The 45,476-nt window shown below is 70.9% G+C and carries 42 protein-coding genes, 2 rRNA genes and 1 pseudogene (1 of these 45 only partly in view); 36 read left to right on the top strand and 9 right to left on the bottom strand.

What is annotated here, in order from left to right:
* The 4 genes and pseudogenes from ABCR94_RS21880 to ABCR94_RS21865 all read left to right on the top strand — a co-directional run.
* Nucleotides 1-777: ribosomal RNA gene (locus tag ABCR94_RS21880) — 23S ribosomal RNA — on the top strand; the annotation flags it as partial.
* Between the two features lie 109 nt (nucleotides 778-886).
* Nucleotides 887-1,003 (top strand): 5S ribosomal RNA (rrf, locus tag ABCR94_RS21875).
* Nucleotides 1,004-1,128: 125 nt separating this feature from the next.
* A pseudogene (locus ABCR94_RS39165) lies at nucleotides 1,129-2,499 on the top strand (hypothetical protein); the annotation flags it as partial.
* Between the two features lie 144 nt (nucleotides 2,500-2,643).
* A complete protein-coding gene (locus ABCR94_RS21865; protein WP_347121408.1) occupies nucleotides 2,644-3,507 on the top strand; it encodes a tetratricopeptide repeat protein in 864 nt (287 codons plus the stop codon).
* 76 nt (nucleotides 3,508-3,583) lie between these two features.
* On the opposite strand, the gene ABCR94_RS21860 is transcribed toward ABCR94_RS21865, so the two are convergent.
* On the bottom strand, nucleotides 3,584-4,867 hold the full coding sequence (locus ABCR94_RS21860) for a DUF1015 domain-containing protein (protein ID WP_347121357.1): 1,284 nt from the start codon (nucleotides 4,865-4,867) through the stop codon (nucleotides 3,584-3,586).
* A 73-nt stretch (nucleotides 4,868-4,940) separates the two neighbouring features.
* Between ABCR94_RS21860 and ABCR94_RS21855 the strand changes: the two genes are divergently transcribed.
* The 4 genes from ABCR94_RS21855 (at nucleotide 4,941) to ABCR94_RS21840 (ending at nucleotide 9,061) form a co-directional block, all read left to right on the top strand.
* On the top strand, nucleotides 4,941-5,969 hold the full coding sequence (locus tag ABCR94_RS21855; RefSeq protein ID WP_347121356.1) for an HAD-IIA family hydrolase: 1,029 nt from the start codon (nucleotides 4,941-4,943) through the stop codon (nucleotides 5,967-5,969).
* 58 nt (nucleotides 5,970-6,027) lie between these two features.
* Nucleotides 6,028-7,080, top strand: a complete 1,053-nt coding sequence (locus tag ABCR94_RS21850; protein WP_521977484.1) for a FecCD family ABC transporter permease — start codon at nucleotides 6,028-6,030, stop codon at nucleotides 7,078-7,080.
* Nucleotides 7,077-8,138: a FecCD family ABC transporter permease gene (locus tag ABCR94_RS21845; RefSeq protein WP_347121354.1), complete on the top strand. Its 1,062-nt coding sequence runs from the start codon at nucleotides 7,077-7,079 to the stop codon at nucleotides 8,136-8,138. The genes ABCR94_RS21850 and ABCR94_RS21845 overlap by 4 nt, the downstream gene beginning before the upstream one ends.
* A gap of 83 nt (nucleotides 8,139-8,221) precedes the next feature.
* Entirely contained in the window at nucleotides 8,222-9,061 is an 840-nt protein-coding gene (locus ABCR94_RS21840; protein ID WP_347121353.1) for an ABC transporter ATP-binding protein, read from the top strand.
* A 12-nt stretch (nucleotides 9,062-9,073) separates the two neighbouring features.
* On the opposite strand, the gene ABCR94_RS21835 is transcribed toward ABCR94_RS21840, so the two are convergent.
* Nucleotides 9,074-9,421, bottom strand: coding sequence for an SCP2 sterol-binding domain-containing protein (locus ABCR94_RS21835; protein ID WP_347121351.1), 348 nt, complete (start codon nucleotides 9,419-9,421; stop codon nucleotides 9,074-9,076).
* Between the two features lie 42 nt (nucleotides 9,422-9,463).
* On the opposite strand from ABCR94_RS21835, the gene ABCR94_RS21830 reads away from it, so the two are divergent.
* The 3 genes from ABCR94_RS21830 to ABCR94_RS21820 are packed head-to-tail and all read left to right on the top strand — an operon-like array spanning nucleotide 9,464 to nucleotide 11,572.
* Nucleotides 9,464-9,823, top strand: coding sequence for a hypothetical protein (locus tag ABCR94_RS21830; protein WP_347121349.1), 360 nt, complete (start codon nucleotides 9,464-9,466; stop codon nucleotides 9,821-9,823).
* Between the two features lie 7 nt (nucleotides 9,824-9,830).
* Nucleotides 9,831-10,646 (top strand): TlyA family RNA methyltransferase, encoded by an 816-nt coding sequence (locus tag ABCR94_RS21825; protein ID WP_347121348.1) that lies wholly within the window; start codon nucleotides 9,831-9,833, stop codon nucleotides 10,644-10,646.
* Nucleotides 10,643-11,572, top strand: a complete 930-nt coding sequence (locus tag ABCR94_RS21820) for an NAD kinase (RefSeq protein ID WP_347121346.1) — start codon at nucleotides 10,643-10,645, stop codon at nucleotides 11,570-11,572. The genes ABCR94_RS21825 and ABCR94_RS21820 overlap by 4 nt, the downstream gene beginning before the upstream one ends.
* 375 nt (nucleotides 11,573-11,947) lie before the next feature.
* On the opposite strand, the gene ABCR94_RS21815 is transcribed toward ABCR94_RS21820, so the two are convergent.
* The gene (locus ABCR94_RS21815; protein ID WP_347121345.1) at nucleotides 11,948-12,319 is read right to left on the bottom strand and encodes an FtsX-like permease family protein; all 372 of its coding nucleotides are present in this window, start codon (nucleotides 12,317-12,319) and stop codon (nucleotides 11,948-11,950) included.
* Nucleotides 12,320-12,538: 219 nt separating this feature from the next.
* Between ABCR94_RS21815 and recN the strand changes: the two genes are divergently transcribed.
* From recN to ABCR94_RS21800, 3 genes are all read left to right on the top strand, one after another.
* Nucleotides 12,539-14,260, top strand: coding sequence for a DNA repair protein RecN (gene recN / locus ABCR94_RS21810; RefSeq protein WP_347121405.1), 1,722 nt, complete (start codon nucleotides 12,539-12,541; stop codon nucleotides 14,258-14,260).
* Nucleotides 14,261-14,562: 302 nt separating this feature from the next.
* A complete protein-coding gene (locus ABCR94_RS21805) occupies nucleotides 14,563-15,315 on the top strand; it encodes a hypothetical protein (protein WP_347121343.1) in 753 nt (250 codons plus the stop codon).
* Nucleotides 15,316-15,482: 167 nt separating this feature from the next.
* The gene (locus ABCR94_RS21800; protein ID WP_347121342.1) at nucleotides 15,483-16,589 is read left to right on the top strand and encodes a glycosyltransferase family 4 protein; all 1,107 of its coding nucleotides are present in this window, start codon (nucleotides 15,483-15,485) and stop codon (nucleotides 16,587-16,589) included.
* A gap of 201 nt (nucleotides 16,590-16,790) precedes the next feature.
* Here ABCR94_RS21800 and ABCR94_RS21795 read toward each other — a convergent pair whose 3' ends face one another.
* Together ABCR94_RS21795 and ABCR94_RS21790 are read right to left on the bottom strand one after the other, a co-directional pair.
* A complete protein-coding gene (locus ABCR94_RS21795) occupies nucleotides 16,791-18,419 on the bottom strand; it encodes a PucR family transcriptional regulator (protein WP_347121340.1) in 1,629 nt (542 codons plus the stop codon).
* Between the two features lie 170 nt (nucleotides 18,420-18,589).
* The gene (locus ABCR94_RS21790; protein ID WP_347121338.1) at nucleotides 18,590-20,392 is read right to left on the bottom strand and encodes a glycoside hydrolase family 15 protein; all 1,803 of its coding nucleotides are present in this window, start codon (nucleotides 20,390-20,392) and stop codon (nucleotides 18,590-18,592) included.
* A 395-nt stretch (nucleotides 20,393-20,787) separates the two neighbouring features.
* Between ABCR94_RS21790 and pyrG the strand changes: the two genes are divergently transcribed.
* From pyrG to ABCR94_RS21715, 15 genes are all read left to right on the top strand, one after another.
* Entirely contained in the window at nucleotides 20,788-22,446 is a 1,659-nt protein-coding gene (gene pyrG, locus ABCR94_RS21785) for a CTP synthase (RefSeq protein WP_347121337.1), read from the top strand.
* A gap of 79 nt (nucleotides 22,447-22,525) precedes the next feature.
* Nucleotides 22,526-23,152 carry an NUDIX domain-containing protein gene (locus tag ABCR94_RS21780; RefSeq protein ID WP_347121336.1) on the top strand — a complete coding sequence of 209 codons (627 nt, stop codon included), beginning with the start codon at nucleotides 22,526-22,528 and terminating at the stop codon, nucleotides 23,150-23,152.
* A gap of 141 nt (nucleotides 23,153-23,293) precedes the next feature.
* The gene (locus tag ABCR94_RS21775; protein ID WP_347121334.1) at nucleotides 23,294-25,330 is read left to right on the top strand and encodes a tetratricopeptide repeat protein; all 2,037 of its coding nucleotides are present in this window, start codon (nucleotides 23,294-23,296) and stop codon (nucleotides 25,328-25,330) included.
* 146 nt (nucleotides 25,331-25,476) lie between these two features.
* Complete coding sequence (gene ald / locus ABCR94_RS21770; protein WP_347121332.1) at nucleotides 25,477-26,592, top strand: alanine dehydrogenase; 1,116 nt, start codon at nucleotides 25,477-25,479, stop codon at nucleotides 26,590-26,592.
* A 381-nt stretch (nucleotides 26,593-26,973) separates the two neighbouring features.
* Complete coding sequence (locus ABCR94_RS21765; protein WP_347121330.1) at nucleotides 26,974-28,095, top strand: ParA family protein; 1,122 nt, start codon at nucleotides 26,974-26,976, stop codon at nucleotides 28,093-28,095.
* Nucleotides 28,080-28,673 (top strand): hypothetical protein, encoded by a 594-nt coding sequence (locus tag ABCR94_RS21760; protein ID WP_347121328.1) that lies wholly within the window; start codon nucleotides 28,080-28,082, stop codon nucleotides 28,671-28,673. Before ABCR94_RS21765 ends, ABCR94_RS21760 begins: the two co-directional genes overlap by 16 nt.
* A gap of 60 nt (nucleotides 28,674-28,733) precedes the next feature.
* Nucleotides 28,734-29,801, top strand: a complete 1,068-nt coding sequence (locus ABCR94_RS21755; RefSeq protein ID WP_347121327.1) for a segregation/condensation protein A — start codon at nucleotides 28,734-28,736, stop codon at nucleotides 29,799-29,801.
* Complete coding sequence (gene scpB, locus ABCR94_RS21750; RefSeq protein ID WP_347121325.1) at nucleotides 29,798-30,424, top strand: SMC-Scp complex subunit ScpB; 627 nt, start codon at nucleotides 29,798-29,800, stop codon at nucleotides 30,422-30,424. Before ABCR94_RS21755 ends, scpB begins: the two co-directional genes overlap by 4 nt.
* Complete coding sequence (locus tag ABCR94_RS21745; protein ID WP_347121323.1) at nucleotides 30,424-31,890, top strand: pseudouridine synthase; 1,467 nt, start codon at nucleotides 30,424-30,426, stop codon at nucleotides 31,888-31,890. The genes scpB and ABCR94_RS21745 overlap by 1 nt, the downstream gene beginning before the upstream one ends.
* A gap of 65 nt (nucleotides 31,891-31,955) precedes the next feature.
* The gene (locus ABCR94_RS21740; protein ID WP_347118091.1) at nucleotides 31,956-33,548 is read left to right on the top strand and encodes an IS1182 family transposase; all 1,593 of its coding nucleotides are present in this window, start codon (nucleotides 31,956-31,958) and stop codon (nucleotides 33,546-33,548) included.
* A 216-nt stretch (nucleotides 33,549-33,764) separates the two neighbouring features.
* The gene (gene pnuC / locus ABCR94_RS21735; protein ID WP_347121322.1) at nucleotides 33,765-34,418 is read left to right on the top strand and encodes a nicotinamide riboside transporter PnuC; all 654 of its coding nucleotides are present in this window, start codon (nucleotides 33,765-33,767) and stop codon (nucleotides 34,416-34,418) included.
* The gene (locus tag ABCR94_RS21730) at nucleotides 34,415-35,530 is read left to right on the top strand and encodes an AAA family ATPase (protein ID WP_347121321.1); all 1,116 of its coding nucleotides are present in this window, start codon (nucleotides 34,415-34,417) and stop codon (nucleotides 35,528-35,530) included. Before pnuC ends, ABCR94_RS21730 begins: the two co-directional genes overlap by 4 nt.
* The gene (locus ABCR94_RS21725; protein ID WP_347121319.1) at nucleotides 35,527-36,306 is read left to right on the top strand and encodes an NUDIX hydrolase; all 780 of its coding nucleotides are present in this window, start codon (nucleotides 35,527-35,529) and stop codon (nucleotides 36,304-36,306) included. The genes ABCR94_RS21730 and ABCR94_RS21725 overlap by 4 nt, the downstream gene beginning before the upstream one ends.
* A gap of 42 nt (nucleotides 36,307-36,348) precedes the next feature.
* Nucleotides 36,349-36,672 (top strand): type II toxin-antitoxin system Phd/YefM family antitoxin, encoded by a 324-nt coding sequence (locus tag ABCR94_RS21720; RefSeq protein WP_347121318.1) that lies wholly within the window; start codon nucleotides 36,349-36,351, stop codon nucleotides 36,670-36,672.
* On the top strand, nucleotides 36,669-37,079 hold the full coding sequence (locus tag ABCR94_RS21715) for a type II toxin-antitoxin system VapC family toxin (protein ID WP_347121316.1): 411 nt from the start codon (nucleotides 36,669-36,671) through the stop codon (nucleotides 37,077-37,079). The genes ABCR94_RS21720 and ABCR94_RS21715 overlap by 4 nt, the downstream gene beginning before the upstream one ends.
* Here the strand turns inward: ABCR94_RS21715 and ABCR94_RS21710 are convergent.
* From ABCR94_RS21710 to ABCR94_RS21695, 4 genes are read right to left on the bottom strand one after another with little or no spacing between them, the layout of a single operon-like run.
* A complete protein-coding gene (locus ABCR94_RS21710) occupies nucleotides 37,073-37,783 on the bottom strand; it encodes a nucleotidyltransferase domain-containing protein (RefSeq protein WP_347121315.1) in 711 nt (236 codons plus the stop codon). The two genes, ABCR94_RS21715 and ABCR94_RS21710, sit on opposite strands and share 7 nt — an antisense overlap.
* Before the next feature lie 19 nt (nucleotides 37,784-37,802).
* Nucleotides 37,803-38,291, bottom strand: a complete 489-nt coding sequence (locus ABCR94_RS21705) for a Rieske (2Fe-2S) protein (RefSeq protein WP_347121313.1) — start codon at nucleotides 38,289-38,291, stop codon at nucleotides 37,803-37,805.
* A 10-nt stretch (nucleotides 38,292-38,301) separates the two neighbouring features.
* Entirely contained in the window at nucleotides 38,302-38,898 is a 597-nt protein-coding gene (locus ABCR94_RS21700) for a DUF6529 family protein (RefSeq protein ID WP_347121311.1), read from the bottom strand.
* Nucleotides 38,899-38,925: 27 nt separating this feature from the next.
* Nucleotides 38,926-39,597 carry a hypothetical protein gene (locus tag ABCR94_RS21695; RefSeq protein WP_347121310.1) on the bottom strand — a complete coding sequence of 224 codons (672 nt, stop codon included), beginning with the start codon at nucleotides 39,595-39,597 and terminating at the stop codon, nucleotides 38,926-38,928.
* Nucleotides 39,598-39,812: 215 nt separating this feature from the next.
* Between ABCR94_RS21695 and ABCR94_RS21690 the strand changes: the two genes are divergently transcribed.
* The 7 genes from ABCR94_RS21690 to der all read left to right on the top strand — a co-directional run.
* Complete coding sequence (locus ABCR94_RS21690; protein ID WP_347121309.1) at nucleotides 39,813-40,175, top strand: DUF1304 domain-containing protein; 363 nt, start codon at nucleotides 39,813-39,815, stop codon at nucleotides 40,173-40,175.
* Nucleotides 40,176-40,188: 13 nt separating this feature from the next.
* Nucleotides 40,189-40,764 carry a TetR/AcrR family transcriptional regulator gene (locus ABCR94_RS21685; protein WP_347121308.1) on the top strand — a complete coding sequence of 192 codons (576 nt, stop codon included), beginning with the start codon at nucleotides 40,189-40,191 and terminating at the stop codon, nucleotides 40,762-40,764.
* A 118-nt stretch (nucleotides 40,765-40,882) separates the two neighbouring features.
* The gene (aroH, locus tag ABCR94_RS21680; RefSeq protein WP_283520461.1) at nucleotides 40,883-41,245 is read left to right on the top strand and encodes a chorismate mutase; all 363 of its coding nucleotides are present in this window, start codon (nucleotides 40,883-40,885) and stop codon (nucleotides 41,243-41,245) included.
* Nucleotides 41,242-42,327, top strand: coding sequence for a prephenate dehydrogenase (locus tag ABCR94_RS21675; RefSeq protein WP_347121307.1), 1,086 nt, complete (start codon nucleotides 41,242-41,244; stop codon nucleotides 42,325-42,327). The genes aroH and ABCR94_RS21675 overlap by 4 nt, the downstream gene beginning before the upstream one ends.
* A gap of 341 nt (nucleotides 42,328-42,668) precedes the next feature.
* Nucleotides 42,669-43,385: a (d)CMP kinase gene (cmk, locus tag ABCR94_RS21670; protein ID WP_347121306.1), complete on the top strand. Its 717-nt coding sequence runs from the start codon at nucleotides 42,669-42,671 to the stop codon at nucleotides 43,383-43,385.
* Nucleotides 43,386-43,438: 53 nt separating this feature from the next.
* Entirely contained in the window at nucleotides 43,439-44,041 is a 603-nt protein-coding gene (locus tag ABCR94_RS21665; protein WP_347121404.1) for a lysophospholipid acyltransferase family protein, read from the top strand.
* A 48-nt stretch (nucleotides 44,042-44,089) separates the two neighbouring features.
* Nucleotides 44,090-45,476, top strand: partial view of a ribosome biogenesis GTPase Der gene (der, locus tag ABCR94_RS21660; RefSeq protein ID WP_347121304.1) — the 5' portion only. It continues 65 nt past the right edge of the window; only the first 1,387 of its 1,452 coding nucleotides appear in the window; it begins with the start codon at nucleotides 44,090-44,092; its stop codon lies off the right edge, out of view.

Genomic DNA, 45,476 nt, shown 5'->3' with positions numbered 1-45,476 from the left:
GGAGACGTTGAAGCATGCACGCCAGTGTGTGTGGAGTCAATCTTGAAATACCACTCTGGTCGTGCTGGATGTCTAACCTCGGTCCGTGATCCGGATCAGGGACAGTGTCTGATGGGTAGTTTAACTGGGGCGGTTGCCTCCTAAAGAGTAACGGAGGCGCCCAAAGGTTCCCTCAGCCTGGTTGGCAATCAGGTGTTGAGTGTAAGTGCACAAGGGAGCTTGACTGTGAGACCGACGGGTCGAGCAGGGACGAAAGTCGGGACTAGTGATCCGGCAGTGGCTTGTGGAAGCGCTGTCGCTCAACGGATAAAAGGTACCCCGGGGATAACAGGCTGATCTTCCCCAAGAGTCCATATCGACGGGATGGTTTGGCACCTCGATGTCGGCTCGTCGCATCCTGGGGCTGGAGTCGGTCCCAAGGGTTGGGCTGTTCGCCCATTAAAGCGGTACGCGAGCTGGGTTTAGAACGTCGTGAGACAGTTCGGTCCCTATCCTCTGCGCGCGTAGGAATATTGAGAAGGGCTGTCCCTAGTACGAGAGGACCGGGACGGACGAACCTCTGGTGTGCCAGTTGTCCTGCCAAGGGCACGGCTGGTTGGCTACGTTCGGAAAGGATAACCGCTGAAAGCATCTAAGCGGGAAGCCTGCTTCGAGATGAGTATTCCCACCACCTTGAGTGGTTAAGGCTCCCAGTAGACGACTGGGTTGATAGGCCAGATGTGGAAGCCCGGTAACGGGTGGAGCTGACTGGTACTAATAGGCCGAGGGCTTGTCCTCAGTTGCTCGCGTCCACTGTGTTGTTCCCGGGTTGCGAACAGTCGCACCGGTTGAACAGATCCACTTACTTAATTGAAGAGTGTGCTTGTTCGCTAGAACCCGATAGGGTTTCGGTGGTCATAGCGTTAGGGAAACGCCCGGTTACATTTCGAACCCGGAAGCTAAGCCTTTCAGCGCCGATGGTACTGCAGGGGGGACCCTGTGGGAGAGTAGGACACCGCCGAACAATCTTTCAGGACCCTTGGTCCAGCGTCCACGCTGGACCAAGGGTCCTTTTTGTTTTTCCCAAAGCGCGTCCGACGGCCGGCTGCGCGAGAATGACTGCGTTACCCCAAGACAGGAGCCATACCGATGTCCACCAACACCCCCGACGATCGTCCGGAGCGCGACTCGCGCCGCCGGGACGGCGAAGACAGGGGCGGTTTCCGCGGCGGTCGTGACGACCGTGGGCCGCGCCGGGACGATGATCGCGGTGGCTCCCGTCGGGACGACCGTCCCACTGGCGGCGCGCGCGACGACCGCGGCGCCCCCCGCCGCGACGACAACCGTGGCACGCGTCCCAGCAGCGCTGGCGGTGGCGGCGGTTTCCAGCGTCGTGATGATCGCCCGTCCAGTGGTCCGCGTCGTGACGACCGCCCCAGTGGTGGCAGCGGTGGGTTCCAGCGTCGTGATGACCGTCCGTCGAGTGGTCCGCGTCGTGATGACGACCGTGGCGCGCCCCGTCGTGATGATCGTGGTGGCCGTCCCAGTGGTGGTGGCGGCTACGAGCGTCGTGACGACCGCCCGAGCAGCGGCCCTCGCCGTGACGACCGTCCCGCTGGCGGTGGGTTCCAGCGTCGTGACGACCGTCCGTCGAGTGGTCCGCGTCGTGATGACAGGCCGTCCGGTGGCAGTGGCGGTGGGTTCCAGCGTCGTGACGACCGTCCGTCGAGTGGTCCGCGTCGTGATGACAGGCCGTCCGGTGGCAGTGGCGGTGGGTTCCAGCGTCGTGACGACCGTCCCTCCAGTGGTCCCCGTCGTGATGACGACCGTGGTGCACCCCGTCGTGATGATCGTGGTGGCCGTCCCAGTGGTGGTGGCGGCTACGAGCGTCGTGACGACCGCCCGAGCAGCGGTGGCGGCGGTTTCCAGCGTCGTGACGACCGTCCGTCGAGTGGTCCGCGTCGCGATGACCGGCCCAGCGGTGGCAGCGGTGGCGGTTTCCAGCGCCGCGACGACCGTCCGACCGGTGGTGGGTTCCAGCGTCGTGACGATCGCCCCTCCAGTGGTCCGCGTCGTGATGACCGGCCGTCCGGTGGCAGCGGTGGCGGCTTCGAGCGTCGTGATGACCGTCCGTCGAGTGGTCCGCGTCGTGATGACCGGCCGTCCGGTGGCAGTGGCGGTGGGTTCCAGCGTCGTGACGACCGTCCCTCCAGTGGTCCCCGTCGTGATGACGACCGTGGTGCACCCCGTCGTGATGATCGTGGTGGCCGTCCCAGTGGTGGTGGCGGCTACGAGCGTCGTGACGACCGTCCGTCGAGTGGTCCGCGTCGCGATGACCGCCCCAGCGGTGGCAGCGGTGGGTTCCAGCGTCGTGACGACCGCCCGAGCGGTCCTCCGCGCCGTGACGACCGCCCCACCGGTGGCAGCGGTGGCGGGTTCCAGCGCCGTGATGACCGTCCGTCCAGTGCACCTCGTCGCGATGACAACCGCGGTGGCGGCTTCGAGCGTCGTGACGACCGGCGTGACGACCGTGGTCCGCGTGGGGACGACCGGGAGCGTGGTGGCTTCCAGCGTGACGATCGCGACCGCGAGCCCATCAAGCGGCTTCCCATCCCCGAGGACGTCACGGGGCGCGAGATCGACAAGGACGTTCGCCAGGAGCTCATGAGCCTGCCGAAGACGCTTGCCGAGGATGTCGCGAAGAACCTCGTCATGGTTGCCAACCTCATCGACGAGGAGCCCGAGGAGGCCTACGAGTACTCGCGTATTGCCCTGCGCCTCGCCTCGCGTGTGGCGGCGGTGCGTGAGGCCGCGGGCTTCGCGGCCTATGCGACGCAGCGGTACACGGAGGCCCTCGCGGAGTTCCGTGCGGCCCGTCGTATGACCGGCAGCGTAGAGCTGTGGCCCGTCATGGCGGACTGCGAGCGCGGTCTCGGCCGGCCCGAGCGGGCGATGGCGATGGCCGGTGAGCCCGAGGTGAAGAAGCTCGACAAGGCAGGTCAGGTCGAGATGCGGATGGTCGCTGCCGGTGCACGCCGGGACATGGGGCAGATCGATGCGGCCATCGTGACGCTGCAGGGGCCCGAGCTGGGGTCGACTTCCGTACAGCCGTGGACCGCGCGCCTGCGGTACGCCTACGCCGACGCGCTGCTGACCGCAGGGCGTGACGCCGAGGCGCGCGAGTGGTTCGCCAAGTCGGCCGAGGCCGACAAGGATGGCTCGACGGACGCTTCGGACCGGCTCGCCGCGCTTGACGGCGTGGAGTTCGTGGACGCGCTCGGTGACGACGAGGATGCGGACGACGCCGACGCCGACGCCGATGTCGATGTCGATGCGAGCGCCGATGTCGACGCGGGCGTGGACGCGGCCGTTCCGGCGGAGTCTGAGGACACCGAGGTGGATGACAGCGCTGAGGTGGAAGACGACGTCGAGGTCGAGGTCGAGGTCGAGGTCGAGGTCGAGCCCAAGGCTGCGCCCGGGATCGCGGGCACGTTGTTCGTGGAGCCTGTTGAGGGCGACAAGGACTGATCGCACGCACCAGCGGCATGCATGAATGAAGGGCGGCACCCCCGCGGGGGTGCCGCCCTTTTGCGTTCTGCCTCAGTCAGCTCAGATCGAGGCTGCGCAGTACCAGGCCGGACGCCGGCTTGGGGCCGAACGACGTGGACTTGCGGGGCATCATGACGCCCTGGCGGGCGAGGTCCCGGACGACTTCCTCACGTACCGGATGCATGAGGACAGCTGTCCCCCCATGGCGTTCCGCCTGTTCGACGGCCGCCTCCGTGGCGTGGATGTAGGCGATGTCCTCGGGGGCGTCCGGGATCGACCACAGGTGGTCCAGCAGTGTGGTGTGCAGGACTGTCGCGTCGAGGGTGCGCCAGGCGGCGGGACGGTCCGTGGGGACCGTACGGGCGAGCAGGGCCTCGTCGGGGCGGTCGACGAGGTGGAACGCGCCGTCCCCCGCGAGGAGGAACGCGTTGCTTGCCGCGGCGGCCTCGGCCAGGGCGTCCATGGCCTGCGGAAGCGGGCCGGGGATTTCGCGGACGCGGAACGTGTCGGCCACCGCCGCCAGCGCTTCGGCCACGGGCAGGCGGTGCAGCAGGCGGTGGATGGCGCGGACCTGGAGCGGGTAGCTCGCCGTATCGACGAGGAGGACCAGGCTGTAGTCCCAGGGGCCCGGGGCGGCCTGCTCCGACCTGAGGCGCAGGCAGGTCGCCCAGCGGTGGTGTCCGTCGGCGATCAGGGCCTGGCGGTTGGACAGGTCGGTGGAGACCGCTCCCAGTTCGGCGGGGTCCGTGACGGACCACAGACGGTGGCTGAAACCGTCCTCCGTGGTGGTGGACAGCAGCGGGGCGCGCTGGATGGTGCGGTCGATGACGGCCATCGCGCCGCTGTCGTCGCCGTCGCTGCGGTAGGTCAGCAGGAGCGGTTCGAGGTTGGCGGCGGTGGCGCGCATCAGACCGGCCCGGTCCGCGACCACGTGCGGCATGACGTCCTCGTGGGGGAGGACCACGCCCTCGGCGGGGGCGGACAGGGCGAGAGCGCCGATCAGGCCGCGCTGGAGGAGATCGCCCTTGCTCTGCTCGTACACGTACAGAGCGGGTTCGGGATCGGGGGCCAGCACGCCTTCGCCCAGCCAGCGGCTGAGGGTGTCGGCGGCCTGCTGGTTGCGATCCGCCGGGGTGGCCGCCTGCGGGAGGATCAGCCGGACGATGTTGTGAGGATCGGCCGATTCCAGATGGTGGAGGCCGTCCGGCCGTACGACGACGTCGTACGGCGGCGAGGTCACCGCGGCCAGGCTGCCGACCTGCTTGGGGACATATCGCAGTCCACGGAAGGGGACCAGGCGCAGGCCGTGGTCCTCCTCTGGCCCACCATGGGTACTCATTGATGCATCGTAAGTGGGGTACCCCGATGCGCGATGATCGGGGGAGAGGCATCGACTGAGGAGCGCGACCAGAATGAGCCAGCAGATCAGGACCCGTCCCGATGCGAGTGCGCGAGTGCTGGGGGAGGCGTACGACACGGCTCTGCTGGATCTGGACGGAGTGGTGTACGCGGGCGGTGAGGCGATCGTCCACGCCGTCGATGCGCTCGGGGCGGCCAGGGACGGCGGAATGCATCTCGCCTATGTGACCAACAACGCACTGCGGACGCCCGACGCCGTGGCGCAGCACCTGACGGAGCTCGGGGTGCTGGCCGAGGCCGCCGATGTGATCACGTCGGCGCAGGCCGTGGCCCGGCTGATCGCCGATCAAGTACCCGCCGGGGCAAGGGTGTTGGTCATCGGGGGCGAGGGGCTGCGGGTAGCGCTGCGCGAACGCGGCCTGGAACCGGTGGAGTCGGCCGACGACGACCCGGTCGCCGTCGCGCAGGGATACGGCGGGCCCGATCTGCCGTGGAGCCGGTTCGCTGAGGCCTCGTACGCCATCGCGCGGGGCGTGCCGTGGTTCGCGTCCAACACCGACCTGACGATTCCCAGTGCGCGGGGGATCGCACCGGGCAACGGTGCGGCGGTGGAGGTCGTAAGGATCGCCACGGGCGCCGAGCCGCAGGTGGCGGGCAAGCCGCTGCCGCCGATGCACCGGGAGACGGTGCTGCGGACCGGCGCCGAGCGGCCGCTCGTCGTCGGGGACCGGCTGGACACGGACATCGAGGGCGCGAACGCGGGGGGCGTCGACTCGTTGCTCGTACTGACCGGGGTGACGGACGCGGCGCTGCTGCTGGGCGCCGAGCCGAAGTGCCGGCCGACGTATGTGGACGCGGATCTGCGGGGCCTGCTGACCGGGCAGCCCGAAGTGGCCGAGGCCGACGGTGGGTTCACCTGTGGTGGGTGGACCGCCTCCGTGCAGGGTGACGTGCTGTTCGTCGACGGTGACGGTGACGCGCTGGACGGGCTGCGGGCGCTGTGCGCTGCCGCCTGGACGCACGCGGGCGACGGGGCATGCGCGCTGGATCCCGCGAAGGCCCTGGACCGGCTGGGTCTCTAGGGGGAGTCCGGCGTGATCGGGGAGCGCCCGCGATGCGAGGGTAGGCTAACCTAACCGGGTGTTGGTCGACAGTCCCCCCAAACAGAGCGCGGTGCAGGTCCAGGACCGTGCGCCCCGCAAACGTCGTGCTCTGCGGGCCGGCGGGTTGCTCCTCTCGCTCGGCGTACTGGCGCTCGTCGTGGTCGCGAGTATCGCCATCGGCGCCAAGCCGGTCCCGCTGGACGACGTATGGCACGCGTTGTTCGATGCCTCGGGCACCGGCAATGATGTGATCGTCCGGGACGTGCGGGTGCCCCGTACCGTCCTGGGCGTGCTCGTCGGTGCGGCGCTTGGGCTCTCCGGCGCGGTCATGCAGGCGCTCACCCGCAACCCGCTCGCCGAGCCGGGGCTGCTCGGGGTGAACGCGGGTGCGTCGGCCGCCGTCGTCTCCGCCATCAGCTTCCTCGGGATCACCTCGCTGACCGGCTATGTGTGGTTCGCGTTCCTCGGCGCCGGGGTCGTCTCGGTCCTGGTGTACGCCCTGGGGGGCAGCCGGGGGGCGACGCCGGTACGGCTCGCCCTCGCGGGCACCGCAGCCACGGCCGCGCTCTACGGCTACGTCAACGCCGTACAGCTGCTGGACTCCGCGGCCCTCGACCGGCTCCGCTTCTGGACGGTCGGCTCGCTGGCCTCCGCGAACGCGGAGGTCATCGGCAAGGTCTGGCCGTTCATCGCCGCCGGTGTGCTGCTCGCGCTGCTCATCGCCCGGCCGCTGAACGCCATGGAGATGGGCGACGACGCCGCCCGCTCCCTGGGTGCGCATCTGACCCGTACCCGCGTACTCGCCATGCTCTCCGTCACCCTGCTCTGCGGCGCGGCTACCGCCGCCTGCGGGCCGATCATCTTCGTCGGGCTGATGGTGCCGCACCTCGTCCGCGCCATCACGGGACCCGACATCCGCTGGATCCTGCCGTACGCGGCGGTACTCGCGCCCGTCCTGCTGCTGGGCTCGGACGTCGTCGGCCGGGTCGTCACCCGCCCCGCCGAGCTGCAGGTCGGCATCGTGACCGCGCTCGTCGGCGGGCCGGTCTTCATCCACCTCGTACGCCGCCGGAAGATGGCCCAGTTGTGAGCGTTCTTGCCCGGGTGAGGCCCCCCGGATCCCGCGCGATACGTACCCCCGGCGGGCTCTCCGTCCGACTCGACCCCAGGGCGCTCCTCGCGATGCTGCTGCTCGCCGTGGTGGCGCTCGCGGTGGGCATCGTCCTCATCGGCAGTGGCGACTTCCCGATGTCGCCCGCCGACGTCGTACGCACCCTGCTCGGCAACGGCACCGCCGCGCAGGAATTCATCGTGACCGACCTGCGGATGCCACGGGTCGTCGTCGCGCTGCTGGTCGGTGTGGCGCTCGGAGTGTCGGGCGCGGTCTTCCAGTCCCTCTCCCGCAACCCGCTGGGCAGTCCCGATGTGATCGGCTTCGGCCAGGGTGCGACGGTCGGCGCGCTCACCGTCATCGTCGTGTTCAAGGGCGGGGCCGTGGCAGTGGCGGGCGGCGCGCTCATCGGCTGCCTGCTGACCGGCGTCGCGGTCTACTTCCTCGCGTGGAAGCGGGGCGTGCACGGTTACCGGCTGGTGCTCGTCGGTATCGGCGCCGCCGCCATGCTCACGGCGGTCAACCACTATCTCCTCACCAAGGCCGCCCTGGTCGACGCGACGCGGGCCACGGTCTGGATGACCGGCTCGCTCGACGGCCGGGATTGGGAGCAGGCCTGGCCGCTGCTCGCCGGGTGCCTGGTCCTGCTGCCGCTGGTCTTCGGGCACGGGCGTGCGCTGCGCATGCTGGAGATGGGCGACGACTCGGCGTACGCGCTCGGGGTGAGCGTGGAACGCAGCCGGCTGGTGCTGATGCTCGCCGCCGTCATGCTCATCGCCGTGGCGACGGCCGCCGCGGGCCCCATCGCCTTCGTGGCGCTCAGCGCGCCCCAGCTCGCCCGCAGGGTGACGGGCTCACCGGGGCCCAACGTCGGGGCCGCGGCCTGTATGGGTGCCGCTCTGCTGGTGGTCGCCGACTGGGTGGCCCAGCAGGCCTTCGGGGACAGTCAGCTGCCGGTGGGCGTGGTGACCGGGGTGCTCGGTGGCTGCTATCTGCTGTGGCTGCTGGTCACCGAACGCAAGGCGGGGCGCATATGACCTCGCACCCGCACCCGACCGATTTGAATCTTCCGAGCGCCTCGGCCCATTCGGCCGGTTCGGCTGTGCAGAACTCCAGGAGCATGCCAGTGCAGCGCCTCACCGCGGAATTGGTGACCCTCGGCTACGACCAGCGGGTCATCGCGGAAGACCTCTCCGTCGAGATACCCGACAACTCCTTCACTGTCATCGTCGGGCCGAACGCCTGCGGCAAGTCGACGCTGCTGCGCGCCCTGTCGCGGATGCTCAAGCCGTCCCGGGGCCGGGTGCTGCTCGACGGCAATGTCATCGGTTCCATGCCGGCGAAAAAGGTGGCCAAGACACTGGGACTGCTGCCGCAGTCCTCGATCGCGCCGGACGGGATCACGGTCGCCGACCTGGTGGCGCGCGGGCGCTACCCGCACCAGGGGCTGCTGCGGCAGTGGTCGCCCGAGGACGAGCGGATCGTCGGGGAGGCGATGGACTCGACGGGCGTCGCCGATCTGGCCGAGCGTTACGTCGACGAGCTGTCCGGCGGTCAGCGGCAGCGCGTCTGGATCGCGATGGCCCTCGCCCAGCAGACACCGCTGTTGCTGCTCGACGAGCCCACGACCTTCCTCGACATTCAGCACCAGATCGACGTACTGGATCTGTGCGCGGAGCTGCACGAGACGCAGGGGCGCACACTCGTCGCCGTACTGCACGATCTGAATCACGCGGCGCGCTACGCCACGCACCTGATCGCCATGCGGGAGGGCGAGATCGTCGCGCAGGGGCCGCCCGCCGAGGTGGTCACCGCGGAGCTGGTCGAGCGGGTCTTCGGACTGCGCTGCCTGGTGATCGACGACCCGGAGACCGGGACGCCGCTGGTGGTGCCGGCGTCGCGCCGGACTCGTACTCGTACCGGAAAGGCGGCGGCCGGGGCCGCTGCAGCAGCTTCCTGACGGCCTCGGTCCCTACAGGAGCTTCCTGAGGCGCAACAGGTCACGGAAGCCCGCCTCCAGCCTGACTCGGCCGGTGGCCCAGGCCCTCGCGAAGTTCAGCTCGCCGCCGACCAGCGCGAGCAGATCGTCGCCCGTCATGGCGAGCCTGATCTCGGCGCGCTCGCGCGGGCTGCCGTTCAGGGTCTCGACGACGTCGATCCGGCCGGCCGTCAGGCGGCCGGTGAAGGAGACATCGAGATCGGCGATGTGGCAGCTCAACGAGCGGTCGAGCGCCACGGCGCCACGCACGCCGTCGTCGGCCCGAGCCAGGTTGTCCGAGAGCTTGTCGAGCGCGCTGCGGCACTCCTGCGTCGTCGCCATTGAGATCGACGGTACCCCAGCGCTTCGGGGTAGCGTCGTGCCATGAACGACGCGATGGCGGGTCAGGGGGCCGACTCCGGGAGTCAGGGGTTCGCAGGGGGGCGGGACGCCCCCGGGACCGGGCCCCAGGGGCCCGCGGGCCCGGCGGCCGCCGACGGGACTGCCGCAGGTCCGGAGCACGCACCGGCCGGTCCAGCGCCCATCGAGGTGGTGCGCACCCCTACCGGGCACGCCGAGGTGGACGCGTACCTGGAGCGTCTTGCCGATGCGGACCACCTCCCGTCGGACGGACACATCGAGGTGTACGAGGATGTACACGGGGGGCTGCGTGAGGCGCTGACCGCGCTCGACGCACGCCCGGGACCACCGGCGCCCCCTTCCCCGTACGAAAACAGGAGCTGAACCGAACGTGGCAGGAGTCGCGCGACGCCGCCTCGACGCCGAGCTGGTCCGCCGGAATCTCGCACGCTCACGGGAGCACGCGACCCAGCTGATCGCCGCAGGGCGGGTGAAGGTGGCCGGCACCACCGCGACCAAGGCCGCCACACAGGTCGAGACGAGTGCCGCCGTCCTGGTGCTCAACGATGACAACGACCCCGACTACGTCTCGCGCGGCGGGCACAAGCTGGCGGGTGCGCTGGAGGCGTTCACTCCGCTGGGGCTGACTGTCGAGGGGCGGCGGGCGCTGGACGCCGGGGCGTCGACCGGCGGATTCACCGATGTGCTCCTGCGGGCCGGGGCCGCTGAGGTCGTCGCGGTCGACGTCGGCTACGGCCAGCTCGCCTGGTCTTTGCAGTCCGATGAACGTGTGACCGTCAAGGACCGTACCAACGTGCGGGAAATGACTCTTGAGATGATCGACGGGAGGGCGGCGGACATCATTGTCGGCGACTTGTCCTTCATCCCTTTGGGGCTGGTGCTTCCGGCGCTCGTGCGATGCGCGGCCCCGGACGCGGACCTGGTCCTGATGGTCAAGCCGCAGTTCGAGGTGGGCAAGGAACGCCTGGGCAGCGGCGGAGTTGTGCGCAGCACCGAGCTGCGCGCGGAGACGGTACGGGCCGTGGCGCGGCGGGCATGGGCGCTCGGACTCGGTGTACGGGGTGTGACCGCGAGCCCGTTGCCGGGGCCCTCGGGAAATGTCGAGTACTTTCTTTGGCTCCGGGCCGGGGCTCCCGAACTGGACCCGGAAGACGTTGACCGTGCAGTGGCGGAGGGGCCGCGTTGACAACGACAACAGCTGGAACAGAAGCATCGGATGCGGCGCGGACCGTCTTCCTGCTGGCGCACACCGGTCGCCCAGCGGCGATCCGCAGCGCCGAACTGGTCGTAACGGGACTGCTGCGCAGCGGAATCGGGGTTCGCGTGCTCGCCGCGGAGGCGGCCGATCTGCCGCTGCCGTCGTCCGTCGAGCTGGTGGCGGAGGCTTCGCCCGGTGTGCTCGACGGCTGTGAACTACTGATCGTCCTGGGCGGGGACGGGACGCTGCTGCGCGGCGCCGAGTTCGCCCGCGCCTCCGGGGTGCCGATGCTCGGTGTCAACCTCGGGCGGGTCGGCTTCCTCGCGGAGGCCGAGCGCGACGACCTCGACAAGGTGGTCGACCGGGTCGTCACGCGCGCGTACGAAGTCGAGGAGCGGATGACTCTCGACGTCATCGTGCACAACAACGGCAGCGTCGTGCACACCGACTGGGCACTCAACGAGGCCGCCGTGCAGAAGGTCTCGCCCGAGCGGATGCTGGAGGTTGTCCTGGAGATCGACGGCCGTCCGGTGACCGGCTTCGGCTGTGACGGCATCGTCTGTGCCACTCCGACCGGCTCCACGGCGTACGCCTTCTCGGCCGGCGGGCCCGTGGTCTGGCCGGAGGTGGAGGCACTGCTGATGGTGCCGATCAGCGCCCATGCGCTGTTCGCCAAGCCCCTGGTGACCTCGCCGGACTCGGTGCTGGCCGTCGAGGTGCAGCCCCATACGCCGCACGGGGTGCTGTGGTGCGACGGGCGCAGGACCGTCGAACTGCCCGCCGGGGCACGGGTGGAGGTCAGGCGGGGCGCCGTGCCCGTACGGCTGGCGCGACTGCACCACGCGTCCTTCACCGACCGGCTCGTCGCCAAGTTCGCCCTGCCCGTGGCGGGTTGGCGCGGCGCGCCCAACTGAGTCCGTGCGGAGCGCGCACCGGGTCACGCAGTCATGCCGTCATGCCGTCGCGTTGACCGTGGTTGTCGCGCGGCGGCGCATCGCGGACCCGACCGGCAGGCCGGTGGCAAGGAGAGTCGGCAGCACTGTGCCGCCGGCGTGTTCGCCGCGCCGATGGCGGCGAAGCCCGCGTACAGACCCGTCCCGAAGTAGTCCAGCCAGACCTCTCCCGTGCTGCCCGCGGAGCCGGTGCGGTGCTCGGGGAGAAGCGCAGGGAGGCCGGCAGAGCGGCGGCCGTGGAGGTCAGCACGGCGACCGCGAGGCAGACCGGCCGCGCGACCCAGCTGCAGTGGAAGTCCACCTGGCGCGGTATCAGCCCGTGGCTTCGCATCCCGTCTAGCCAGCGCCTGGCCAGTGCCGCGCCCAGCGCGAAACCGGTGATGGCCGCGGGCAGCGAAGCGGCAGGGCCTGAACGGCCACGGCACGGCGGACCTGGCGGGGCCGGGCGCCGATCGACCGGACCATCGCGAGCTCGCGATGCTGCTGGACCACGGCCGTGCCCATCGTCGACACGACGACGAAAATCGACATGTAGATGGATCCGATCAGCAGGGCAGTCGCCATCTCGCTCACGCCGGCCGATACGCCGTCGCCGCCCGTCTCGGTGAGCATGGTCGTCGACGCGCTCACCACGGGCGCCGCGAAAAGCGCCGTCACCGCCGTGCCGACGTAGGCGGGGCGGCGGCCACGCAGGGCCGATCGCGCCAATCCCGTACTCAGGAGATTCAGAGTGCCCGGTGGCGGGCGCGGGCACCATGGGGTGATCACCCGGGCCCGGGGTGGGTTTTCCGCACCCTGCGGAGAGCTTCCGGGACCAGGCACGAGGCCGTCCCGAAGCCCTCCCGAGGACTTTCGGGAGGGTGTGGGAGCGGGGGCCGTCGCACACCGGGCACCAGACCTCGTAAGGTCGTGTCCGTGTTGGAGGAGATGCGGATACGGTCGCTGGGCGTTATCGACGATGCTGTCGTCGAGCTGTCACCGGGGTTCACGGCGGTGACCGGCGAGACCGGCGCGGGCAAGACCATGATCGTCACCAGCCTTGGGCTGCTGCTCGGCGGGCGCGCCGACCCGGCGCTGGTACGGGTCGGCGCCAAGGCCGCGGTCGTCGAGGGGCGGATCACCATGCCCGCCGACGCGCCCGCCGCGCTGCGGGCCCGGGAGGCCGGCGCCGAACTCGACGACGGGGCGCTGCTGGTCAGCAGGACCGTATCGGCTGAGGGGCGCTCGCGCGCCCACCTCGGCGGGCGTTCCGTGCCGGTGGGGCTGCTCGCCGAACTGGCCGACGACCTCGTCGCCGTGCACGGACAGACCGACCAGCAGGGTCTGCTGCGGCCCGCCCGGCAGCGGCAGGCGCTCGACCGGTACGCGGGTGACGCCGTCGTGGCGCCGCACGTCAAGTACACGGCGGCCCACCGTCGTCTCCGGTCCGTCTCGGCGGAGCTGGAGGAGCTGACCACACTTGCGCGTGAGCGCGCCCAGGAAGCCGATCTGCTCCGTTTCGGGCTTGAGGAGATCAACAACGTCGAGCCGCTGGCCGGCGAGGATGTCGAACTCGCCGCCGAGGCCGAACGGCTGGGCCATGCCGAGGCGCTGGCCTCGGCCGCGACCGTCGCGCACGCCGCGCTGGCCGGCAACCCCGAGGACGCCGAGGACATCGACGCGACCATGCTGGTCGCCGGGGCGCACCGGGCCCTGGACGCCGTACGTTCCCACGACCCGGCGCTCGCCGTCCTCGCCGAACGCATCGGCGAGATCGGCATCCTGCTGGGCGATGTGGCGGGCGAGCTGGCCGGATACGCGGACAACCTCGACGCCGACCCGCTGCGGCTGTCCGCGGTGGAGGAGCGCCGGGCGGCCCTCACCCAGCTCACCCGCAAGTACGGCGAGGATGTCGCCGCCGTCCTGCAGTGGTCCCAGGAGGGCGCCGCACGCCTCACCGACCTGGAGGGCGACGACGACCGGATCGGTGACCTGGCGGCGGAACGCGATGTGCTGCGGGGCGAACTGGCCGGGCTGGCCCAGGCCCTGACCGACGCCCGTACGGAGGCCGCCAAGCGGTTCGCCGACGCCGTCACGGAGGAACTGGCCTCGCTCGCCATGCCGCACGCGCGCGTGTCGATCGACGTCAAGCAGACCGAGGACCCGGAGAACGGGATCGAGGTGGGCGGTCGGCTCGTCGCGTACGGCCCCGCAGGCGTGGACGAGGTCGAGCTGCTGCTCGCCCCGCATCCGGGGACCCTGCCGCGGCCGATCGCCAAGGGCGCGTCGGGCGGTGAGCTTTCGCGGGTGATGCTCGCGGTGGAGGTTGTCTTCGCCGGATCGGACCCCGTGCCGACGTACCTCTTCGACGAGGTCGACGCGGGTGTCGGCGGCAAGGCGGCGGTCGAGGTCGGGCGGCGGCTGGCGAAGCTCGCCAAGTCGGCGCAGGTTGTCGTGGTGACGCACCTGCCGCAGGTCGCGGCCTTCGCCGACCGGCAGTTGCTGGTCGAGAAGACGAGCGACGGATCCGTGACCCGCAGTGGTGTGACCGTGCTGGAGGGCGAGGACCGGGTTCGGGAGCTGTCGCGGATGCTGGCGGGCCAGGAGGACTCGGAGACGGCTCGGGCGCATGCGGAGGAGTTGCTTGCCGCGGCTCGTGCGGACGCGTAGGCCTCTTGCCGGCCGGGCGTGTTGAGTGGGGTGCGTGGTGCGTGGGCGCGTGCGGCGAGTGGAGTGTGTGGTGGGGTGTGTGGTGGGCGCGGGGGCGTGACGCTCCGGGGGCGGCGTTCGGGACTGCATGATTTAGGCGCGCTGCGGGGTTGCCGAAAGACCTCCCGGGGTGAGGCCCACAAATCACGCTTTACGTCCCGAACACCACCCCCTCCGCGTCCCGCCCCCTCACGTCGGTGGGTCTCCGCAGGTCTATTTGGGGGGAGGCCCCGGAGTGAATACGGTCTCTTGGGGGTGGGTGCATGGCAGTGAGGATGTATGGCGTGGGTGGGGCCTTCTTTGCGGGGTTTGGTGCGACGCGCGGTGTCTATCGTGGGCTGCGGCGGTGGCAGCCCGGGGGAGTCGCTCTGGGGGAGCGGACGAATTTCGCCGGGCGTGTTGTCGATCTGTGCGCCGGTCCCGCTGTTGTTGCCGGGTGTGTGGTGGGGGCGGTCTTGGCGGACGTTCCCGGGCGTGCGCGGGGCGCTGTCGTGGTCGCCGTGGTGGGTGCCGGGGTCTGTGGGGCGTACGACGACTTCGTCGGGGCCGGGGACCGGCGGCGTGGATTCCGGGCGCATCTGGGGGCGTTGCGGCGCGGCGAGGTGACCAGTGGCGCCGTGAAGCTGTTCGGCGTCGGGGCCGCCGGGCTGATCGCAGGGGCGCTGGTCAGGGAGCGGCTGGTCGACAAGGTCCTTGCGGGGGTGGTGATCGCGGGCACCGCGCATCTCGTGAATCTTGTTGACGTACGACCTGGGCGCGCCGCCGGTGCGGTGTTCGCGCTGGGGGTTCCGGGGCTGCTCGGGCGGGGTACGGGAAGGGCGCTCGCGGCTGCGCCGATGGGCGCCGCGGCGGCGGTTGCCGTCGACGACGTCGAGCAACGCACCATGCTCGGTGACACGGGCGCCCATGCGCTCGGCGCGGCGCTCGGCGTCGCCGTCGCCGCCGGCCGGGGCAGGACCGGGCTTGTCGTCCACGCGGCAGCTCTGATCGCGGCTGCGGCCCACGGGGACCGCTGACGCCCTACGATCACCCATGTGAGTGATCCCCGTGCCGCCGTTGCGGCTCCGGGTACGGATTCGGTCCTTCCGCGGTGCCGGAACGCGCGTGCGGACTGGCATTCTTGGCGCAGTACGTCACACCCCCCTTTCCACTGTCCGACGCCCACTCAGGAGCTCCGACCACCGTGAGCAGCACCCCGCCGATTCCGCCGTACGGCCAGTCGCCGTTGTGCGCTGTCCAAGTGCTGGGCGGTGGCAGCGCGGGCAGCAGCACGCACGTCAGGTCGCTGGCCGCCGGGCTCGTCGCACGGGGCGTACGGGTCACCGTGTGCGCCCCCGCCGAGCTTGAGCGCACCTATGACTTCGTCGGCGCCGGAGCCAACTTCGTATCCGTGGCCGGGCGCAGCGACCCCGCGGCCGTCGGCACGCTGCGCGCGGCCTGCGTCGGGGCGGACGTCGTGCACGCGCACGGGCTCCACGCCGCCGTGCGGGCCGCGCTGGCGTTGAGGGGGCGGCGCGTTCCCCTGGTCGTCACCTGGCACAGCCGGGCGCACGCCGAGGGCGCGCGCGGGCATTTCGTACGCCTGCTGGAGCGCAGGGCCGCCAAGGCCGCCGCCATCGTGCTCGGGACGTCGTCCGATCTCGTCGACCGGGCCCGCAACCGGGGGGCGCGCGATGCGCGGCTCGCGCCGGTCACCGTGCCCGCGCCACGCCCGCCGGTGAACGCCCACGAGAGCAAGGCGCGTGCCGAACTGGGCGCCGTCGACCGACCGTTGATCATGGCCGTCGGGAGCCTCGTGCGGCACCGGGGATACGGAGCCCTGCTGGACGCGGCCCGTGCGTGGCGCGATCTCGATCCGGTACCGCTGCTGGTCATCGCCGGAGAGGGCCGTGAGCGGGGCGGGCTTCAGCGTCGGATCGAGGCCGAGGCGCTGCCCGTCAGGCTCATCGGGCACCGTGAGGACATTGCCGAGCTGCTGGCCGTCGCCGACATCGCGGTGTTGTCCAGCCGGTGGGAGGCGCGTTCCGTCCTCGCGCAGGAGGCTCTGCGGGCGGGTGTGCCGCTGGTCGCCACGGCGGTCGGCGGGGTGCCCGAGCTGGTGGGTGACGCGGCCGAACTCGTCGCTTACGGGGACACGGAGGCCCTCGCGGGGGCTGTTGTGCGGTTGCTGGCGGATCCCGCGCGGTGCCAGTGGCTCGGGGACGCGGGGCGGGCGCAGGCGGCTACCTGGCCGACCGAGGACGAGACCGTCACGCAGGTGTTGAGCGTGTACGACGAGTTGACGGGCTGATCGGGTGGGGTGCTGATCGGTTGACGAGCTGGTCGGCTGAGGTGCGGTGATGAATGCGCGGCCGTGGAGTGTGCACCCGTACCCGCACCGACGTCAGATCCATCAGCCGCTGCAAACCCTCCGACGTCGGTCTGGGCCGGCCGGCGTGATGGTGCCTGCGCGGCTTGGTTCCCGGCCCACCCGCTTCCGGCCGGGCTGACGCTAAGCCGTGTGCCTGCGGGCCCGTAGCGCCAGGCTCAGGGCCAGGACGGTCTGGGGGTCGTCCAGGTCGGTGCCCAGCAGCTCCGAGATGCGTGCCAGCCGGTTGTAGAGCGTCTGGCGGTTCAGGTGCAGCTCACGTGCCGTTTCCGCCTTGCGCCCCGCGTGTGCGAGATACGTCTGCAGCGTGGGCAGCAACGGCGGGCGTGACGTCCGGTCGTGGTCGCGGAGCGGGCCGATCGCCCGGTCCACGAAGGCCGCCAGGTCCGGGTGCTCGCGCAGGCGCCACAGGAGCAGGTCGATGTCCAGGCGCCGTGCGTCGTACCAGGGCCGCTCGGAGAGACCTTCCGCCGCCGTCGCCGTCTCCGCGGCGTGCCGCAGACCCGCGGACGCCGCCGCCCAGTTGCCCGCGACGCCGACGACCACGACCGGCGGAATGCCGCCCGAGCGCCCGAGGCCGGCCCGCTCCACCCCGGCCCGCAGCGCCGCCGCGACCCGGTCGGCCACCGCGGTGCGTTCGGATTCGGTGCGCAGGCCGAGCAGCAGCGGCACCCGGCCCTCCACGGGACGTACGCCAAGGAGCACCGGCACACCCACCGCCGACAGCTCCTCCAGGACGGCCCGCGCCAGCACCGCCCAGTTGCCCGTCGGCGACAGCTCGGCCGCGAGCCGCATCACCACCGGCAGCAGCGGCCCGTCGCCCGGCTTGAAGCCGAGCACCCTGGCCTGCGCGGGGGCGTCCTCGGCGCTGATGCGCCCCTGCGCCAGGTCCGTCAGGAAGTCGCCGCGCCCGCGGGCCGCGAGCTCCTCCTCCTGGCGCGCCTGCATCAGGACGACCGCGAGAATCCCGGCGGCCCGTTCCGCCGCGATCCGGTGCACGGGCAGGAGAGGGGCGGACACCGCGAGCAGGGCGATCCTGGCCCGTACGGCGCCCGCGCCGTGCCCGCCGCCCGGCACGTCCACCAGCACGCCGTTCGCGGGCGGCCCCTCCTCGCGCGCCTCCCGCTGGCCGCGCAGCCCCTCCCAGACCTGCAACGGGTCGGCGCCCGCGTCACCGGCCCCGGGCCCGGCCGCGTACAGCAGCTGACCGTCCGCCGTCTCCAGGAACACCGGGTTGGCGGTGAAGTCCGCGAGGATACCGAGGACCTGCGGGATACCACCGCCGCCGAGCAGCGCCTGCGTACACCGCAGGTGGACCTCCTCGGCACGCCTCAGCAGTGTGTAGTGCCCGTTGACGATCTCGGTGTGGATCTCTTCGGTCACGGACACGAAGGCCACTTCGCGGTGCAGCTGTACGAGCGGCAGCCCAGCCGCCCGCGCGGTGTCCACGATCGTCGACGGCAGCCGGTTGAAGCGCGGCCCCAGCTCCACCACCAGTGCCGCGATCTGGCGCTCCGCGAGCCTGCGGACGAAGGCGCGCTGCTCGGCGGGGCGGGTCCCGAGGCCGAGGCCGGTCGTGAGCAGCAGTTCGCCGCCCTTGAGGAGCGAGGCGATGTTCGGGACCTCACCGGCGTGCACCCAGCGCACTGTGCGGTTCAGCCGGTCGGCGCCCGCGACGACCTCGGGCAGCCCGCCGTGGAGTCCTGGCAGCTCAAGTGCCCGTTGCACGGTGATGCCGCCCTGAGTGTCCATTCGGCGGACGCTACTCGGGTGCGTGTCCAAGGACCATCACCCCGCGGTCAAGGGGCGGATCCTGCCGCCCCTTGACCCGACAACTCGTCGTCCCCGCGAGGGGTTTGAGCGACCGCCTGCCTCGTGTGGTGTATGTCACGCGGGCGGGTCGCTCCCGGAACCCCGAGGGCTCAGCCGCCGTACGCTCCGCTCGCGGTCAGCCGCAGGGCCGTGTCGATCAGCGGCACATGGCTGAACGCCTGCGGGAAGTTGCCCACCTGGCGCTGCAGCTTGGAGTCCCACTCCTCGGCGAGCAGCCCCAGGTCGTTGCGCAGGTCCAGCAGCTTCTCGAAGAGAATCCGGGCCTCGTCGACCCGGCCGATCATCGCCAGGTCGTCGGCGAGCCAGAACGAACACGCGAGGAAGGCGCCCTCGTCGCCCTCCAGGCCGTCCACCCCCGCGTCGTCACCGGAGGTCGGGTAGCGCAGTACGAAACCGTCCTCCGTGGACAGCTCCCGCTGGATCGCCTCAATGGTGCCGATGACCCGCTTGTCGTCGGGCGGCAGGAAACCCATCTGCGGAATGAGCAGCAGGGAGGCGTCCAGCTCCTTCGAGCCGTAGGACTGGGTGAAGGTGTTGCGCTCCGGGTCGTACCCCTTCTCGCACACATCGCGATGGATGTCGTCGCGCAGATCGCGCCACTTCTCGATCGGGCCGTCCGCGTCGCCCGACTCGATCAGCTTGATCGTGCGGTCGACGGCGACCCAGGCCATCACCTTGGAGTGCACGAAGTGGCGGCGCGGGCCGCGCACCTCCCAGATGCCCTCGTCGGGCTGGTCCCAGTGGTCCTCCAGATAGCGGATCAGCTTGAGCTGGAGCAGCGCGGCGTAGTCGTTGCGCGCCAGGCCCGTCATATGGGCCAGGTGCAGCGCTTCGGTCACCTCGCCGTACACATCCAGCTGCAACTGGCCCGCCGCGCCGTTGCCCACCCGGACCGGACCCGAATTCTCGTACCCCGGCAGCCAGTCCAGCTCGGCCTCGCCCAGCTCCCGCTCGCCCGCGATCCCGTACATGATCTGCAGATTTTCCGGGTCGCCCGCGACCGCGCGCAGCAGCCACTCGCGCCAGGCCCGCGCCTCCTCGCGGTAGCCGGTGCGCAGCAGCGACGACAGGGTGATCGCGGCGTCGCGCAGCCAGGTGTAGCGGTAGTCCCAGTTGCGGGAGCCGCCGATGTCCTCCGGCAGTGAGGTCGTCGGCGCGGCGACGATGCCGCCCGTCGGGGCGTAGGTGAGCGCCTTCAGGGTGATCAGTGAGCGGACCACGGCCTCGCGATAGGGCCCGTGGTACGTACAGTGCTCCACCCAGTCGCGCCAGAATTCGGCCGTGGCCTCCAGCGCGGCCTCGGGCTCGGGCAGCGACGGCGCCTCCTTGTGGGAGGGCTGCCAGCTGATGGTGAAGGCGATCCGGTCACCGGGTGCGACGGTGAAGTCGGAGTACGTCGTGAGGTTCTTGCCGTAGGTCTCGGTGTCCGAATCCAGCCACACCGAGTCGGGTCCTGCGACGGCGACGGTGCGCTCGTCGACCTTGCGGACCCAGGGCACCACACGCCCGTAACTGAAACGCATCCGCAGCGCGGAGCGCATGGGCACCCGGCCGCTGACGCCCTCCACAATCCTGATCAGCTGGGGCGCGCCGTCGCGTGGCGGCATGAAATCGGTCACTCTGACCGTGCCGCGCGGGGTGTCCCACTCCGATTCGAGGATCAGTGAGTCCCCGCGATAGCTGCGGCGGGTCGCCGCAGGTGGTCCGGCGTCGGCCGCGTGCGCCGGGCCGACCCGCCAGAATCCGTGTTCCTCGGTGCCGAGAAGTCCGGCAAATACGGCATGGGAGTCGAAGCGGGGGAGACACAGCCAGTCGACCGAGCCGTCCCTGCAGACCAGCGCCGCTGTCTGCATGTCTCCGATAAGTGCGTAGTCCTCGATGCGCCCGGCCACGTGCAATCTCCAGTCGAACGGCCGCTGCTGCCCCCGTGGGGCACGTGCGGTCAGGGGATCTTCGACGAGCTCGTTCGGTCCCGGGAGCGGGCGGTGATGGTGCCTTCGCCGGCCGGCTCGCAGCGATGTGTCCGAGCAGGATACGACGCACCTCGGTGATCTGCGCGACCGTCTCGGCAACGCGGGTCCGCCGAACGGGTGAGCGGCAGGTGAGAGGCGGGTCGAACGGGGTCCGGCGTGTGGCCGGACGCGTCCTCGCCTCGTCGCTGATACCCTGGTACCCCGTGGACCGGTGGGCAGAGAACCCCCGACCGCAGCGACGGCGCCTCCCGAAATCCCGGGCCGGCTGCCGGTACGCACCCTCACCTCGCGACCACGGGAGCCCCCTCTTGGCGATGCCGCCCAAATCCATGACGACCAAGCACATCTTCGTCACCGGGGGTGTCGCTTCCTCCCTCGGCAAGGGCCTTACGGCTTCCAGTCTGGGCGCGCTGCTCAAGGCGCGGGGCCTTCGGGTCACCATGCAGAAGCTCGACCCCTACCTGAACGTCGACCCCGGCACGATGAACCCCTTCCAGCACGGTGAGGTGTTCGTCACCAACGACGGCGCCGAGACCGACCTGGACATCGGCCACTACGAGCGGTTCCTCGACGTCGACCTCGACGGCTCGGCCAACGTCACCACCGGCCAGGTCTACTCCACGGTCATCGCCAAGGAGCGCCGCGGCGAGTACCTGGGCGACACCGTCCAGGTCATCCCGCACATCACCAACGAGATCAAGCACCGCATCCGGCGCATGGCGACCGACGACGTCGACGTCGTCATCACCGAGGTCGGCGGCACGGTCGGCGACATTGAGTCGCTGCCGTTCCTGGAGACGGTCCGTCAGGTCCGCCACGAGGTCGGCCGCGACAACGTCTTTGTGGTGCACATCTCACTGCTGCCCTACATCGGCCCGGCCGGTGAGCTGAAGACCAAGCCGACCCAGCACTCGGTGGCGGCCCTGCGCGCCATCGGTATCCAGCCGGACGCCATCGTGCTGCGCGCCGACCGTGACGTACCTCTGTCCATCAAGCGCAAGATCTCGCTGATGTGCGACGTCGACGAGTCCGCGGTCGTGGCCTGCAAGGACGCCAAGTCGATCTACGACATTCCCAAGGTGCTGCACACCGAGGGACTGGACGCCTACGTCGTGCGCAAGCTCGACCTGCCGTTCCGTGACGTGGACTGGCGGACCTGGGACGACCTGCTCGACCGCGTCCACAACCCGGACCACGAGATCACCGTGGCGCTCGTCGGCAAGTACATCGACCTGCCCGACGCGTACCTCTCGGTCACCGAGGCGATCCGCGCGGGCGGCTTCGCCAACAAGGCCCGCGTCAAGGTCAAGTGGGTCGCTTCCGACGACTGCAAGACCCCGGCGGGGGCCGCGAAGGAACTCGCCGACGTCGACGCGATCTGCGTGCCCGGCGGATTCGGCGACCGCGGGGTCGACGGCAAGGTCGGCACGATCACCTACGCCCGGGAGAACAAGATCCCGCTGCTCGGCCTGTGCCTGGGTCTGCAGTGCATCGTCATCGAGGCCGCGCGCAACCTCGCGGACATCCCCGACGCCAACTCCACCGAGTTCGACGCCGCCACCGGCCACCCGGTGATCTCCACCATGGAGGAGCAGCTGGCGTACGTCGAGGGCGCGGGGGACCTGGGCGGCACCATGCGCCTGGGCCTGTACCCGGCGAAGCTCGCCGAGGGCTCAATCGTCCGTGAGGCGTACGAGGACCTGCCGTACGTCGAGGAGCGCCACCGCCACCGCTACGAGGTGAACAACGCCTACCGCGCGGAGCTGGAGAAGAAGGCCGGCCTGGTCTTCTCCGGCACCTCCCCGGACAACAAGCTCGTCGAGTACGTCGAGTACCCGCGGGAGATCCACCCCTTCCTGGTCGGCACCCAGGCGCACCCGGAGCTCCGCTCGCGTCCGACGCGCCCGCACCCGCTCTTCGCGGGCCTGGTCAAGGCCGCCGTGGAGCGCAGGACGGGCAAGGCGGGCGAGTAGTCAGCAGGCGATACGGTTCCGGGGTACGGGTCTTTTTGGGAGACCCGTACCCCGGTTTTCGTTTGCTTGGAGGATGTACATGGCCATCGAGGACACTCCCGAGGAGTGGCGGGTCACCGCGACCACCACCCCCTTCACGGGGAACAAGACCAGTGTCCGTACGGACGATGTGGTCATGCCCGGCGGCGCTGTGGTGCGCCGCGACTACCAGGTCCACCCCGGCTCCGTCGCGATTCTCGCCCTCGACGACTCCGGGCGTGTCCTGGTCATCCGTCAGTACCGCCACCCCGTACGCCACAAGCTCTGGGAGATCCCCGCGGGACTGCTCGACGTCCCCGGCGAGAACCCGCTGCACGCGGCGCAGCGCGAGCTCTACGAGGAGGCGCACGTCAAGGCCGAGGACTGGCGGGTGCTGACCGACATCTTCACCACGCCGGGCGGCTGCGACGAGGCGGTACGGATCTTCCTCGCCCGCGATCTCTCCGAGGCCGACGGCGAGCGCTTCGAGGTCGAGGAGGAAGAGGCCGACATGGAGCAGGCCCGCGTTCCGCTCGCGGAGCTCGTACGGGGCGTGTTCGCCGGGGAGTTGCACAACAACTGCCTGGTCGTGGGCGTCCTCGCGCTCACCGCCGTGCTCGGCGGCGAGGGCCTCGACACGCTGCGCCCGGCCGACGCCCCCTGGCCCGCACGACCCTTTGACGCGTAACAGTCTGGTGAAAAAACGCTGATCCGATTGGGGGATCCCCCCGCCGCGCTCAACCCGGTTCGTCACGATGCGTGAACTACGCTCGGAGTTCCCGGCCGCAGTCGCGGCGGGCTTGTGCGCAGGCGGACGGGAGCGTGGCCCGTGACGGATCAGGCGGTGGACACCAGCGGCACGGCGGCGGTTTCCGCGGCAGGATGGGCGACGGGTGAATTCTTCGGCAGACAGCGCGAGCTGAAGGCGCTGCGCGCCGACATCGAGCGTGCCGGTCTCGACACGATCTCCGGCCGCAAGGCACCCCGGGCCCGTGTGCTGCTGATCGCCGGGCGTCCCGGTTCGGGGCGCACCGCCCTCGCCGGATCGCTCGCCGCGAGCCTCGCGGACACCTATCCGGACGGTGCGTTGCGGGCCCGGCTGACCACGCCGGGCGGCGAGCGTGTCCCCACCGAGCGGACCGCCCGTGCGCTGCTCGACGACCTCGGGATCGCGGCGCCGCCGGGGGCCGGCGAGGACGAGCTGTCCGAGATGGTCCGCGAGGCACTCTCCGTACGGCGCACCCTGCTGCTCCTGGACGACGCCGTCGACGCCGAGCAGGTCGATCCGCTGCTGCCCGACAACTCCGACTGCCTGGTCGTCGCCACTTCGCAGGGGCCGCTGACCGGGATCCCCGACGTCCGGCCGTGCAGCATCGGCGGCCTGGAAAGCGGCGCGGCCGTCGAGCTGCTGGCCCGTTTCGCGGGCGCGGTGCGGGTCACCGTCGATCCGACGGCCGCCGCCGCGCTCGCCGAGGAGTGCGGAGGGCAGCCCGCCGCACTGGTACTGGTCGGCGGCTGGCTCGCCGTCCGGCCCAAGTCCTCGGTCGCCGATGTGACGAAGCAGCTGCACGACATGCCCTTCGACAGGGCTCAGCCCACCGGGAGCAGGCCGCTGGCCCGCTCCTTCCGGTTCGTGTACGAGTCCCTGCCGCAGACGGCCGCGCGGATACTGCGCCTGCTCGCCCTCGCGCCCGCCGGCCTCGCCGACGCACACACCGCGTCCGCCCTGGCTGGCTGCTCGGTCTCGGCGGCCCAGTCGACGCTGGACGACTTCGTGGGGCTCGGTCTGCTCAGGCGCGACGGCGTGCTCTACGAGGTGCCGGGCTGTCTGGCGCCCCTGCTGCGCGCGCTGATGGAGGACCGGGACCGGCCCGCCGAGGTGCAGCTGGCGCGGGCCAGGATGCTGGAGCGGACCGTGCGCCAGCTCCAGTCCTGCCGGGCCACCACCGAGCCCGACGGCTCGCCGGCCCGCAAGAAGATGGCCGGGCTGCCGCGCGCGTTGCGCTTCCCCAACGCCTTCGCCGCTTCCGAGTGGCTGCGGATCCGCCAGGACGCGCTGCTCGCCTCGGCCCGGATCGCGGTTGAGGACGGCGAGCTCGACACCCTGGCGCGCCGGCTCGTCGCCGCCCTGGTGCGGGCGCTGGCGGCGCACCGGGGCACCGAGGCCGCGGCCCCCGAGCTGTACGGGCTGCACCGGCTCGTACTCGCCGTGGCCGAGCGGTGCTCGCTGCACCGGGAGCAGGCCGCCGCGCTGCTCAACCTCGCCGACCTGGACGCGCAGACCGGACGTACGCGGGACGCGCTGGTGCGCTACCGGGCGGCATTGGACGCGGGACGGGCGGCCGCCGATCCGTATGCGACGGCCCGCGCGATGGAATCCGTAGGCGGGGCGTACCAGGACCTGGGGGACTGGCCCCGGGGTGCGGACTGGTACGGCCGGGCGCTCGCGCAGCGGCTCGCACGCGGGGAGCACGAGGACGCCGCGCGGCTGTACGGGCGACTGGGCACCGTGCACACCTATGCGGGGCGGTACGGCGAGGCGCTGCGCGACTGGCGGGCCGCCGCCTCCGGGCACCGCAGGCTCGGTGATCTCGCGGGCTACGCAAGGGCGTTGAGCGAGGTGGCCCGGGTGCAGGAGTACGCGGGGCGTCCCGAGGAATCGATGCGTACCTGTCAGGAAGCCGTCGAGTGGGCGCGGCAGGCCGGTGAGGTGCGGCTTCGGGCCGCGCTGCAGCTGCGGCTGGCGGACACGCTCGACCGGCTCGGCGACCCGGCAGCTGCCCGGCTGCACAGGAGCGCTGCGGAAACCTTGCTCGAAGAAGGGGGTTCTACCTGCGAAATCCGTAGCAGTTCGGCGAGAGATTGATGCTTTGTAAGGCTAGACAGCAAGAAATCCTTCATTAGACTGGCTCCGCCGTGTGTTGCTGCGGTGTACCCCGGACGTGCCCTACGTATCTGGGTATGTGTGGCATTGACCGAATAAATCCCCTGAGCCAAGGACCGTGATCCATCGTGCTGGTCGGCATCCCCCGCGAGGTCAAGAACAACGAGTTCCGGGTGGCCATCACCCCCGCCGGAGTGCACGAGCTCGTGCGCCACGGTCATCAGGTGGTCATTGAGCAGAACGCCGGTGCCGGCTCCTCGATCACGGACGCCGAGTACGTCGCCGCCGGTGCGCGGATCCTGGCCACCGCCGACGAGGTCTGGGCTGCCGCCGAGCTGCTCCTGAAGGTCAAGGAGCCGATCGCCGAGGAGTACCACCGTCTCCGCAAGGACCAGACGCTCTTCACCTACCTGCATCTCGCCGCGGGCCGTGCCGTCACGGACGCCCTGCTGGAGTCCGGCACCACCGCCATCGCGTACGAGACCGTGGAGACCGCGAACCGCGCGCTGCCGCTGCTCGCCCCGATGTCCGAGGTCGCGGGCCGGCTGGCCCCGCAGGTCGGCGCGTACCACCTGATGCGCTCGGTCGGCGGCCGCGGTGTGCTGCCCGGCGGCGTCCCCGGTACGGCCGCGGGCAAGGCCGTCGTTATCGGCGGCGGTGTCTCCGGCTGGAGTGCCACGCAGATCGCCGTCGGCATGGGCTTCCACGTGACCCTGCTCGACCGTGACGTCAACAAGCTGCGCGAGGCCGACAAGATCTTCGGCACCAAGGTGCAGACCATCGTCTCGAACGCGTTCGAACTGGAGAAGGCCGTCGTCGAGGCGGACCTCGTCATCGGCGCCGTGCTCATCCCCGGCGCGAAGGCCCCGAAGCTCGTCACGAACGAGCTTGTCGCCAAGATGAAGCCCGGAAGTGTCCTTGTCGACATTGCGATTGATCAGGGTGGCTGCTTCGAGGACTCGCACCCGACCACGCACGCCGAGCCGACCTTCATGGTCCACAACTCGGTCTTCTACTGCGTCGCGAACATGCCGGGTGCAGTTCCCAACACTTCGACGTACGCGCTGACCAACGCCACGCTGCCGTACATCGTGGAGCTCGCGAACCGCGGCTGGGTCGAGGCGCTGCGTCGCGACCCGGCGCTCGCCAAGGGCCTCAACACCCATGACAGCCAGGTCATTTACCGTGAGGTGGCCGAGGCCCACGGCCTGCCGCACGTCGAACTGAGCACGCTCCTCGGCTGACCGGTCAACCCGGTTCGTCAACCTCGCGCATCCGGCCGGACCTTGCCGTGCAAGGGCCGGCCGGAGGTGTATTCGACGACTTCTGTGGACACGGTCAACTAGCCTTGAACGTAACGCTTGACCCGTTTCGCGCACCCGCGAAACGCGCGGGTCGAGCCCCTGTTTCGCGCCCCCGCACCCTTGACAGAGGGGTGTTCGGTTGCCGACACAGCGGGCCGGGTCCGGCGGATTGTGTTGCTGCGGACCGGTGACACGCCATAGAGTCGCCAACCGTCGGCATGGTGCAACGCTGACCTATCGATAAGTTTCCTGGTCACGTCCAAGGAGGTAAGACGACTTGTGAATGAGTCGACATTTACTCCCGGGGGTGGTCAGCCAGGAATGCCTGCACGGGGCCAGGGCCCATCGGGGCTCGAGGCTGTCGGCTCCGTCGCTGTCCGCACCTTCGCCAACCATCAGCACATGACGACAGCCCACCAGAGCATGGACGGCCTACACGTGAACGCCATGGCCGGCGACCAGAGTGGCGACAAATCCACCACACGCTTCGCCGATTTCGACGAGGTGCCCGAAGGGCACTTCTACGATCCCGATGCCGAATACGAACCCGACCCCGAGTACGCGGCCACCCTCGCCCCCGACGCTGCCCGTCAGCGCCGCGAGCGCATCGGCCCGACCGGACGGCCGCTGCCGTACTTCCCGATCCCCGGTCCGCTGACCTCTCACGGTCCCGCGCAGATCATCGCCATGTGCAACCAGAAGGGCGGCGTCGGCAAGACGACGTCGACCATCAATCTGGGTGCGGCTCTCGCGGAGTACGGACGACGGGTGCTGCTGGTCGACTTCGACCCGCAGGGCGCCCTGTCGGTCGGTCTCGGCGTGAACCCGATGGAGCTCGACCTCACGGTCTACAACCTGCTCATGGAGCGGGGAATGTCGGCCGACGACGTGCTCCTGAAGACCGCGGTGCCCAACATGGACCTGCTGCCGAGCAATATCGACCTCTCGGCCGCCGAGGTTCAGCTGGTGAGCGAGGTGGCTCGCGAGTCCACGCTCCAGCGGGCGCTCAAGCCGCTGATGGCCGACTACGACTACATCGTGATCGACTGTCAGCCCTCACTCGGCCTGCTCACCGTCAACGCGCTGACGGCCGCTCACCGGGTGATCGTGCCGCTGGAGTGCGAGTTCTTCGCACTGCGCGGTGTGGCGCTGCTCACGGAGACGATCGAGAAGGTCCAGGAGCGGCTCAACCCCGACCTGGAGCTGGACGGCATCCTCGCCACGATGTACGACTCCCGTACGGTCCACAGCCGTGAGGTGCTCGCCCGAGTGGTCGAGGCCTTCGACGAATACGTGTACCACACGGTGATCGGACGGACCGTCCGCTTCCCGGAGACCACGGTCGCCGGTGAGCCGATCACGACGTACGCCTCCAATTCGGTCGGTGCGGCCGCTTACCGTCAGCTTGCCAGGGAGGTGCTCGCCCGGTGTCACGCCGAGTGAGTCTGCCGGGCGCCGACGAACTGTTCCGCACGACCGGGGGCATGGCGCTGCAGGGTTCGTCCGCGAGGCGGCCGTCCAACGGTGAGCCGCGGGTGCCGGCGCCGGCGGGGGAGAGCGACTCCGCGGCCGAGCAGTCCGACGCGCCGTCGTCCTCGCCCTCCCGGGCCGGTGGCGGCGCGGAGCACGCGGCGGCCGACGCGGAGTCGGCCGGGCATCGCAGCCGGGCCGCGGACGCCGATCAGGCCGCCGCTCAGGCCCGGCGTCAGCAGGAGAGCCAGCAGCAGGCGCAGCAGCAGCGGTCCGCCGGGCAGCCGTCCGGCGGTCAGCCGCGGCGACGCGGCGGGCGCGGGGCGAACCGGCGGCCGACCGGGCGCGAACGCCACGACGAGAAGATCACGGTCTATGTCTCGGCCGAGGAACTGATGGACCTCGAACACGCGCGGCTGGTACTGCGCGGCGAGCACGGGCTCGCCGTGGACCGCGGGCGGATCGTCCGTGAGGCGGTCGCTGTGGTCCTCGCGGACCTGGAGTCGCGCGGCGACGCGAGCATTCTCGTACGGCGCCTGCGCGGGCGCTGACCGGCCCGGAGGTAGCCTGCGCGCTACCTCTGTCCGTCTCTTCCCGCACTCTGGACCGCGATGTCGCCCACTGACCCCGCCGAGCCCGTCGGCGTCCCCCGCCGCCGTCTGGGGGGCGGTCCTGGCGTGGTCGGTCCGCTCTGTCCGCCGGGGGCGCCGCTCGACGGCGTGACCCCGGGGGCGGATCCGCCCGAGCGGGACGGGCCCGTCGTCCCCGTCGAGCCGGAGCCAGCAGCGCCGACCGCCGGTCCGTCGGCATCCGGAGCGTCCACCGCCGGTCCGCCGGTAGCTGCCGAGCCGGTGGTGCCCGGTCCGGCCGTGCCCGCCGAGCCCGGCGACGGGCGGTTCACCGTTCGGCTGGTGAACTTCGAGGGCCCCTTCGATCTGCTGCTCCAGCTCATCTCGAAGCACAAGCTCGATGTCACCGAGGTCGCGCTGTCGAAGGTCACCGACGAATTCATGGTGCACATCCGTGCCATGGGCCCGGACTGGGACCTCGACCAGACCACCGAGTTCCTTGTCGTCGCCGCCACCCTGCTCGATCTGAAGGCCGCGCGGCTGCTGCCCACCGCCGAGGTGGAGGACGAGGGGGATCTCGCGCTCCTCGAAGCGCGGGACCTGCTGTTCGCGCGACTGCTCCAGTACCGCGCGTACAAGCAGATCGCCGACATCTTCAGTGAGCGTCTGGAGGCCGAGGGCCGCCGCTACCCGCGCACGGTCGGCCTCGAACCGCACCACGCCGCGCTGCTGCCCGACGTCGTCATCAGCATCGGCCCCGACGGCTTCGCCAGGCTCGCAGTGAAGGCGATGCAGCCCAGGGCCGAGCCGCAGGTGTACGTCGACCACATCCACGCCCCGCTGGTCTCCGTGCGGGAACAGGCGGACATGGTCGTCGCGCGGCTGCGGGAACTCGGCGAAGCGAGCTTCGCGACGCTCACCGAGGACGCCCCCGACACCCTCACCATCGTCGCCCGCTTCCTGGCTCTCCTGGAGCTCTACCGGGAGAAGGCCGTCGTCCTGGATCAGGAGGAGGCGCTGGGGGAGCTCATGGTGCGGTGGACGGGCGGGGAGGCTGCGCAGCCCGTGGTGACGGACGAGTTCGACCAACTGGTGGAGGAGAAGGCGTGAGCGAGCCCGGTACGGTCGCGGATCTCGACCTCGGGCCGGCCCTGGAGGCGGTCCTCATGGTCGTCGACGAGCCCGCGACCGAGGAACATCTCGCCAAGGTGCTGGAACGGCCCCGCCGAGCCGTCGCCGACGCGCTGCGCGAGCTGGCCGACGAGTACGCCGAACAGAGGCGCGGCTTCGAGCTGCGGCTGGTCGCCGGCGGGTGGCGGTTCTACACCCGGCCGCAGTACGCGGCGGCGGTCGAGGCCTTCGTGCTCGACGGACAGCACGCCCGGCTCACCCAGGCCGCCCTGGAGACGCTGGCGGTCGTCGCGTACCGCGGTCCGGTCAGTCGATCAAGGGTCTCCGCTGTACGCGGGGTGAACTGCGACGGCGTGATGCGGACCCTCCTCCAGCGGGGTCTGATCGAGGAGGCGGGCGCGGAACCCGAAACAGGTGCGATCCTGTACAGGACGACGAACTACTTTCTGGAGCGGATGGGCCTGCGTGGCCTGGACGAGCTCCCGGAGCTCGCGCCCTTCCTCCCCGAGGCGGATGCGATCGAGGCCGAGACACAAGAGGGTGTGCCGTCGTTCGATCCGGACGCCCCGGACACCGACGCAGACGACAAGACGGATTTTTGATGCAAAGCAGCGGCAGGAACAGCGGAAGCAGCGGCAACGACCGGAGCAAGCGGGGTGCGGGCGGCGGTCGCGACGACAAGCAGGGCCGTATCGACCGCCCCCGCCCGGAGGAGCGCCGCTACGACGTCGGCGGTGCCGGTTCCTCCGACAGTGACAGCCGCAGGGGCGGCGGCAGCGCCGGTGGCGGTGGCCGCGGCGCGGCCCCGCGCAGCGGAGGTGGCGGCCGTGGTGGCGCCCCGTCCGGTGGCGACAGGGGCCGTGGCGCCCCGCAGTCCGGTGGCCGTGGTGGCGCTCCTTCCGGCGGTGGCCGCGGTGGTGCCTCATCCGGTGGCGAGCGGGGTCGCGGCGGCGCTCCGTCCGGCGGCGAGCGTGGTCGCGGCGGTGCTCCCTCCGGTGGCGAGCGAGGCCGTGGCGCCCCGCAGTCCGGTGGTCGTGGTGGCGCCCCGTCCGGTGGCGACAGGGGCCGTGGCGGCCCGCAGTCCGGTGGCCGTGGTGGCGCTCCCTCCGGCGGCAGCCGCAGCGGACCCCAGGCCGGCAGCGGTCGCGGTGCCTCCGCGCGCGGCGGTGCCAAGGGCGGTCCCAAGACCCCGCAGAGCGGCAACCGGATCGGTGGCGGCCCCATTCGCGGCTCCCGCACCACCCCGGCCCGCCCGCGTGAGCTCGACGCCAAGATCGAGGAGCGCAACCGCGAGCGGCACGACAAGCCGCTGGTCCAGACGCCTCGTACGCACCCCGGAGCCGAGCAGGAGGGTGAGCGCCTGCAGAAGGTCCTCGCCCGCGCCGGCATGGGATCGCGCCGCGCCTGCGAGGAGCTGATCGAGCGCCGCCGTGTCGAGGTGAACGGCGAGGTTGTCACCGAGCAGGGCAAGCGCGTCGACGTGCACAAGGACGAGGTCAAGGTCGACGGCCTGACGGTCTCCACCCAGTCGCACCTCTTCTTCGCGCTGAACAAGCCCGCGGGCGTCGTCGCGACAATGGGCGACCCGGACGGCCGCCAGAACCTCGGCGACTACGTCAACAACCGTGAGACGCGTCTCTTCCACGTGGGCCGGCTCGACACCGAGACCGAGGGCATCATCCTGCTCACCAACCACGGCGAGCTGTCCCACCGGTTGACCCACCCGAAGTACGGCGTGAAGAAGACGTACCTCGCCGCGATCCAGGGACCGCTCCCGCGCGACCTGGGCAAGCGCCTCAAGGACGGCATCGAGCTGGAGGACGGGTACGCCCGCGCCGACCACTTCCGTGTCGTCGAGAACGTCGGCAAGAACTACCTGGTCGAGGTGACCCTCCACGAGGGCCGCAAGCACATCGTGCGCCGCATGCTCTCCGAGGCCGGTTTCCCGGTCGAGAAGCTCGTGCGGACGTCCTTCGGGCCGATCCCGCTCGGTGACCAGAAGTCCGGCTGGCTGCGCCGCCTCACCAACACCGAGGTCGGCATGCTGATGAAGGAAGTCGGCCTCTAGAAGGCTGCTGAAAATCTTTTGCGTTCTGGCCCCGGGCCGGCAGGTCCGGGGCCAGCCTTGTAGGCATGCAGGGGGAATGGGCCGGGGAGCCGGTCGGGCCGGATGTGTGGGAGACCTGCCGGGAGTTGATCCCGGCAGGGAGCGTGTACGCGTTCCTGGCCGAGTACCGGGAGGCGTTGTTCCCTGCGGAGTTCTTCGCGGACATGTACCCGTCGGCCAACGGGCGGCCGTCGCTGCCGCCGCAGGTGCTGGCCTCGACGGTGGTGCTGCAGTCCCTGACCGGGCTGTCGGACTTCGAGTCGGTCCAGGAACTCCGCTGTGATCTGCGGTGGAAGGCGGCTTGCGGGCTGGGCCTGCACGACATGGCCTTCGATCCGTCGTTGCTGACCTACTTCCGGCGTCGGCTTGCCCGCTCCGGCGACCCGACGCGGATCTTTACCAAGGTCAAAGAGGTCGTGGCCGCGACCGGGGTGCTGAAGGGCAGGACGCGGCGGGCGCTGGACTCCACCGTCCTGGACGACGCTGTGGCCACCCAGGACACCGTCACCCAGATCGTCTCGGCGATCCGCCGGGTGATCCGCGAGGTCCCCGGCGCCGTCACGGTCGCCGGACAGTGGTGCACCGCCCACGACTACACCGACCCGGGCAAACCGAAGATCGCCTGGAACGACGGGGCGGCCCGGGCCGCGCTGGTGGACGCCTTGGTCACCGACGCCCTCAACCTCCTGGGCCGTCTGCCCGAACGCGAGCTGGGCGAGAGAGCGGCGAACGCGATGGGCCTGCTCGCCCTGGTCGCCGGGCAGGACGTGGAGCCCGCCGAGGACTCCGACGGATCCGACGGACGCTGGCGCATCACCCGGGGCACCGTGCCCGACCGCACCGTGTCCACTGTCGACCCCGACGCCCGGCACATCCACAAGAACCGCACCCGCCACCAGGAGGGCTTCCGGGGACACGTCTCCTTCGAGCCCGAGGCCGGACTGTTCACCGCCGTCGCCCTGACCAGCGGCCACGGCCCCGGCAACCACGAAGCCGCCGTCGCGCTCGACCTGCTGGCCGACGAGGACACTGCCGACGGCCAGACACTGACCGTGCTCGGGGACGCCGCCTACGGCACCGGCGCCCTGCGCGAACAACTCACCGAGGCCGGCCACACAGCGGTGATCAAACCGCCACCGCTGCGGCAGACCGTCCCCGGCGGCTTCACCATCGACGACTTCCACGTCGACACCGAGGCCGGCACGGTGACCTGCCCGGCCGGCAACACCGCGAACCTGGGCCGCGTCAAAGCCGACGGCAACCGGACGGCCCAGTTCAAGCGCCAGTGCGCCGGCTGCCCGCTGCGGGAACGCTGCACGACCTCCAAGACCGGACGCGCCCTCAACGTCCACGCCCAGCACGCACTCCTCGCCGCCGCCCGGCACCAGGCCGCCACCGACACCACCTGGCAGGAGGAGTACCGCCGCTGGCGGCCCCCGGTCGAACGCGCCATCGCCTGGCTCGTCGCCCACGGCCACCGCCGCGTCCGCCACCGAGGCGTCATCGCCAACAACATCGCCCTCCACCACCGCGCCGCCGCACTCAACCTCCGCCGACTGATCAAACTCGGACTCACCCGAGTCAACGGCACTTGGACCCTCATCCCGGCCACCCCATAACAAAGAGGGCCACCCGGCCCACGGCCGGACAGCCCCCTCAACAAGATTTTCAGCAGCCTTCTAGGCCACACCCTTCCGCCGAGCCGCGAGGCTCTGAGGCCCCCGGCCGGTTCCTGTACGTACAGGAACCGGCCGGGGGCCTTTTCCGTTGCGGTTGCCGCTTGTGCCGCACGCCGCACTCCCTTTATAGTCACCGTGACCATTAAGGGGGCGGGCGTGAGTCTCGCAGACATACTCGAACCACTCCAGCAGCCGTTGGTGACCGTCCTGGACACCCCGGTGAGCTGGACCGAGGTCCTCGGCTTCGGCAGCGGGGCGCTCTGCGTCTGGCTCGTGGCCCGCCAGCACCTCGCCAACTGGCCGATCGGCATTGCCAACAACCTTCTCTTCATCCTGCTGTTCACCCAGGCGGGCCTGTACGCCGACGCCGGCCTGCAGGTCGTCTTCATCACCCTCGCCGCCTACGGCTGGTGGACCTGGACCCACGGGGGTGGACCAGGCTCCACGGCCCTCCCGGTACGGCGCACGAGCCGCACCGAGTGGACTTGGCTGCTGGCGGCGGGGGCGGTGGGGACACTCGCTCTGGCGCTCGTCCTCGACCGCGCGACCGACTCGACCGTCCCCTTCTGGGACGCCCTGACGACCGCGCTGTCCCTGACCGCGACGTACGGGCAGTGCAGGAAGCGCGTCGAGTCGTGGTGGCTGTGGATCGCCGCCGACGTGGTGTACGTCCCGCTCTACGCCTACAAGGGGCTCTACCTCACCTCCCTGCTGTACGTCGGCTTCATGGCGCTCTGCGTCATGGGTCTGCGCAACTGGCGCCGCGATCTGGCCGCGCGCCGGTCCCGGGTCGCGGAGGCGGTGGCATGACGACGCACATGACGACGCCCAAGACGACGCACGCGACGACGTACAAGCACGCGCTGGTGCTCGGGAAGTTCTATCCGCCGCACGCCGGCCACCACCATCTCGTCCGCACCGCGCAGAGCCGCTGCGAGCGGCTCACCGTCCTGGTGTGCGCCTCGTCCGCCGAATCCGTTCCGCTCGCGGACCGGGTGGCGTGGATGCGCGCCGTGCACCCGGACGCCGATGTCGTCGGCGCCGTCGACGACATCCCGGTCGACACCACCGACCCCGACGTGTGGGACGCGCACATGGCGGTCTTCCTGGCCGCCGTGCCCGCCCCCGTCGACGCCGTCTTCACCTCCGAGGCGTACGGCGACGAGCTCGCCCGGCGCTTCGGCGCGGACTCCGTGTGCGTCGACCCGCAGCGCACCGCCTTCCCTGTGTCGGCGACCGCCGTACGGGCGGACCCCGTCGGCCGCTGGGACTGCCTTGAGCCGCCCGTACGGGCGGCCCTCGCCCGCCGTGTGGTCGTGCTGGGCGCCGAGTCCACCGGGACCACGACCATGGCGCGGGCGCTCACCGAGCACTACCGGGCGCGCGGCGGAGTCTGGGCGCGGACCCAATACGTACCGGAGTACGGGCGGGAGTTCAGCGAGCGGAAGCTGGCCGCGCTGCGCGCCGAGCGGCCGGACGCGGACTGGGCGGACGTCACCTTCGCCACGGGGGAGTTCCCCCTGATCGCCCAGCGGCAGACCGACAACGAGGACGCGGCGGCCGGCGCGGGCTCGCCCGTGCTGTTCTGCGACACCGACGCCTTCGCCACCACGATCTGGCACGAGCGCTACCTGGGCGGCCCCAACGCCGACGTCGCCCGGATCGCCGCCCGGGGCGCCCAGCACCTGTGGCTGCTCACCGACCACGCGCGCGTGCCCTTCGAGGATGACGGGCTGCGCGACGGCGAACACCTGCGGCCCTGGATGACGCAACGCTTCCGCACGGAACTCGCCCGCACCGGGCGGCGGTTCGTCACCCTCGGCGGACCGCACGAGGAGCGGCTCGCGACCGCGGTCGCCGCCGTGGACGCGCTGCTCGCCGAGGGCTGGGGCTTCACCGATCCCCTTCCGGAGAAGCGATGACCGGCGCACAGGTGCCCGACGGCTACGATCCGTACGCCTTCGCGCCGTTCGCCGTCACCGTCGACCTGGCCGTCTTCACGGTGCGCGACGGGCGCCTGCACGTCCTGCTGATCCAGCGCGGACAGGCCCCCTACGCCGGGGCGTGGGCGCTGCCCGGCGGCTTCGTCCTGCCCAGGGAGTCCGCCGAACTGGCGGCCCGGCGCGAACTGGCCGAGGAGACCGGGCTCTCCCAGCAGTCCGCCGCCGCGCTCCACCTGGAACAGCTGCGCACCTACAGCGAACCGGACCGCGACCCGCGCATGCGGGTCGTCTCCGTCGCCTACACCGCGCTCGTCCCCGGCCTGCCGGAGCCGCGCGGCGGCGGCGACGCGGCACACGCCCAGTGGATGCCCGCGGACGCGGCGCACGAGCTGGCCTTCGATCACGCGGGCATCCTCGCCGACGCCCGCGAGCGCATCGGCGCGAAGCTCGAATACAGCTGCCTGGCCACGGCGTTCTGCCCGCCCGAATTCACGCTGGGGGACCTCAAGGAGGTGTACGAGACGGTCTGGGGCGTGCCCCTGGACCGGCCCAACTTCCGGCGCAAGGTCCTCGCCACCCCCGGCTTCGTCGAGCCGGTGGAGGGCGCCCCGCGCCGCACCGGGGGGCGTGGCAAACCGGCCGCCCTGTACCGGGCGGGCTCCGCGACCGCACTGCATCCACCACTTCTGCGCCCGGGACGCTTGATCTGCGCGGTGATGGATACAGGTGCAGTGCGCGGTCACTCTTCTGCATGACACTTCTGGCATGCGTCATGCAGAGGGGGTATGGTGTCTGCCATGGAGCTGGCAAAGCGTAAGCGCGTACCCGCGAGAGACCTGGCCCGGCATACTGCCGCCCTTCTCGATGCAGTGGCCGCGGGTGAGTCGATCGAGGTCACCCGGGACGGCGTTCCCGTCGCCATACTGGCTCCGCTGGATCCTGCGGAGCGTGACATTCGTGCAGCGATCGCTGTCGGCGTGCTCGACTCAGCAGTTCTGGAGGAGAGTCATGCCGATGAGATCACCGACGCTCTTGGACAGCTGAGGGCCGTGCGCAAGAAGTCGGCAGGCCGTGGGCTGACGGCCGAACTGCTGGCTCAGCGCGACGAGGAGACGGTGTGAGCCTGCTGTACTTCGATGCGTCGGCCATCGCGAAGCTGGTGCGGGTTGAGGCGGAGACGTCAGCGCTGGAGCGATGGGTGGAGCAGCATGGCGGTGGTCAGGCCATCGTCACCTGCGACCTCGCGCACACGGAGGTACGGCGGCTGCTGCAGCGCGCAGGGGCCGATGAGGTGGAGCGAGAGGTCACTGAGCGCCTCCTCGGGGCCATCGCCAAGCTTCGGCTCACGCCTGAACTGCTTATCGAGGCAGGGGACTTCGCGACCGGATCGTCGCTGCGAAGCCTGGATGCCATCCATGCGGTTTCAGCACTGCAGCTTGGCCGAGGCGTGAGTTGGTTTGTGACGTATGACAAGAGGCAGGGAGAGTGTGCGGCCCGCGCAGGGCTGTCGGTCGCGTCGCCTCACTGACGGTGCGCGGAGTCGCGGCGTGTCCGGATCAGGAAGTCCTCGACCCTCGCCCGGTCAGGCTCCTGCGGCAGAGGGCTGTTCGGCTCGGCCGTGTCGGCCTCCGTCCCGGCGCGCTCCATCCAGCGCTCCACCTCCGGCCACGCGACCTCGCCGCGCCTGACCGCGAGCAGCCGTTCGCGGTCGTCGCCGACATCGAGCGTCAGTTCGCCCGTGCGCAGCAGGTCGCGGCAACTGCCGAGCAGCCGCAGCAGATGCATGGCGTGCTTCCAGCGCGGGGCGCCGTACTGCCGGACGTCCGCGTCCAGCTTCTTGCGCTGGCCCGCCGCGTACCCCACGAAGGTGCGGTGGGCCTGCCGGGACAAGAACGCCCCACGCAGGGCGAGCAGTTCCTCACCGGTCGCGTCGATCCGTTCGACGAGCGGGGAGTGCAGGCACTCCAGGATGTTGGGATTGGCGCGCAGGGCCAGCTCGCAGAAGCGCTCAAGCTCCCAGGAGAACTGCTCGTCGGCGGGGCCGTCCACATGTGTTGGCGGCTTGTCGAAGCGCCAGAACAGTGGGGTCGGCGCGAGGAAGACGCCGCGGTGGTCGGTGTCGCTGGCCTCCGTCGCCAGGCCGAAGGCGCGCGAGCCCATCACACAGGAGTACACCGTGTGATGGCGTACGAGATCTTCGGGCGTCGGTACGGACACGGGCGGCGGGATCATGGGCCGGATTGTGCCGCAGTCACACCAGCCGGATCGAATCACTTTCCACCGCGATGCGGCGCGCGGCGAGCGGCTTCGGGGCGGGGCCGCCCGCGACCGAGGCGTCCGCGACCCGGAACTTGCTGCCGTGGCAGGGGCAGTTGATGGTGCCGCCCTCGACGGTCTTCACCAGGCACCCCTGATGGGTGCAGACCGCGGAAAAGGCCTTGAAGGTGCCCGCGGCCGGCTGGGTCACCACGACTTTCTCGGCGCCGAAGACCCGGCCGCCGCCCACCAGTATCTCCGAGGTCCTCGCGAGTTCCTTTCCGCCGCCGGGAGTTGCCTCGTCCGACGGTTGCTCCCCGGCCGGGTCGCTCCCCGGCGGCTTCGGGGACTCGGGCGGTGGCGCGCCACCGCCGCCCTCGTCGCCGTACTTAGCGCAACCGGTGGTCAGTACGCCGCCCGCCGCCGCCGCGCCCGCCGCGAGGACGGCCCGGCGGCTCGTGCGCATCCGCTTCCACTTCCGCATCACGTGCTCCTCATGTCGTCACACCGAAGGTGCGGAAGAACCAGAGAGCCGAGGTCAGCCAGACCACCGTGAGCACCGTGAAGACCAGACCGCCCATGACCGGCAGCAGCCACCCCGGCAGCCGCTCCGCGCGCAGCAGCAGCATCTTGGCGCTGAACGCCCCGAAGAAGAAGCAGCCGAGGAGCGAGTGCCACATCACCCGGGAGTCGTACGTCTGGTAGCCCAGCCCGTACAGGCAGTGCACCGCTATGGGCACCGCCAGCAGGAAGGCGATCCGGCCCGACCAGCGGTGCACCACGGAGACCGGGGGAGTGGCGCGCACGCCGGGCAGCCGCCCGTACATCGCCAGGGCCGAAAGCAGTTGGACGACCGCGAACGCTACGGCGGCGGTGGCGAGCCACGACTTGACCGCGCCCGTGCTGTTGAACCCCGCCAGGTTGAACGCCGTACCGGCAGGGTCATGGACCTTCCCGTACGCACCCAGGCCGACCGCGACCGCCGCGGCCACCAGGGCAGGCACCAGGAAGCGCGCCAGGCCGGGGCGGGCGTGGTTGCCGGGCGGGTGGGCGGAGAAGGACGAGGTCGGGGCGTTGGGGTCCACGCTCATGACGCGCTCACTCCCTGGTGGTCGGGCTCAGGGGACGACGGGGCGGGCCCTGAGCCCGGTCCCGTCGATGGTCACCGCACCGGTGGCCGGGTCGATCCCGGGCGCGGCGGCCGGCTTGCCGTCGCGCTTGAGGATGCCGACCTGCCTGCCGTTCTGGAGGACGATCCAGCCGCCGTCGATCTGCGCGCCGCGCACTTCGGCGGTGGCGCGGTAGAGGCCCGACGGTTTGACGGCCTTCGTCGCCGTGAAGGCCCACGTACGGTCGCGGATGTCGACAGTGCCGCTGACCCTGTTGCCGCGCAGGGTCCCTTCGAGCTCGGCGCCGCCCTTGCCGGTCAGCCGCATCGACCGGTCGTCCTCGACATCGCCGCGCAGCCAGGACTCCTGGTCGCGCCCGTCGCAGAAGTAGGCGACCGCCTTGCCGTCACGGACGGACACGGAGACCGCGGCGGTGTCGTCGGCCGTACGGCCCGCGTACGTGGCGTCGGGCGGTGGGGACGGCCGGGGTGAGGGCGTCCGGGGCGACGGCGTGTCCAGGGAGGGCGCCGGGGCAGGTGAGGCGCTCGGCGCCGCGTCCCGCCCGGAGGATTCCTCGCCGTACGACGTCGCACGGGTGCCCGTCGTGGCGTTGAGCGTCAGCATGAAGAGGGCCAGCAGAAGACCCGCGAGGAGAGTGAAAAGGGGACCGGAACGCTTCATACGAGCCTCCCCCGAGGTGCCGGACAGTGCCCTCCCATGCAAGCGGACCCGCACGCACACGTCCAGTGCCGAAGCAGTATCGATGGGCAGTTTGTGGGCAGCGCGTGGGAAATCCCGACGAGTGGCGACATCGTCACGGTTCCGACCGCTGCCGATCCGATTTCCTGTACAGTCGTCCAGGAAATCGGATCGGCAGTCGGACCGGAGGCACAAAGATGCAGATCGTGGCCCACGTACTGGTGGCGTTGGTGGCCGTCGTCCATGCCTATTTCCTGGTCCTTGAGATGTTCCTGTGGGACACCGCGCGCGGCCGGAAGGTGTTCTCCACCACGGCCGAGTTCTCCAAGGAGAGCGCCCCGCTCGCCGCGAACCAGGGCCTGTACAACGGATTCCTCGCCGCCGGCCTCTTCTGGAGCCTCTTCGCGAGCGACCCCGTCTCCTTCCAGATCCAGATCTTCTTCCTGATCTGCGTGATCGTGGCCGGTGCGTACGGCGCGGCGACCGTGAACCGGCGCATCCTCCTTGTGCAGGCGGTGCCCGCCGCCGTCGCCCTCGGCTTCGTCCTGGCGGCGGGCTGAGCACGTGGCGGCGGTGGCCGGCAGCAAGGACCCCCGTACGGCACGCACCCGCGGCCGGCTGCGGGAGGCTCTCCTCGCGGCGTGCGAGGAGCAGACGCTGGAGCAGGTGGCCGTCTCCGATGTGGTGCGCCGCGCGGGCGTCGGCCGGGCCACCTTCTACCTGCACTACGACGACCTGCACACCCTCGCCGTGGACGCGTGCGCGGGCCTGGTGCGCGACGCGGTCGACGCGCTGCACGCCTGGGAGACTCCGCCGGGCCCCGAGCACCCGCCCGGCGCCCTCGTCGACCTGCTGGACGCGGTGCGCGCGCGGGTGGCCGTCCACCGGAGCCTGCTGCGGCCGGGCGGCGGCGGCCCGCTCGGTGAGCTGCTGCACGAGGAGCTCAGGTTGCGCAGCCTCGCGGAGCGGCGACAGCGCCGGCCGGGCGGCGGCGACGGGGACGAGGCCGTGGCCAGCGCGGTCGCCGGCCTGTTCACCGGGGTCCTCGCCGACTGGGTGCACGGCCGGGTCACCGGGACACCGCCCGAGCTCGCCGGGCGCGTCTGGCGGATGCTGGTGGCCCTCCACGCCACCCACGGCCGGGCCTAGAGGGCGTCGGTGAGACGCCCGGGGCGTCTCACCGACAGAACGGGTGAAGCCCGGCCGCCCCTGCCGAACTAGGCTGAACGAAGCAGGCGCAGTCGAGGTACGCAGCGAGGAGCACGACGTGGCAGTACGAGCAGTCCGTGGGGCCGTCCAACTGGAGCGGGACGAGGCCGGCCACATGGACGAGCAGGTCAGCGAGCTGCTCACCGCCATCCTGGAGCGCAACGGGCTCACCGCCGACGACCTCATCAGTATCTGGTTCACCGCCACACCTGACCTCCACAGCGACTTCCCGGCCGCGGCCGCCCGCAAGCTCGGCATCGTCGACGTCCCGCTGATCTGCGCCCAGGAACTGGACATCGTGGGCGCGCTGCCGCGCGTCGTCCGGATCCTCGCGCACATCGAGTCGGACCTGCCCAAGACCGGGATCTCGCACATCTACCTCGGCGCGGCCGCCGCCCTCCGCAAGGACATCGCCCAGTGAGAACCGCCCTCGTCATCGGAACCGGCCTGATCGGCACCTCCGCCGCGCTCGCCCTCGCCGGACGCGGGGTCACGGTCCACCTCGTCGACCACGACCCCGCCCAGGCCCGTACCGCCGCCTCGCTCGGCGCGGGCACCGTGGAGGCGCCCGAGGGGCGCGTCGACCTCGTGATCGTCGCCGTACCGCCGGCCCATGTGGCCGCGACCCTGGCCGACGCGATGCGGCGCGGGGCGGGGCGCGCGTACATGGACGTTGCCAGCGTCAAGGGCGGGCCGCGCCGGGAGCTGGAGGCGCTGGGCTGCGACCTCACGCCGTACATCGGTACGCACCCGATGGCCGGCAAGGAGAGCTCAGGCCCGCTGTCCGGCACCGCCGACCTCTTCGAGGGCCGCCCCTGGGTCCTCACCCCGACCCGGGACACCGAAACCGAGGTCCTGAACCTCGCGCTGGAACTGGTCGCGCTGTGCCGGGCCGTGCCGGTGGTGATGGACGCCGACGCGCACGACCGCGCCGTCGCCCTCGTCTCGCACACCCCGCAGCTGATCTCCTCCATGGTCGCGGCGCGGCTTGAGGACGCGGACGAGACGGCCGTGCGGCTGTGCGGGCAGGGCATCCGGGACGTCACCCGCATCGCGGCGTCCGATCCGCGGATGTGGATCGAGATCCTCTCCGCGAACCCGGGGCCGGTCGCGGACGTGCTCGCCGGGGTCGCTCTGGATCTGGACGAGACGGTCCGGGCGCTGCGCTCCCTCCAGTCCACCGACGAGGACAAGCGGCAGAGAGGCGCGGAGGGCATCGAGGACGTCCTGCGGCGCGGCAACGCGGGCCGGGTGCGGGTGCCCGGCAAGCACGGGGCCGCCCCGACGGCGTACGAGATCGTGGCCGTCCTCATCAGCGACCAGCCGGGCGAGCTGGCCCGGATCTTCGCGGACGCGGGCCGGGCGGGCGTCAACATCGAGGACGTACGTATCGAGCACGCGACCGGGCAGCAGGCGGGCCTGGTCCAGCTGATGGTGGAACCGCAGGCGGCGCCCTCGCTCGGCGCGTTCCTGCGCGAGCGCGGCTGGTCCACGCGGCAGTGACCGACGGCGTTCGGTAGTGACCCGGGTCGTCGGCGGACGGAGTCCGGCGCAGCCGTGCGAAGCCGGTGCGGCCCCCTTGGGCCGCGCGGTGCGAGTGCGGCGTTGTGGGGGTGTGCGCGGCTGGTCCACGCGGCAGTGACCGACGGCGTTCGGTAGTGACCCGGGTCGTCGGCGGACGGAGTCCGGCGCAGCCGTGCGAAGCCGGTTCGGCCGGTCTGCCGGGCGGTGACCGGGCCCTCGCGAGGGCCGGACAGCGGTCTGTACGGGGTGGCCCGGCGTAGCCAGTAACCTTGTGCGGGGTAATCATTCGTCCCCGCCACCCCAGCCCGTGTACCAGGAAGGTGTCCGACACCGTGGAAACCGCCGCCCGGACCGCCCCGGCAGCAGTGATTGTCGCCATCGACGGCCCCTCCGGCACGGGCAAGTCGAGCACCTCCAAGGCTGTCGCGGTCGCGCTCGGCCTGAGCTACCTGGACACCGGCGCCCAGTACCGGGCGATCACCTGGTGGATGCTGACCAACGGCGTCGACGTCACCGACGCCGCCGCCGTCGCGAACGCCTCGACCAAGCCCGTGATCGTCTCCGGCACCGACCCGGCCGCCCCGACGATCACCGTGGACGGCGTGGACGCCTCCGGGCCGATCCGCACCCAGGAGGTCACCTCCAGGGTGAGCGCGGTCAGCGCCGTGCCCGAGGTGCGGACGATCATCACCGACCTGCAGCGTTCCATCGCGAAGGGTGCCGAGGCCGGTATCGTCGTCGAGGGACGCGATATCGGTACGACGGTGCTGCCGGACGCCGACCTCAAGATCTTCCTGACCGCCTCGCCCGAGGCCCGCGCGACCCGCCGCAGTGGCGAGCTCAAGGGCAAGGACTCCGCCGACCTGGCAGCCACCAGGGAAGCCCTGGTCAAGCGGGACGCGGCCGACTCCAGCCGCAAGACCTCGCCGCTCGCGAAGGCGGACGACGCGGTCGAGGTGGACACCACCGAACTGACGCTCCAGCAGGTCATCGAGTGCGTCGTCACCCTCATCGAGGAGAAGCAGGCCGCGAAGTGACCGCACCCACGCCGCGCGGCGCGGCGGTCGGACGGGGCATCGGCATCGGGCTGATGTACGGGCTGTGGAAGCCGCGTGTACTCGGCGCCTGGCGGGTGCCCGCGACCGGTCCGGTGATCCTTGCGGTGAACCACTCGCACATGATCGACGGACCGATGCTGATGGGTACGGCCCCCCGGCCGGTGCACTTTCTGATCAAGAAAGAGGCATTCGTCGGCCCCCTCGACCCGTTCCTGCGCGGGATCGGGCAGCTGAAGGTGGACCGTACGACCGTGGACCGCAAGGCCATCACGGACGCGATCGGGGTCCTTCAGGGCGGCGGCGTCCTCGGGATCTTCCCCGAGGGCACCAGGGGCGAGGGCGACTTCGCCTCCCTGCGCGCCGGGCTCGCGTACTTCGCGGTGCGCGGCGGTGCCCCCATCGTCCCCGTGGCGGTTCTGGGAAGCACGGAACGCAGCGGACGGCTGATACGGGGGCTGCCGCCGCTGCGCAGCCGGGTCGACGTCGTCTTCGGCGACGCCTTCGAAGCCGGTGACGGCAGCGGACGGCGTACCCGTAAGGCGTTGGACGACGCCACGGTGCGTATTCAGGAGCGGCTGACCGCCCACCTGGACAGTGCCAAGCGCTTCACCGGGCGCTGGGCGAAACTTGAGTAGTGGACCACGCGATCGTGGGCCATCGATGATGAACGAGGAACGGACTTCATGAACGACCAGAATCACTCCGGCGACGAGCATGGATCGCTTGGCGACGCCGAGTACGCGGAGTTCATGGAGCTCGCCGCGACCGAGGGCTTCGACCCCGAGGAAGTAGAGGGAGCGCTCGCCGGACACGGCCCGCTGCCCGTCCTCGCCGTCGTGGGCCGCCCCAATGTCGGCAAGTCGACCTTGGTGAACCGCATCATCGGCCGCCGCGAGGCCGTCGTCCAGGACAAGCCCGGCGTCACCCGCGACCGCGTCACCTACGAGGCCGAATGGGCCGGGCGCCGCTTCAAGGTCGTCGACACCGGCGGCTGGGAGCAGGACGTACTGGGGCTCGATGCCTCCGTCGCCGCCCAGGCCGAGTACGCGATCGAGGCCTGCGACGCGGTCGTCTTCGTGGTGGACGCCACGGTCGGCGCGACCGACACCGACGAGGCCGTCGTCAGGCTGCTGCGCAAGGCCGGCAAGCCCGTCGTGCTGTGCGCCAACAAGGTCGACGGCCAGAGCGGCGAGGCCGACGCGACCTCGCTGTGGTCGCTCGGGCTCGGCCTGCCGCACCCGGTCTCCTCGCTGCACGGCCGCGGCACCGGCGACATGCTGGACGCCGTACTCGAAGCGCTGCCCGAGGCGCCGGCGCAGACCTTCGGTCTGACCGTCGGCGGTCCCCGCCGCATCGCGCTCATCGGCCGTCCGAACGTCGGCAAGTCCTCGCTCCTGAATCGGGTGGCGAACGAGGACCGCGTTGTCGTCCACGCGCAGGCGGGTACCACCCGTGACCCGGTCGACGAGCTGATCGAGCTCGGCGGCATCACCTGGAAGTTCATCGACACGGCGGGCATCCGCCGCCGCGTCCACCTCCAGGAAGGCGCGGACTACTACGCCTCGCTGCGTACCGCGGCCGCCGTCGAGAAGGCCGAGGTCGCGGTCGTACTGATCGACGCGAGCGAGTCCATCACGGTGCAGGACCAGCGGATCATCACGATGGCCGTCGAGGCGGGCCGCGCGATGGTCATCGCGTACAACAAGTGGGACACCCTCGACGAGGACCGTCGCTACTACCTTGAGCGCGACATCGAGACCGAGCTGGCGCAGATCGCCTGGGCGCCCCGGGTGAACGTCTCGGCGCTGACCGGTCGGCACATGGAGAAGCTGGTACCGGCGATCGAGACGGCGCTGGCGGGCTGGGAGACCCGGATCCCGACGGGCAGGCTGAACGCCTTCCTCGGCGAGATCGTCGCCTCCCACCCGCACCCGGTGCGTGGCGGCAAGCAGCCCCGCATCCTCTTCGGTACGCAGGCGGGCGCCAAGCCGCCGCGGTTCGTGCTGTTCGCCTCTGGCTTCCTTGAGGCGGGCTACCGGCGCTTCGTCGAGCGTCGGCTGCGCGAGGAGT

The sequence above is a fragment of the Streptomyces changchenzhani genome, from assembly GCF_039766235.1.
Taxonomy (GTDB): domain Bacteria; phylum Actinomycetota; class Actinomycetes; order Streptomycetales; family Streptomycetaceae; genus Streptomyces.
This window is presented reverse-complemented; position numbering and strand designations above follow the sequence as displayed.

Excerpts from the sequence above, each read along its gene's own strand:
- ABCR94_RS21690 (WP_347121309.1), top strand. The coding sequence starts at position 39,813 with ATGCAGATCGTGGCCCACGTACTGGTGGCGTTGGTGGCCGTCGTCCAT.
- ABCR94_RS21795 (WP_347121340.1), bottom strand. The coding sequence starts at position 18,419 with ATGGACACTCAGGGCGGCATCACCGTGCAACGGGCACTTGAGCTGCCA.
- ABCR94_RS21705 (WP_347121313.1), bottom strand. The coding sequence starts at position 38,291 with ATGCGGAAGTGGAAGCGGATGCGCACGAGCCGCCGGGCCGTCCTCGCG.
- ABCR94_RS21745 (WP_347121323.1), top strand. The coding sequence starts at position 30,424 with ATGCAAAGCAGCGGCAGGAACAGCGGAAGCAGCGGCAACGACCGGAGC.
- ABCR94_RS21830 (WP_347121349.1), top strand. The coding sequence starts at position 9,464 with ATGAACGACGCGATGGCGGGTCAGGGGGCCGACTCCGGGAGTCAGGGG.
- ABCR94_RS21740 (WP_347118091.1), top strand. The coding sequence starts at position 31,956 with ATGCAGGGGGAATGGGCCGGGGAGCCGGTCGGGCCGGATGTGTGGGAG.
- ABCR94_RS21835 (WP_347121351.1), bottom strand. The coding sequence starts at position 9,421 with ATGGCGACGACGCAGGAGTGCCGCAGCGCGCTCGACAAGCTCTCGGAC.
- ABCR94_RS21695 (WP_347121310.1), bottom strand. The coding sequence starts at position 39,597 with ATGAAGCGTTCCGGTCCCCTTTTCACTCTCCTCGCGGGTCTTCTGCTG.
- ABCR94_RS21700 (WP_347121311.1), bottom strand. The coding sequence starts at position 38,898 with ATGAGCGTGGACCCCAACGCCCCGACCTCGTCCTTCTCCGCCCACCCG.
- ABCR94_RS21710 (WP_347121315.1), bottom strand. The coding sequence starts at position 37,783 with ATGATCCCGCCGCCCGTGTCCGTACCGACGCCCGAAGATCTCGTACGC.
- ABCR94_RS21755 (WP_347121327.1), top strand. The coding sequence starts at position 28,734 with ATGTCGCCCACTGACCCCGCCGAGCCCGTCGGCGTCCCCCGCCGCCGT.
- ABCR94_RS21855 (WP_347121356.1), top strand. The coding sequence starts at position 4,941 with ATGAGCCAGCAGATCAGGACCCGTCCCGATGCGAGTGCGCGAGTGCTG.
- pyrG (WP_347121337.1), top strand. The coding sequence starts at position 20,788 with ATGCCGCCCAAATCCATGACGACCAAGCACATCTTCGTCACCGGGGGT.
- ABCR94_RS21720 (WP_347121318.1), top strand. The coding sequence starts at position 36,349 with ATGGAGCTGGCAAAGCGTAAGCGCGTACCCGCGAGAGACCTGGCCCGG.
- ABCR94_RS21665 (WP_347121404.1), top strand. The coding sequence starts at position 43,439 with ATGTACGGGCTGTGGAAGCCGCGTGTACTCGGCGCCTGGCGGGTGCCC.
- ABCR94_RS21840 (WP_347121353.1), top strand. The coding sequence starts at position 8,222 with ATGCCAGTGCAGCGCCTCACCGCGGAATTGGTGACCCTCGGCTACGAC.
- ABCR94_RS21860 (WP_347121357.1), bottom strand. The coding sequence starts at position 4,867 with ATGAGTACCCATGGTGGGCCAGAGGAGGACCACGGCCTGCGCCTGGTC.
- ABCR94_RS21725 (WP_347121319.1), top strand. The coding sequence starts at position 35,527 with ATGACCGGCGCACAGGTGCCCGACGGCTACGATCCGTACGCCTTCGCG.
- recN (WP_347121405.1), top strand. The coding sequence starts at position 12,539 with ATGCGGATACGGTCGCTGGGCGTTATCGACGATGCTGTCGTCGAGCTG.
- ABCR94_RS21805 (WP_347121343.1), top strand. The coding sequence starts at position 14,563 with ATGGCAGTGAGGATGTATGGCGTGGGTGGGGCCTTCTTTGCGGGGTTT.
- ABCR94_RS21780 (WP_347121336.1), top strand. The coding sequence starts at position 22,526 with ATGGCCATCGAGGACACTCCCGAGGAGTGGCGGGTCACCGCGACCACC.
- ABCR94_RS21865 (WP_347121408.1), top strand. The coding sequence starts at position 2,644 with ATGAGCCTGCCGAAGACGCTTGCCGAGGATGTCGCGAAGAACCTCGTC.
- ABCR94_RS21765 (WP_347121330.1), top strand. The coding sequence starts at position 26,974 with ATGCCTGCACGGGGCCAGGGCCCATCGGGGCTCGAGGCTGTCGGCTCC.
- ABCR94_RS21730 (WP_347121321.1), top strand. The coding sequence starts at position 34,415 with ATGACGACGCACATGACGACGCCCAAGACGACGCACGCGACGACGTAC.